We start from the raw sequence: 56,388 nt of genomic DNA, 5'->3' as shown, positions 1-56,388 counted from the left end.
ACATCGAGACGATCGGGCGGCTTCGCAACATCGTTCAGAGTCCTCAAATTCTACGAGGATCAAGAGGTGTGGAGATGGCTCTGGCACTCAGGATCATCGTTCGCCATCGAACCTCAATGATCGCACTGAGGCACCCATGAGCCATTTCTGAATGTAATCGAGCCGTGATTGCATTGCAACGTGTCTCGTGCTCATCCGGATCAGGGGTGGGACGAGGCTGAGGTGGAGGCCGGACGGGGGCGATACCAGATCACGTTTTGAGAGGTCCCTCCGATGGCGACGATGTCGGGAATCCCATCCTGATTGAGGTCTCCTCCTCGAAGATCCTGGGCGGCGATGGTGGAGTCGAGGATGGTTCGCTGCCACGTCTTGCCATCGAAGTGGTAGACCGAGACTCGATGATTCGTTCCGCGATGGCCGGCGAAAACCTCGTCGATCCCGTCTCCGTTGACATCAGCAAGCCAGAGTGCATGACCATCATCGAGGGAGTCGTCGAGGATGGTTCGAGGACCGATCTGGTCGGGCTGATGACCCACAGTGGTCAGCGCGGCGCGTGGGATGGTCGAAATGGCCACGTTCGATCCGTGCCAGGGCTCGATGGTGGCAAGCAAGGCGTGATCTGATCCGAAGTGTCCGAGATGAATCTCGCTGGCACCTCGGGCGGGGGGAGTCCCGGAGGCCCCTGGAGTCAGCCGAACACTGAGCCAGGTGTGAGGAGATTCGGGATCGACGACTTCGGCACGTCGGTGCAAGGAGACGCCAAGATTGCTGGCGGAGAGAATGGAATCGCGGTGATTTTCGGGAAGGCGGACGACGGCGATGGCGTGCATGACGGGAGCGAGGGCAACGGACTCGGGTTTGGGGCGATTGGCTCCGATGGTGAACGAGGGGAACACCATGAGCCGAGCCGAGTCTTCCTGAAAGGCGGGAGGAGTGGAATCGGGTCCGAAGATGGGAGCCACGATCAGGTCGAGGCGTCCGTCGCCACGAGTGTCGCCCCATCGGAGGCGGTGGATGCTGGGGACTTCGGCGATCGTCTGAAAGGACCACTTGTCATCGGGGGACGCGCCCGGCCGCGCGAGCCCGAGTTTGCCGCGAGTGGGTTCTCGCATGGCGAAGTCGTAGGCGATGGCAACCTCGGCACGACCGTCGCCATCGAGGTCGGTGGTCGCCGAGGAGATGATGCCAGGCGTCTGATCGGGACCGGTGATGATGCGTTTCTGCCATGATGGGTTTTCGTACCAGGCGCAGGTGCCGCCACCGAGGGCGATGATATCGGGCCGTGTGTCGCCGTTGACATCGGCGACCTCAACCTGATAGCCACCGGGGAACGTGTCGTCGATCACGATGCGTTTGAACGAGGGGAGGGGGGACGGGGGGGCGGCCTCGTCGTCGCCAGGGAACGGGTTCAAGAGCATCAGGGAAAGCATCGTGAAGGGACGCATTGTGGTTAGCCTTCCAGGTCGGAGGAGGGGGCGTCGAGGTCGGATGCCTTCAGGCCCCAGTGGTCGGGAACGCCGGCAGTGTCTTCGGGACGAACACGCAACTGGTTGACATCGAGTTCACCCTTGAGGTCGACCTCGACAAGCTTGAGGCGGTTTTCGAGCAGTTTGACCTGTTTCTCAAGAAGGTTCAGTCGTGTTTCGGCCTCGTCGGCACGTTTGGGTCGGGGGACCTCGGGGTAGTTGAGCTGGCGCTGAAGGGCGGAGAAGAGGTAGAGGGGATCTCGCCCGTGGTTGGCTCGGGCGATCTTGCCTTCTTTCTCCCCGAAAAGGATGGGAAATTTGGGAGTGAAGTTGGGGTCGCGCCGTCGCATTTGAGTGACGAGGAATTCTGATCGAGAGTAAATTAAGTCGGCAAAATCGACATCTCCCAACCGTGAATTTAACAGCAAAATGTAATCGCTCCAAGACTCGTCATAGAAGGGGTCGGCGGCCATGGCATCGAGGCCACCGGCGTAACCGAGGCGGTTGCGGCTGATCGCCTCGAACTGGTAGACGAACAGGCCGGCAGGGGTGGGTTCGGCGGCGCGGTAGTTGGCCTCGCGTTCAAGGACGAGGAGTGCTTGATCCATGGGAAATCGGTTGTACGAGTCTTCTTCTGCCTTGGTGATCACATAGGTTTGAAATGGAGCGAAGTAGTGGCCCAGTTGCTTCATGGCCGGACTCATGAGGCCACTGACCTTGACCTCAGAGTACATGAAGCCAACGGCCATGGGGAGCCGGGTGGTGGAGAGTAGCTCCTCACCGATTCGAGAGAGGACATCTTGAGAGGGGATACCGTCGAGCACCCGTTCTCGGAAGGCACGAAAGAAGTAGGCCTGCTCGATGTATTCCTCGCGGTCGAGCACGGGCATGGGAGAGCCTCGGGGAGGAATGAAGGAAGGGCTCCGGAACTCGCGTCCGGAGGGAAGGGTCAAAATGCTGTGTGATCAATGAGCGTTTTATCAGAAAGGTGTTGAATGTGGATCAACGCTTTCCGTTAGGGTTTCGGAAGGGGCTCATCGTTCTGGTGCAACGCGTCGAGCAGGGCAAGAAAATCAGGAACATTCGAACACGTGTGGTCAGGCGATTCGGCGACGAGACGCTCGGGGCGGAAGGCGGCCCAGGTGACGGCACAGGTGAGAGCCCCCGCGGCTCGGCCGGCGCGAACGTCGGCCGGGCTGTCGCCGACCATGAGAATCCGTCGGGGTTCGACCTGGAGCAGATGAGCGGCTCGATAGAGGCCGTCGGGGTCGGGTTTGGGGCGTTCGACATCGTCTCCGGAGATGAGGCAGTCGATCCGATCGACAAGCCCGAGCGTGGAAAGGGAGAATTGAGCGGCGCGGCGGCCCTTGCCGGTGAACACGCCAACTTTCCAGCCGAGGCTTCGAGCCCGATCGATGACGGCGGGGATCCCGTCAAAGAGTCGGACCATGCGTTCATGTTCCTGTTCATAATGGAAAAAGAAGCGGTCGAGGGCCTCGTCGAGCCGTTCCTCGGGGGCAAAGAGGCCCAGGCAGGCCCGTTCGGCGGGGCCGAAGCTGGCCTCAACCTCATCGTCGGTCGGGAGGGGATCGGTCCAGGGGGAGAGAGCGTGGCGGAAGGCGTCGAAGATCAACGGGAGCGTGTCGGCCATCGTGCCGTCGAAGTCGAGCAGCAGGGCGCGGGGCGACTCGGGGAAGGTCATGAGTGTGTCCGACAGAAGCACAGGATGACGGAGGTTCTCGGAAATCGTCATTGTATCGCATGGGCCGAGGCTTGCCGATGCCGGTGAACTCGCACGAGGGCGTCGAGTCCGATAGAGTCAAAGGGAGTCGAGGGTTCAGGGCCAACCGGGGCCCCAGGCTCGAATCAAGGCGGAACGGCTCGGGATGGCATCGGGGTTCGATGCCTCGTGGGGCCATCATTGAGGTGGGAGGAGGGGAGTCGTGAACGACGGTTGGATAGCAGATCGGATGACGAAGATTGAGGCATCGGGCATTCGAAAGGCCTTTGAAATGGCCAAACAGATGACCGATCCCATCAACCTTTCCATCGGTCTCCCGGACTTCGACGTACCGGATGTCATCAAGGACGCGGCCTGCGAGGCGATTCGAGCGGGACGCAACGCGTACACCGTGACCATGGGAGATCCCGGGTTGCGGGGGGAACTGCAACAGATTGTCCAGGATCAGTACGGCCACGCCGACCGTCAGGTCATGGTGACCTCAGGCACGGCGGGAGGGCTCTTGCTGGCGATCTGCTGCGCGGTGAATCCGGGAGACGAGGTGATCGTCTTTGACCCGTATTTCGTGATGTATCCGAACCTTGTTGCCCTGGCCGGTGGGACAACGGTCCTGGTTGACACGTATCCGAGCTTCGGAGTTCCGATCGATCGGGTCGAGGCGGCCATCACGGCGAAGACGAAGGCGATCATCGTCAATAGCCCGGGAAACCCAAGCGGAGTGGTCGTTCCGCCGGAGGAGCTGAAGGCCCTCGCCGAGCTATGTCGGGAGCGGGGGATCTTGCTGATCAGTGATGAAGTCTACAAGGCGTTTTGTTATGACGAGTCATTCCATTCGCCGGCGGAATGGAATGAGGATGTCCTGGTGGTCGACGGATTTAGTAAAACCTATGGGATGACCGGCTGGCGGCTCGGGTTCGCACACGGACCAGGACGCTTGATGCAGGAGATGGCCAAGCTTCAGCAATTCTCGTTCGTGTGTGCCCCGACCCCGTTGCAGCACGCGGTGGTGGGGGCATCGGCCCTGGACCTGACCGCACAGATCGACGCCTACCGGCGCAAGCGGGATCGTGTGGTTGAGGTGCTTTCCGGAAGGTACGAACTTGCTCGACCCACCGGGGCGTTCTATGCCTTTCCGAAGGTGCCCGAGGGTTGGCCGTCGGCGACATCGCTCGTCGAGGAGGCGATCCGGCGCAACCTGCTCATCATTCCGGGGAACGTGTTCAGCAAGGTCGATACGCATGTCCGCATCTCATATGCGGTTGATGACGCGGTACTGGAGCGAGGGCTTGAGGTGCTGCGATCGCTGGCCGAGGAACGACGGGAGACGACCGTCTGAGAGGTTCGTCTCCAACGGGCGGGGCACTCACTGATCGGAGAGGGGGGCGTCTGGTTCGTCCGGAGGATCCTGCTGGAGGCGCCGGAGCATCCGGCCGCGTTTGCGAGGCAGGCGAACGCGGCCGAACTCGGGCATGCGCGGTTCGAAAAGCGGCCACGTCAGGACGGTCAGGCAGGTGGACTCCTGAAAGATGGCCACGAGCATCCGGCCTCGGTGCAGGGCGAGGGCAGCAACCGCGCCGTTCTCAGGATTCCGGCCGAGCCGCCGGGTGCGGGCCAGGGCGGTTCGGAGTGCCCCCTCGGCCTCGGGTTCGGGAACGTGGAACCGCTCGATGAAGCGTTCGATTGCGTGGCGGGTCAGGCGAGCCTGGCTGTAGTCGCGCTGACCCTTTGGGGGAGGGGGAGGAGGAGCATCGCTCATGGCCTTGCCGTCTCCTCGGAGGGTGATCGAACGATCGGATTGGCTGCCAGTCGACCACCCGACCAGATCGGGTGGTCGTTCGGTCAGATCAGACCAGGAGACGTCGAGGTCAGTCCTGGACCTCTCCCGTGGCGGCCCACTCGACACCGCGTCGCATCCATTCCTGATAGTGCGGGTTTGAGATGGCGGTGGGATCGTGGCCGAGCACGTTGTTGTACACTCGGCCCTGGCCAAAGGTGTTGACCCAGATCACTGGCTCATCCTTGCCGGTTCCGCGCGGCAGGTCGGGGTCGGAATAGGCGGTGGCGAGGACGACGTTTCCGTCAACCATGAGAGAGTTTTGATACAGTTCGTCGATCGTATGATCGAACGATGCCGGGAGCCCTCGGGAGATCGGGTGGTCAACGTCCGTCTGCTTGACGGTGAACTCGTGCTTGGGGCCGTGGAATCCCTGGCTGCGCCAGCCACCGGCAATCATGCGCTCATATTCGGCCCAGTTTGGATCGGCGAAAGCGCTGGAGGCGAAGTGGTAGACGACCAGGCCGGTGCCACTCTTGACGGCGTTGAGCAGGGCCTCCTTGTTCTCGTCGGTCCACTCGGTTTCGGAGGTGGCGTTGTCGGTCTGACGATAATTGAGGAGCAAAACGTCATACTTGGAAAGGTTGTCTTCGGTCAGATCCTTGGCGGGCGTGGTGGTCACATCGACCTTGATCCGGCCACCTTCTTCGAGGAAGTCCTTGATAATGGGTGTGGTTTCCTGCCAGGCGTGGCCGCGATGGTCGCCCGTGATGATCAGGCACGAGATCGAATCGTCCTGAGCCAGGGCGGGTTTGGCCGCGGCAAGGGCGAACAGGCTGAAGCAGACGAGGGCGAAGCGTCGAGTCATTGGTGGTCAACTCCCAGTCTCGATCGATCGTTCGGGTCTTGAGAACTCGCCATCGGCCGACCCCCGGCCGAGGCCCCTTTGATTCCGAGTCGATCGTCGATCCCCAGCCTATCGCTTGATCGGCCGCGATGCGACGGGGAGGCGACGAGCTTCGAAGGGGAATCGAAGGTGACGTGAGGATGGAGGCGTCACCGAGGGTCGGGGCGGCGTTCGTAGAATCGGCTGAGGGACCAGAGCCGTCGGACCTGATGCGAGACGATCATCGCGGTCACCAGCAGCGACGCAACCACAATATTGAGAAAGACGTTGGGTTGAGGGCCGTTGAGGATGAGATGTTCGAACCAGATCAAGGCATAGCCGAGCGAGGCCAGTCCTGCCGTCAGCCAGACCAGCCAGTGGCGGGACCAGAGCCCCGAGGCGACGACCAGCATGGGATAGCCGATCACCAAGCCACTATCGGCGGCATCGAGCAGGCGGAGCGCGAGGGTCAGCGCGGTCACGTCGACGACGATCCAGGCGGGCCAGAGGCGTTCGGGACGCTCCGATCGACGGGCGACGGTTTGAATGAGGATGGCGGAGGCCATCCAGAGCAGTTCGAGGCTCGTGATCTGAAGGTGCAAGAGAGGCTTGCGTTCGGCCGGGGCATGGGCAAGGTAATTGGCCTGGGTGAGCAGCGTGATACTGCCGATCGCGACCAGGCGGAAGACCAGTTCCGGCTCACGACGAGCCCAGCGCCGGAGCCGGCCGAGCGGGCCGACCCGGCCGGCAGATATCGGTTCGCCTCGGAGGAAGTGTTCCAGGTCTTCGGCCACCGCCTTGGCCGAGGGATAGCGGCGCTCGGGGTCGATTTCCAGGCAGCGAAGGCAGATGGCTTCCAGAGCTCGGGGGACACCGGGATTGAGCCGACGGGGGGGATCAGGTTCTCGCTCGCTGATTTGAACGAGCGTTTCCATCGGAGAGTCGGCCCGGTGAGGAGGACGGCCGGTGAGCATGGCGTAGAGGATCGCTCCCAGACCATAGACATCGGTGCGAGCGTCGATCGGTCCGGCCTGGGCCTGTTCGGGGGCCATGTACTCCAGGGTGCCGACGATGGCTTCGGGACGGGTCAGACCCTCTTCCGATCCGGGACCAAGACACTTGACCAGCCCGAAATCGGTGATGTACGGCGTCCGCTGCTCGATCGGGGTGTCGGCATCGCCGTCAAGCAGGATGTTGCCGGGCTTCAGATCACGGTGGACGAACTCGAGTTGGTGGGCGTGGTGGACGGCTCGGGCGATTTGAAGGAGCAGATCCGCCACCACTCTGGGCTGCTCGCGCAAGAGCGGGATGACCCGGGAAAGATTCCCCCCTTCGATCAGCTCCATGCTGAAGTAGTGCTCGCCGTGCGAGCAGCCGACGTCGAAGATCCGGACAATGTTCGGGTGCCGCAAACCGGCCACCGCCTCGGCCTCGATCCGAAACCGTCGGGCCTCGTCGTCGGTCGCCAGCCGACCAACCCTCATGACCTTTAACGCAACCAGGCGGTTGAGACCCTTCTGCCGGGCCCGATAGATGACCCCCATCCCCCCCCGACCGAGTTCGTCGAGGAGTTCATATCCGGCGATCGACATGGGCTGGGTTACGCAAAAGGCCTCGGCGACGAGGGAGGCCTCGGCCGGGAACCGAGATCGGTAGTCTGCTTCGACCGGCTTCTCACCACGCTCGCGGCGCAGTTCCACCTCCAGGGCAATCAATTCTTGAAGCAATACGCGGCGCTCGTGGCCCTCGACTGCGGCCAGAAACGATTCCATCGAGGGGCGGCATCCGGATCGCCAGTCCGCCTCGAATCGCTCGCAGGCATCGTTGACGAACCGCGCGCGATCAATCGAGAGGGTCGGTTCCGGATGGAGCTGGGTTTCCGCGTTGCTCATCAGAATGTCCTATGGGATTCATGTGGCTTATTCGGCATTTCAAAGCAGCAGAACCTTCAACACAAAGTTCACTCAGGTTCAATTTCATCGTCGAGATCTGCCGAGCGGTGCGATTCCCAGATCTTGCGGATCAGGTCGAGCCGTCGGGCGACGGTGCGGCGGGCGCAGCCGAGACGATCGGCGATCTCGTCGTTGGTCAGACCTTCCAGACGCCAGACGGCGACGTGGCGGAGATCGTCGTCACCGAGTTGGTCGAGCAAGAGTTCATACGCCTCGGCGACCATGGCCGCGAACTCGGGAGATGGTTCAGAACCGGCGAGCTGGTCGAGCAACAGGCGGTCGTCGTCGGCCCCGGGGCTCTGAACGGTGTCGAGGCGCAGGTATTCGCCCCCGCGTTTCTGAGCCCGCCGGCGCTGGGCCTGCGCTCCGGCCTTGCGAGCGGTGATGACGACCAGGAGCCTCCAGAGGTCGTCTCGATCGCCGAGCAAAGGGAATCGGCCCCGGGCGGCTCCGGCGCAGAAACTGTCGAAGGCGCTCAGGGCGGCGTCTTCCTCGTCCTCGTCGGCTCCTCGGCGACGGCTGGAGGCAAGTTTCTGTCGGGCCAGGCGGACCAGCCGATCGAAGTAGCGTTCCCAGAGGGGCTGAGCGGCCTCGGGGTCGCCGGCCTTTAACTGGCCGATCCATTGGGAGACCGACCCGCGATCGTCGTCGCTGGGGGGGATGGACGTCATGAGCCTCGCCTCTGGGTCGATTCGATCGGCAAGCCTTTGAGAGCCGCGCTGCCGATCGGGTGTGATCCACGTATTCTCGTCCGATGACACGGACGGGTCCAGGGAGTTCTTGTCAGGATGACGAGGGGGGCTTGGGAGCAGGTCCTATGAACGCTTCGGGATGCGAGGAGGCCCAGAGGGACAGACGACGGGTCGCCCCGGTGCGGGGCAGGGCGTCGAGTTCGGCAGTCGAGAGCCAGGCAACGGCCGAAAGGCCAGGGCCGGGGGTCGGGGAGCCGTCGATCGGGGTTGCGGCAATCGCTGACAGGCTGACGCGATGCTTGGTCACGGCGTATCGGATGGTCTGCACGGGCGGGCCGAGTGCCAGGGACACGCCCGTCAGGGTGCGAACGCGGTGGTCGAGCGGATCGGTGAGCCCTTCGCCGGAGCCCCGGCCGGCGGGATCGACCCCGGATTGATGAACGGTCGGGAACTCCCAGAAGCCTTCCCAGAGGCTCCCCGCAGCACGCTGGACGACCAGGAACCGGCCCTGAGCGTCGATGGCCAGCACGCACGTTTCCGCCACCTCAAGCGGCGGCGTCGGCGTCGAGCGTTTCGGCAAGTCGTCCTGAAGCCCGTGACGGCGGGCGAGGCAGGCATCGGCGACCGGGCAGGCCAGGCATCGGGGGGATCGGGGGGTGCAGACGGTCGCGCCGAGGTCCATGATTGCCTGATTAAACCGGCCGGCGTCATCCGGGGGGACGAGCCGGGCGGCGGCCTGCCAGAGCCGGGTCTGGGAGGTTGGGGAGCGGAGGTCGTCGGCCCATCGGAGCCATCGGGCGAGGACGCGCTGGCTGTTCGCCTCCAGAATCGGCTCGGGCAGGTCGAAGGCGATCGAGGCAACGGCGCCGGCGATGTAGCGTCCGACGCCGGGAAGCCGCCGCAGTGCGTCGGGGTCGCCGGGGACCTGGCCATCATGTTGCTCGACGATCGCCCGAGCCGCCTGGTGAAGCAAGCGGGCCCTTCGGTAGTAGCCGAGCCCCTCCCAGGCCTTGAGTACGTCGGCCTCGTCGGCCGAGGCGAGGGCCTCGGGGGTCGGGAACCGGGTCAGGAACCGCTCGAAGAACGGGCCGGCGGCGGCGACGGTGGTCTGAACGAGCATGACCTCGGCGACGAGGACCTTGTAAGGGTCGCGGTCGCGTCTCCAGGGCAGGTCAGCGCGGCCTTCGCGGTCGTACCAGTCGAGCAGGGCCCGACGGACGGTCACAAGCCAGGAGGGATCGAGGTCGGGAGCCAGGTTCTCCGAACCGCTCGATTCCGGTTTGGAGCGTTGGTTTTGTTGTGATCGGCGCATCAAGACAAATCCCTGTTTTCGGAACTTCACGTCAAACGCTTCTCATCCGAGACCGAACGCCTGCGGCAGTGTTCAGGTCGGGCGGTAGTCCGGGGGAGTGTCAGGCGAGTGGAAGGGTGGGAAAAAACGGGTCCAGATGCGGATATGGCAAAATTCGACGATCAATCGGATTTTTCTGAAGACGGGGCGGTGTCTGTGTCGTAAATCTCAGGTACAGGACGTGATGAGTCATCGTGGAAAGAGCCAAAAAAAGACAAGATTTGGAAAATCGTCCAGAAACCGGCAATAAAAAGCAGCTAATCGGCAAACTTTTCCTTGACGGCCCAGATTCTGGGGTCATAGTTGAGGTGCAGGGAGGTGAGCGTTCGGGCGGGCGGCCGAAGCGGACTCGATGACGAGCGCACGAGTTGGCCGCTGTGTCCCGAGGGAGTTTGCCGAAGCTGGCAACAGATCTCACCGGAACATTCCACGATGGTATTCTCCATGACCGACTCGCTCTCCGGCAATGCGACTGCCGGCGAGGTGGGGCGCTTGTTTGGCCTCGATGTCGAGGCAAGACCTGATCACGCTCCCGTGACCGATTTCCGGCGGCTGGTCCGCTTGGTCCATGATAATGAGCGGCTCCTGGCGGAGCTGGAAACCGTTCGAACGAAGATCCGGCAGGCCTGGGTTTACTTGTCGGAACCAGGGAGCAATCCGGCCCTGGCGATGACACACCTGGAACGGCTTCGGATGAAGCGTTCGGCATTGCTGGCGCACCTCAGGTCCAACCGCATTGAAGCGCGGATTCTGATGGGCAAGGCACTGCCGAACGATGAATCCATTGAATTAAATTAATTGCAACATGTTTCTCGTCCTGAGACTTCAACTTGGCACATTCTACTGACGGAGAGACGCCGTGTACCAGGAGAAACCCCGCAAGCAACGCCCTCCGCTGACGGAAGATCAGCAGCGGCTGGCTGTGAAGTACTTGCCGATGGCCCGATCCTTGGCCCGACCGTTCAAGGATCAGTTCCCCGACATCTGGGAGGAGTTCGAGTCGGCGGCCTGCCTGGCCCTGGTCGAGGCGGCCCGAGCATTCGAACCGAGTCGAGCCGTGAAATTCTCGACCTTCGCCCGGCAACGGATCTCGGGAGGTCTGCGAGACGTGCGCCGCGAGCGCATTCTGCGAAGCCGGAACGAATGCCAGTTGGCCGACGGAGCCGAAAGCGGCTATTCGATGATCGCCGAGTTCCCCGGTCAAGGGGAGCCGATCGGCGCCGAGATGGAGGCTGTTGAGGCCGTCGAAACCTGGCTGAAGAAGCTCCCTCGCCAGCATGCCGAGACCTGCCGGATGATCTATCTGGAAGAGAAGACCCACGCCGAGGTGGCTGAACGGCTGGGGTTCTCTCCGTCTCGAATCACCTACATCCACCTTGAGGCGCTGGCGATTCTTGGTGGGACCTGGACGCCGGGCTCCCGCCCGCTTCCGCCCGCCCCCCGACGACGCGGACGACCCCGTCGGGCCATTGTTGCCTGAGGATCGAAGGTTCTTGTTTCCAGGCCGGTCGCAAGGCGCGACGGTTGGGATCGCTGTCTGAGCACGTTTTCGGTTTTTCAAAAACGCTTTCGAATAAACGTCGAACGTACCTGGATTTTCAGACCTGGTTTCGATCATCTTGGAAGACAAAGGACAAAACCATGTTGGTCTTGAAGCGCAAAGAGGGTCAGTGGGTCGAGATCATTCACCGCTCTGGAGACGTGATCCGGCTTCGTGTTTACGACATTCAGGCTGCCGCCGGGGTGCCCAGCCGTACCAATCTCGCCTTCGACGACGCCGCGAGGAACTTTGAAATCCGACGACCCGAGCGACGGATGCCCACGCCGAAACCGGAGGCGACCGAACACCCCGAGCCCGAGGTTGAACCCCCGCTGGTCCTTGTCGCGGAAGCCGCGGTTGCCATCGATCCCGAATTGGGATTGAGTCACGAAGGAGCCATGCAGGAGGTTACGATCGAAACCCACTGATCTCGGTTCAAGTCCTCTCGATCATTCCAACCCGTCTCTCAACCACAGACCCCCGCATCGACCCGGAACCGGGACGGTGCGGGGGTCGAGCGTTGGGTACGGGACCGAGAATCGCGGCAAAAGGAAGCCGGTTCGTCGCCGATCAGGCCGGTGGTGGGAACAGGGCGACATCGCGGAGCGGGAGGACCTGGGAGAAGTCGTCGCGCTCGACGGCGGCCACGAAGCGGCGGAGGACGAGTTCGAGATGCTCGGTCAGTTCGGAGTGACGCTCCGAGACGTCGTTTTGATCCCAGCGATCTTCGGGTTTGCGGTACAGCTCGACGGAACGAGGAGGGTCGTCGGGGTCGGCCTCGATGGGAAGAATGAGGTGCCAGTAGTGGGAGCGGAGGGCGAACTCCTCGACATCCATTCCCATGCAGGCGAAGTCTCGGAGCTTGGTGACCCGTCCCTGGATCAAGGCGAGCAGGTCGTGCCCGTGGATCGAGGGTTGCTCGGTGTCGAACGGGGAGGCATCGGCGTCGAGCGCCGAGAGGATCGTCGGGAGCAGGTCCACCGACTGGACGATCGCCTGGTGCCGCGATCCTCCACGATCGCCTCCCGGCAGGCGGATGATTAACGGCGTGTGGACGAGTTCCTCATAAAGCCAGGGACGGAAGCGGCGGACGAAGCCGTGTTCGCCGAGCGGTTCTCCCTGGTCAGACGTGAAGATGATGAGGGTGTCGTCGAGCCGGCCGAGGCGTTTCAGGTGGTCGAACAGGACGCCAAGCTGGCGATCGAGCGCGGTGACGGCCCCGGCGTAGGTCCGGCGGAGGCGGTAGAGTTCTTCCTCAGAGATCACCTCGCCGACGGGGCCGGGGGGCACGTCGATCAAGGTGGCGACCTCGTCAAGGAACAGGTCCTCGCCGTCGTCGTCCGCTTCGGGCTCGTCGTCGATCAGGTCCCCTTCGTCGCCGGCCTCGAAGTCGTCCGGCTCGACGGCGACGTAGCGGTCGCGGTCGGCGGGGGGAGGGTCCCACGGGCCGTGGGGGCTGAACAGATCGAGCCAGAGCAGGAAGGGAGACGTGGTGTCGGCCGAGCGGTCGAGCCAGTCGATCGCGGCCCGAACGGCGCGGCCGGAACCGGCGTTTTCCTCGGTATTGAGCTTCAAGGCGGTTCGGTTGCGGAGGTACTGCTCCCAGCGGAGGGTCCAGAGTTCCCGGTCGGGATCGTCGTCGGGAGGCAGGCGGAGGCCCGGCTCGTCGGCGATCGAGACGCCGGAGGCGCGGGGGTCGTCGGGCAGGATGTACGGGTCGTATCCTTCCCCTCGGATCCAGACGACCTCATCAAACCCTCGGCCGAAGCCGTGCCCGGCCTGGCGGAGCATGGGCACGTCGGAAATCAAGGCCGATCGAACGCCGCGATCATACAGCAGATCGGGCAGGATCGGTTCGTCGGCGCGGAGGGGAGTCCACCCCTGGTCGGGGTCGGGGAAGCCGTAGCGCCCGGTCCACCAGCTGCGACGGGTCGGCAGGGTGGTGAGGTTTTCGGGGTAGTGGTGATCGAAGACCACCCCCTCGCTCGCCAGGCGATCGAGGTTCGGCGTCTCGATCCAGGGGTTCCCGTACGGACCAAGGAACCCGAGGTGCAGACCATTGCAGGCGATGACGATGACGTTCATGCCGACGATTGTAGCGTCTTCCCCCGATCCGAGCGAAGAGGGCTCGGGCCGGTCGACCACGATCGTTGCCGAGGGACCACGATCCGGGACGATCGACCGCGAGGGGCTCCGGAAGACGATCGATCGCGGCCAGGATGGCTCGGCTCAGGCGTTTTCCTCGATCCGTTCGGTTGGAAGCTCCGAGAGATCGACCGGAGGCAGGAGGTCTCCTCGGGCGAGCGCGTCGATCACCGTTCGAGGGGCGTCGTTGACCCGGTCGCCGAGGGCCTGTTGGAGGTCGGCCGTCAGCGCGGTGATGGCCTCCTTGCGGGGCAAGTTCAGGTAGTCGGAAACCTGGATCGGCGGGCGGATCTCGATGTCGGCCCTCGATCCGAACTTCAGGAGGCGATCCGAATAGTTCAGGCGAATCGGCACGATCGTCAGGCGGTTGGCTCCCAGTTTCTCCTGCACCTGGAGCGAGATCCAGGCGGCCCCCGGCTTCAACGGGTGAACCTCGCCCGGAGGCAATCGGAAGATATTCCCCTCGGGAAAGATGACGAGCGACTGGCCCGATTCCAAAATCTCGCGGCAATGCTTCAGGGCCCCGGGGGTCGGGCGGTTGGTGTTGATCGGGAAGGCTCCCAGGCGACGGACGAACCAGCCTTGCAGGCCGTGGGCCACCTCGTTGTGGGAGGTCAGGAAGCGGAGCGATCGGAATTTCGGAGCCTTCCGAGCGGCTTCGTAGAGCATCAACGTGTCCGACCGCGTGCGGTGCGTCGGGGCGAGGATCAAAGGCCCTTTCGACGGCAGGCGGTCGGCGTGATGGACGCGCACCCGAAAATAAAGGCGCAAAAAAAGCCAGTGAATCGGCCAGAGCACCAGAAGCAACCAGGGCGCAACGTAAGATCGGGGCGCATCGACAGCGCTCATCGGCGGTCGGCTCCGTGGCCCTTTGATCGAATCCCCTCGAAGGGGCCCGAGGGCTCAAGAAGGGGGGAGAATGATCAATCTGTACCGGATACTTTACTCTGGGAATCGTCCGGCCGTCAGTGCCAATCGCTGCCTCGAGGGACTTGAGCCCGCACTCCACCGGCTTTCATGGTCGTTGGGAATTGCCTCGGGGCCGAGGGGATTGGCCGTGCCAGGGGCTTGGCAATTCTGTCGATCGCCCGGATCGTGCCGTCGTCGGGCTCGCAGGCTGTCGCCAGGAGATTCCAAGCCGATCGAGGATGACCGTCGGCCTCGCTTGCTTCACCCCCGACCATGCTCTAGAATGGCTGAGTGATTCAACGGCGGAAGCCGTGTCGGGATTGCCTGCCAGGCGCGGCGTCGAGCGGACACCTACTGACGGAGCGACCACCGCACCCGTGTTGAAAGACGGTGGCACATCGTTCGACCGGACATCACCCGAATTCGGATCGGAACTCCGACTGGCATTCGTCGGCTCGAGGTTCCGAGCGTGCTCTGCCCGCCGGAAGCATCGGCGGACTGGTCGCGTGTTCGTACCCTCTTTCCCTGACGCGATGCGACGAAAGGATCATGTATGCCCACGGGTAAGGACAGCAGCGGCGGCTCGGGGGGCAACGGCGGCGGGCGTCGCGGCGGCGGAACCGGGGGAGGCCCCACCGGACCAGGCGGCGGCAGCAACGGCGGCACCAACCGGCGCAATGCCTACTGCTCGTTCTGCCGAAAGAGCTACCGAGACGTCGGCCCGCTCGTCGAAGGCCCCGGAGATGTCTACATCTGCGGCGAATGCATCGAGCTTTGCCAGTCAATCCTCGACCAGGAACGCAAACGGCGAGGGGTGCCCAAGGCCCTCTTTACCGACATCCCGGCCCCCCGGGAAATCAAGGAACAGCTCGACCAGTACGTCATCGGTCAGGACCGCGCGAAGAAGGTCCTCTCCGTGGCTGTGCACAACCATTACAAGCGGCTTGTGCTGGGCGAGGAAGGGGGGAGCGAGGTTGAGCTCGACAAGTCGAACATCCTCCTGATCGGCCCGACCGGCTGCGGCAAGACCCTGCTCGCCCGGACCCTGGCCCGCATCCTCAACGTGCCGTTCGCCATCGGCGACGCCACCACGTTGACCGAGGCCGGCTACGTCGGCGAGGACGTCGAGAACATCCTCTTGAAGCTCCTGCACGCGGCCGACTTCGACCTCGAAGCCGCGCAGCGAGGCATCATCTACATCGACGAGATCGACAAGATCGGCAAGACCTCGCACAACGTCTCGATCACCCGAGACGTCTCCGGCGAAGGGGTGCAGCAGGCCCTCTTGAAGATGCTCGAAGGGACAATCGCCAACGTCCCACCCCAGGGGGGCCGCAAGCACCCCGAGCAGCAGTACATCCAGATGGACACGTCGAACATCCTGTTCATCTGCGGCGGGACGTTCGTCGGCCTCGATAACCTGATCGCCCGCCGCGTCGGCCGCAAGACGATCGGCTTCGGCGGCCAGACCAAGAGCGAGCACGACAACGAAATCGGCTCGTTGCTCGACAAGGTCACGAGCGACGACATCCTCGAATTCGGCATGATTCCCGAGTTCGTCGGCCGATTGCCGGTCATCTGCCCCTTGCAGCCGCTCGATGTCAGCGCCCTGGTTCAGATTCTGACCGAGCCCCGCAACGCCCTGGTCAAGCAGTACCAGAAGCTCTTTGAGATGGAAGGGGCCGAGGTCGAGTTTACCGAGCTTGCCCTGGCCGAAATCGCCAAGCGGGCCAAGGAGAAGGACACCGGAGCCCGAGGCCTCCGGTCGATCGTCGAGGAAATCATGCTCGACATCATGTTCGACCTGCCCGACATCGAGGAAAAATCTCGATACGTGGTCACTCCCGAGGTCGTTCGCAAGGAACACAGCCTGTTCGATCGATCGGCCCCCTTGAGTTCAGCCAAGGCGTCGAAGTCGGACTCCTCGACCGACTCGGAAAGCGAGGACGACGCCGCCGAGCGGAAGAAGGAAAGCGCCTGAGCGATCGGACAGAATCGAAGTCCACAGGGGACGCGAATCGGCTGGTCCGATTCGCGTCCCCTTTTTTTTCCTTGGTTCTTGCGATGGCGATGACGTCGTTCGGCCGAGTGTTGCCGATCAGCGCCGACCGGGGGGCAGGCTGTCGCGTTCGATCTCCTTCTCGACGTGGGCGAGGTCCTCGTCCTTGCCGGCGATGAGGATGGTGTCGGAGTCCTTCAAGGGGGCGTCGGGATCGGGAATCGGGATCATCTCGTCGCGCAGCATGTCGTGCACGGCGATGACCGAGAGGCGGTACTTGCGGGGCAATTCCAGTTGCCGCAACGACCGGCCGATCCAGCTCGTGGGAACGGCCAGCTCCTGGATGCTCAGGGTGGTTCCCATCCGAATGTAGTTGAGAATTCCCCGGCTGGCGATCCGGGTCGCCAGACGAAGAGCGCTCTCGCGCTCGGGGAAGATCGACTCGGTCACGCCGATCTTGTCCATGACCCTCGCGTGGTTGAGTGAGATCACCTTGACGAAGATGTCCTCGACCTTCAAGTCCTTCATGGCCATCGTGGCGAGGATGCTGGCCGTGATGTCGTCTCCGGTGGAGACGACACCGACATCGGCCTTCTCGGTCCCGAGACGCTTGAGAGTCTCGATCTGGCGGCCGTCTCCCACGGCGGCCGTGTTCACGTAGGGGGCAATCCGGTCGACGGCGTCCTCGTCGGTATCGACGGCGACGACCTCGTGCCCTTGCTCGTGCAGCTTGGCGGCGATCGTGTGACCGAAATTCCCCAGGCCGACGACGACGAAACGCTTCTTCTCCATCGGAGGCAAGCTCTCTCTTGGGTGGGTCGGATCGAGGCGTCAGCCGATGACGACATCTTCCTGAGCGTATCGGAAATTACCGGGCGATCGATAGGCCGCGACGGTCAGGGCCGAGGCCACAGTGGGCAGGCCGACGCGACCGAGGAACATCAAGACCACCATCGTCAGCCTGCCGAAGCCGCTCAGATCGCTCGTCAGGTTTCGGCTCAGGCCGACGGTGTCAAACGCACTGACGCATTCGAACATGGCGTCGAGGAACCGATCCGGTGGGCTCCCTTCGCTGATGACGATCAGGAGGATGGAGCCGGTCACGAGGGCGAAGCCCAGCACAATCAGACCCACGGCGCGCTGAATGGTTTCTTCCGGCACGGTGCGATTGAGGAATCCGGTCACCCGTTGCCCTCGGATGCGAGACCAGGCCAGCAACCCCGGCAGGGCAACGGTCGTGACCTTCAAGCCGCCGGCCGTCGAGCCGGGAGCCCCGCCGATGAACATCAAGAGGATCGTCAGGAAGCTGGCGCCGGTCGTCATCTCGGCGTAATCGACATTATTGAATCCGGCGGTCCTTGGCGTCACGCTCATGAACAGCGCGTTGATGGGCCGGGCCCAGCCGGGAATGGCGTCGAGCGTGTTGTCCCATTCCAGCACCGCGAAGCCGATCCACCCACCAACCAGGAGCAAGCCGGTCATCATCAGGACGATCTTCGAGTGCAACGACACGCGGAATCCGCGACGCGCTCGCCTGGCCCTGACGTTCATCCACAGTTCTTCGAGCGTCAAGAAGCCGAGCCCGCCGACGACGATCAGGATCATCAACAGGCTGAGCGTGATCGGCCAGGTCTGGAAGCTCATCACCGAATCACTGAAGGTCGAGAACCCGGCATTGCAAAAGGCGCTGATCGAGTGAAAGACCGCGTGCCCGACCCCGGCGAATAGCCCGAACTGAGGGACCCAGACCAGGGCCATCACGACCGCTCCAATGGCCTCGAAGGTCAAGGTAAAGAGGATGACGTGTCGGGTCAGTCCCCGGTAATCGACCGTCGGAACCACCTCGCGGGAGCCGGCGGTGATCGCCTCCTGACGGAGCGACGGACGCCCCCCGAGCGAGGCGATCAGGACCGTGGTGAAGGTGATCATTCCCAGGCCGCCGAACTGAATCAACAGCAAGATCCAGAGCTTCCCCCAGATCGAGAAATACGTCGCCGTGTCCACGACAATCAGGCCGGTCACGCAGACCGCGCTGGTGGCCGTGAACAGCGAATCAATCCAACCCAGCCCCGGATTGCCGTCGGCATAGAAGAACGGAAGCACTCGCAGGCCGAGGGTTCCGATGCCGATGAGGGTCAGGAAGCTGATGATGAAGAGCCACTCGGGGGTGATCTGCTCCCAGACGTTCCAGACCGAAACGCGCCGGGTTCGAGCGGCGGCGTCCAGCTCCCACTTGTAGATGCGACGACGGCGGGCCGGACTCACGGGCGGCAATCCTCCGGCCATTTGCCGGATTGTGGAACGGAGGGTGAGCGGAGAGAGAGCCCCGGCGCGATCAACAGAAACGCCGAGGGGAGAACGCAGGCTTGCGAAGCCTCCGCCTGGAGGAGCGGTTCCCGATCCCCTAAAGGAGGACTACCAGGGGGTGGAAGCCGCAACACGATCACGGGCTCAGGCGAGTCGCGCGGCCACCTCGGCGGCGACGGCGGCGGTGAAGCTTTGGGTCGATTCCTTCCCCCCGAGGTCGCCGGTACGGACCCCCCGGCGGAGTAGGTCGAGCGTGCCGTCCTTGACGGCCTTGCCGACCCGAATCTCACCCAGTTGATACAGCAAAAGCGAGAAGGCAAGGAAAATCGCCGTCGGGTTGGCCAACCCCTTGCCGGCGATGTCGGGCGCTGTGCCGTGCGCCGCGTCGAACAGGGCAACCCGGACCACGGCCGAGGCGTCGAACGCCAGGTTGGCGCTGGCACCGATGCCGAGCGATCCGGCCAGGCCGCAGGCCATGTCCGAGAGAAAATCGCCGTACTCGTTCAGGACGAGAATCACCTGAAACGGCTCGGGCTTCATGATGAGCTTCGCCAGGAGGGCGTCGAACAGCTCGGAGTGGTGGGGAACCTCGGGATACTCGGCAGCCACCGATTCGGCCACGGCCTGAAAGAGGCCGTCGGTGGCCTTCTGGATCGTGTATTTCGAGGCGCTCGTGACGCTCTTGCCGGTCTTTCGGGCGAGGTTGAAGGCATATCGGGCGGCTTCGAGGACCGGCTGGCGTTCAACGATCCGGAGGCTGACGGCGCCGCTATTGCCGATCATCCGGCCGGGGTCGTCGTAGGTCCCTCCGGTGGCGATCCGGATGATATCGACGTCCAGTTCTCGACGAAAGTTGCTGGGGACGCCGGGCAGCGTGTAGACCGGTCGGTGGATGACCGAAAGATTGAGCCGACGCCGAAGGATCTGATTCGGGCTTTCCTCGGCGGTGATCGTCGGGTGCTTCAGGGCGACGCGGTTCGACTCGATCGAGGCGATAGCCTCGTCGTAGATCGCCCCTTTGCGGGCCCTTCGGTTTTCCAGCGACAGGTCGACCGGCTCGAAGTGAAGGTCGATCGGAAGCGCCTCGGCCAGGGTATGGACGGCCTCCGATAGTTCGGGTCCGATTCCGTCTCCCAGCAACTCGGTGACCGTGTACGCCGCTCGCATCGCTCGACGAATCCCCATCCGGCCCGAGTCTTGCGGCAGGGCGTACGCCCCCCGACCGCGACACTGCGGACGCGATTGATCCGAGGATTGTAGAGGAGCGCACAGGGGGCGTCAAACAGTTCGCCCGGACCGGGGGGCGACCTTCGAATCGGGTGACCGATCGCGGCCGGGAATCGGTGCCGGAGGCGCCGACTGAAACGGTCACGACGGGTTGGATGCCCTCGCCTGCAATTCCGGCGACTTGGCATGTGCCGGAGCGTGGGGGTATAATCGAGGGTCATCTCGCGTCGATGGGCGAATTCGGCAATGCCGGGGCTGCTTTCGGCCCGGCCGTCGGCGGCGAGTCTCCCCTTCAGATCAGTCCTCGAACATCGGTCGCCCATCGACCCACACGGAGAGGTCCGATGTCCACCGCCGGGAAAGTCCTGTCGGTTCTGGTTGCCCTGATGATGCTCGTCTCGATCTACTTACTGTCGATGGTTTCCCAGCTCAACCGGAACTGGGGCCGCGGCATCGAGACGGTTTCGGCTCAGATTGAAGAGACCGAGCAGCAGGTGCGCCAGGCCAATGCCGACGCCTACGCGATTCAGAAACAGGTCGTCTCCGAACGACAGATCACCGACTCCCAGCTCCGCTCCCTCAAGCTTCGTGTCGAGGATCTGGAGAACCGGGTCAGCCTTCTCAAGGAAGATCAGGTTCGCCTCCAGCTTCGGCTCGACGACGAGGAAACCCTGCTCGCCCGGACGAACGAAACGATCGCCGGCCGAGAGCAGGAGCAAGCGGAGTTGCAGGCTCGTGTGGATGAGCTGAACACGCTTCGCGATCGCCTTGCCTCAGAGAACGCGGATCGCATGGGGCAGCTCTCAACCCTTCGAGAACGCCTCACGACACTCCTGGCCGAGAATCAGGAGCTGCTCCAGCAAGTTGCCAGTCGGAGCACCGAATCCGAGGCGACCGAGACCACCGAGTAACGTCAACGTCTTCTCCCGATGGGATTTGGATCCGACATTCTGAACGACCTCGAACCTGTCCTGAGGCCCAACGCTTCGCCTGCCGGACCCTTCTCGCTGGACCGGTGGGCGCGGTGCCTGTTCCTCAAGACAGGTTCGTCGGTTTGCCAACCCTGCCGCATTCCCCGAGATGGACCCTGATTGATGGACGAGGAGGGACCTCGCCCAGCATCGGCCGAGAACGCTTCGAACGATCCCGTTTCGGGTGCAACGACCCTGGTTTCGTCGATCGGTGCCGATTCGAAGGCGTCGGGATGGGTTGGATTGATCGCCAATGCCAATTCCGGGGTCGGTGCGGGGCGTGATCGCGTGGCTCGCCTGGTCCAGGCCCTGAAGCGCAAGGGGCTGGAGGCTCGCGTGGCCTGGTCGCCGGCCGATCGACGGCTCATGGTCGAGCAGGCCGAGCAATCCCCCTCGTGCCGGTGTCTGGTGGCCGTGGGTGGTGACGGCACCGTCTCGGCGTTGATTAACGAAAAGCCACGAGTGCCGATCTGTGTCTTGCCCGCCGGGACCGAGAATCTCTTTGCCCGGCACTTCGGCCTCTCTCGACACCCCGAGGAGGCCGCCGAGACGATCGCTCTCGGGCGAGTGATCACCCTCGATCTCGGAGAGGCCGACGGTCAACGCTTCGCCTTGATGGCCGGCATCGGCTTCGATGCCGAGGTTGTGACCCGGCACCATCTGGCCCGGATCGGCCATTCTCAGCGGGTCCGCCCAACCAGTCGGGTGGCCTACGTCGAGCCGGTCCTCCGCGCGAGTTTCGAATACGAATTCCCGACCCTGACAGTTCGGGTCGAGGACCCCGAGCCTCCCGAGGTCTTCTCCGGGTCGATTGCCTTCGTCTTCAACCTGCCCAGCTATGCCCTCGGCCTGCCGATCGCTCCAACGGCCCGAGAGGATGACGGCCTGCTCGATCTGGTCGTCTTCCGAGACCCCGGCCCGCTGGCGGCCTTGCATTATCTCTGGCTCATTTTCCGAGGCTTGCACCTGGATCGCCCGGGCGTCTGGCACCGTCGGGTCCGTCGCGTTTCGGTTTCCTCCGACGTGGCGGTGCCGGTTCAGCTCGACGGCGACCCCAGCGGGAAGATTCATCCCAGAACCCCGACCCCCTGGGCCGCTCGGGTGCTGCCCCGCGCTGTCTCGCTCCTGGTGCCCGAACGCTATTCCAGTACCAGTGCGAGGCTCATCTCCTGAGGGCGTTCGAGGTCGCTCCTTGCGGCATCGGTGGCGGGGGCACCAGGGGAATGGGCGGAGGAGGCCGGAAGGCTCGGAACAGGCCCCGGAGCCCTCGATGCTGCGGAATGGGCGGCTGCCGGATCGTTACGGCAGGGCCGGCCTCATCAAGCGCGAACGCCGCAGTTGAACGAGGGGCCGGCGTCCAGGGCTCCTCCACGTCCGAGGATCGTTCGGGGAGAATGACGGGGGCGTTCGAAAACCCGAGGATCGTGTCCGAGATGACCGGCGGTTCGGGGGCCTGATCCCCCTGTTCGATCGTCGAGGGGCCACCCGTGCCTGCAACGGGCTTCGCTCCGGAATCGGTGGCAGGCTGCTCCGATCTCCAGGGCTCGTGGCTGCGATAGCGTTCGAGCAGCGGGCCAGGGTTGAAGGTGTCGGGCAGTTCCTCCATCGGCCGGGCGATTAGAGGCTCGGCCGTGGTGTCTCGCTCAAACATCGGCGAGACGGGAACCGACTCCGGGATCAGAGGCGAGAGGATCGTCGGGTCGAAGTCCGGCGGCGGCCCCGGAATGGGAGGAGGCACCACCGGCTCCTCGATGACGGGCGTTCCCGTCCGGATGGTTTGCGAGTCGAAGGGGGCAAAGTGGCTTTCCGAGGCGTCCGAGGTCCTCGGTTCCGGAGCAGGGAGGGTAATCACGGCGGGTGCTGCCGATTCGTTCGGAAACTCGATCATCAGGCGGATCGGGGCCGACGACGATCCCCCATCGAGGACGGTCACGACCGCCGCCGACGGGGCCGGTTCCTGAGCCTTCGGCGCGGGGGGAGGGTTTTCGATCGCAGGGGAACCACCGGGATGAACCCCCGACGATGAGGGAGGAGCCTGGCCGGGAAAGGAACCGCCCAGCAGCAGCACCCAGCCTCCCACGACCACGAGCGTCGGCAGAACGAGCGGATGATGAAGGAGCGGAATCGCCCCGGATCGGGTTTGGGAATCACTCATCGCTCGTCCTTGGGCATCGAGGGGCCGTCTGTGGTCGGACTCGTCGTTCCCTCCATCGGGAGGATCGGAATCAACGATCGCAAGGATGAAATGCTTTGCGGTAATTGGCGCGATGGTACGGGCTTGGGGGTCGCGTGCCGAATTGCTTCTTCGACCCCGGTCCCCTGCGGTCAGGCCGCCCCTTGCTTGGCCGCGGTGGCACAGGTGGGAAGGATGAGGGTGAAGGTCGATCCTTTGCCGGGACGGCTCTCGGCCCGAAGCCGACCCTGATGAGCCTCGACGATCTCCCGGCAGACAGGCAATCCGAGGCCCGTTCCGCCAAGTCCCGAGGCGTCGGGCCCGGTCTTGGTTGTGAAGAAGGGTTCGAAGATGCGCCGAAGGTCGCCGGGGGCGATTCCGGTGCCGGTGTCGGCGACCGAAAGCTCGGCGCGGCGGCCGCTCGTGTCCGTGCCGACCCGGATACTCAGGGTACCCCCGTCGGGCATCGCCTGGCGGGCGTTGATGACCAGATTGAGCAAGACTTGCTGAATCTGGGCCGGATTGGTCCGGGAGTGGGGTCGGCCGTCGGCGTGATAGTCGAGGGCGATCCGATGCTTCTGCAGATCCTTGGTCACCAGAAGCAGAACCTCATCGGTCAGGCGGACCAGGTCGGTGATGCTCTTGCGGTCGGCCCGAGGACGGGCCAGGCCCAGGATCCCGCCGGCAATGGCGGTTGCCCGGTTGGCCCCTTCCAGGATCTTCTGGAAGGCGCGGTCGCGGTACTCCGGGTCCTTGCTCCGCTGGCCGAGCTTGGCGTAATTCAGGACCGGCATCAGGGCGTTGTTCAACTCGTGGCAAACGCTCCCGGCCAGCACTCCCAGCGCGCTGACGCGCTGCAACTCAACCACCTGTCGGCGGAGGGCCTCGACTTCCTCCCGCAGCGCAGCCGGATCGTTCGACGGCCCGGAAGACCGGTTCGATGGCGATGGCGACGGCATGGCGCGTTCCCCCTCAGCTGGCCGACGAGCCCCCTCGACACTGCATGTACCTGGGGTTCTATCGGCACCGGATGGGGCGATTGTTCAGCCGGGACGGATTGCCCGGACCAATCGGCCGTCGATCGTGCTCTCCTTCATCATGCCCGAATTGACCGGAAGGGACCGCCTCGTGAGCCGATCGCCGCCGGTCGATTCGGGTCGGGAACCGTTGATCAGGGGGTTTCGGCCTCGGCCTCGCCGGCGGCAGGCTCCTCGGTGGGAGACGCTGGTTCCGCTTCGCCTGCTACCTCCGCTTCATTCGCCTCATCCGCCTCGACGGCGGTTGGATCGAACGGAGGGGGAGGGGGGCCGAACGGATCTTCAAAGACCAGGGCGTTGGCCCGCAGCAGGTTGCCGACCGACTGGGGAGTGGTATTGCTCCGGGAGTAGGCGAAGACGGCCCGATTGTCCTCTCCCTTGGCCTCGTAGAGCATGCCGAGGTTCGCATCGGCGCCGAGGCGAAGCAGGGTGGCCGGGCGTCCCCGAACGGCTCGGACTCCGGTGGGAGGGAGCTTCAAGGCCTGTTCGAACAGGTTAATCGCCTGCTCCGGCATCGAGTCGTCGAGCTGAGCGAGGCCGAGGAAATAGGTTGAGAACAGGTCGATCGACTCCTGGATCTCCTGGCGAAGCTCGGCGGGAATCTGCGAGGCCTCGGCCATGGCGCCCACCCGGCGGAACCGTGCTCGGGTGAAATCCTGCTTCGCATCGGCCAGGTCGCCGCGAAGCTGTCGGAGTCGGGCTCCCAGCAATGGGAAATCCGGGCTGAAGTAGAAGTTGACGAACTGGATCGCCCGAACGTACGCCGGGTCGTTGAACAGGGCGTACTCGACGTTCAACGGCAGATCCCACAGCTCGACCGTGTCGAGCCGATCGCCGAGGGCCGAGGTCCAGGCGTCTCGCTGCTCGACCGGGTCTCGGTAAAGGACCATCCGGTTCGCTCCGGCCAGGTCGTTCTGCAAGAGCCGCATCCTGGGGGCGAAGTAGCCCCGGCTGGAGTCGAGGTAAACCCGGACCGTGTCCAGGTTGGCCGCCTCGGTGGCGTAAGGAATCGCAGGGGAGGGCAGGTCGAGCCGATCCAGCACGATCGGCTCGGTCGCGGCCTGTTCCAGCGTGGCGATTCCCTGGCCGTCGGGGCCGGGAATGGCCAGGCCGATCCGGGTGTCGAACAGGTACGGGGTGCCGTCGATCAACGCGGCGCAGGTCCAGTAGTACGGTTCCTCGGCATCGGCGACCGGATAACCGAGCATCGCCACGTCGACCCCGATCTGTCGGCAAAGGGCCATGAACGTCCACGAGCGATCGGCCCACAGGTCGCCCGGAATCTCCGAGCCGAAGCCGCGGATGATCACGTCGTAAGGCCGAGCGGGCACCGGGTTGATTCCCTGGGCCACCAGCGCCTCAGGCATCGGGCCTTCGGGGGGCACAAGCTGGACGTTGTACATTGTCCAGTCGAAGATCCGTTGGACCCGGTCGAGCATCGAGCCGGGCCCGGCGACCCGAGCCGCGATGTTGTGGTAGAGCAGGCAGTCTTCAATATGCCTCGCATCCTTCTGCTCGAAGGCTCGGGTTCCGAAATCGCTGGTCTGGAAGGGTGAGTCGGCCAGTTGCTCTTCAAGGTACGCTCGGGCGGTGTCTGAGAGTTGGAAGTCGCTGTCAGGGTTGGACTTGAAGTAATTGTTCAGGTTCTCGGTGGCGATCTTGATGTTCTGGCCACCGGGCGTCAGTGCGGCACGTTCGAGCAAGGTCACGACGTTGCGGAGCAGGGCCTCGCGCATCTCGGGATCCATGCCGACCCCTCGAAAGGCGTTGATCCCCTGGCCCGCCTGACCATCGGAGCGATCCGCTCGGCCAGGATCGCGCGTGGCTCCGGTGATCGGGCGAGGGGGGGCCTCGTTGCCCCCACAGCCAAAGGTCATTGCGCCGAGGATCAGGGCCAGCCCGATCGGGAGGAATTGCCAGCGGGATGATCGCCTTCGCACGGGGGTCGCTCTCCGGGTGCGTCGTCGCGTGGTGCGGACTTGGATGGAGGGAACATTCGGTTCGACGGGGCACGAATCACCGATGCTCACGCATCTCGGATCCGCAAAAGACCCCTCCATTGTGACCGATTTCGGGCCGCTCGGCGAGTTATGCCTGGATGAAGGCGGTGAACTCGCCCTGCTGATGATTTCAGCTACGCGGTTCGAGGCTCGAAGGTTCGAAGCCTGTCCAGGCTTTGAGTCATTCCTCGATGGCGGCTCGAATGCGAAGACAGATGCGGATCAACGGCTCCAAATCGTCGAGCCGAAGCGCGTTCGGCCCATCGGAAAGCGCCTCCTCGGGCTTCGGGTGCACCTCAAGAAACAGGGCGTCGCATCCGGTGGCGACTGCGGCTTTGGCCAGGTAAGGAACCATCTCCCGCTCTCCGCTCGTGACCCCCTGGCCGGCGCTTGGCAACTGGACCGAGTGGGTCGCGTCGAAGACCACCGGGGCGCCGGTCTTCTGCATGATCGGGATGGCCCGGAAGTCGTTGACCAGCCGTCCGTAACCGAAGGTCGTTCCCCGCTCGGTCAGCAGGACCCCGGAGGCCCCGGCCGCCTGAAGTTTGGCGACGACGTGTTCCATGTCCCAGGGGGCCATGAACTGCCCCTTCTTGACGTTGACCGCCCGCTTCGTCTCAGCGCAGGCAATGAGCAGGTCGGTTTGCCGGGCAAGAAAGGCCGGAATCTGGAGCAGGTCGACGACCGAGGCGACCGGCTCGGCCTGGATCGACTCGTGAACGTCGGTCGTGACCGGCAATCCGGTCGCGCGTTTGATCCGCTCGAAGGTCCGCAAGCCTTCGTCGATGCCTGGCCCTCGGAAGCTCCCCTTCGACGTGCGGTTGGCCTTGTCGAACGAGGCCTTGAAGACGACCGGAATGCCCAGGTCGTCGCGGAGTTTCGCCAGTCGCTCGGCGATCCGATCGGTCAGGTCGCCCGGCTCGATCACGCAAGGCCCGGCGATCAGGGCCAGGGGCTGCCCCCGGCCGATCCGGCTGGGGCCGATAGACACGGGATTCTCAGGAGGGCTCACGGGGCGAGTCCTTTCTCGATCGAGCGATCGGACGCGGCCTTTGGGGGGGCTTCGGTTTCCGAGGATCTTACCAGCCTGGCCGGAACCGGCCAGCCCGGTTCGCCTTCCGTCCCGAGCCGAGCGATCGTGAGGACGCAACGCCCCCTGGTTCCGGCTGGCCGATCGGTGTAGCTTACGGCAAGGACCACCGGAGCCGGGACGAGTGCCCGCGCCGGTCGTGTCGATTGCCTTGGCTTGATCCCGCCTCCCTGGAAGGACAACCCCCCGATGCGCCTGCTGACCGTCGCCACGGATCGTGGCCCGAGGGCGTGCGCCGAGTTTGACGGCCGCTTCGTCGATCTCAACGCCGCCGATCCCACCCTGCCAGACTCCGTCCGAGCCCTCCTCGCCCTCGGTTCCGAAGGGCTTGCCCGAGCCCGCCAGGCCGCCTCGACCGGCTCGGTGGCCTTCGCCTCCGGCGCGGCCACCTTGCTGGCCCCGGTCCCCGACCCGCAGAAGATCATCTGCCTGGGGCTCAACTACCGCGACCACGCCATCGAGACCGGCGCGAAGATTCCCGAGGAGCCGATCCTTTTCAGCAAGTATCCGTCATCGCTCATCGGGCACGAGGCCCCGATCCAGTTGCCGAAGGTGAGCCACGAGGTCGATTACGAGGCCGAGCTGGTCATCGTCATCGGCCAGCCGGGGCGCGACATTCCCGCCGATCGCGCGATGGATCACGTTGCCGGCTACGCCGTCGGCCACGACGTTTCGGCCCGAGACTGGCAGCTTCGTAAGCCCGGCGGCCAGTGGATGTCGGGCAAGACGTTCGACACCTTCGCCCCCGTCGGCCCGTATCTCGTCACCGCCGACGAGGTTCCCGACCCCCACGCCCTGGGCATCCGCCTTCGGCTCAATGGCCGCCTGATGCAGGATTCGAGCACCTCGCAACTCATCTTCCGGGTGCCCGAGACGATCGCCTACCTCTCGCAGATCATGACCCTCGAACCCGGCGACCTGATCTTCACCGGCACCCCTCCCGGCGTCGGCATGGCCCGCAAGCCCCCCGTCTGGCTCAAGCCCGGCGACGTGGTCGAGGTCGAGATCGACGGCCTCGGCACCCTCCGCAACCCGGTCGAAGCGCGCCCTTGACGGACGACTCACGCCCGGAAGGCCCTCGCCGATTCCTCGGCCCACGAGCGGTCTTCCGGGTGGAAGGGCAAATCGAGAGGCGCCTGGTAATCAATCGACCGGGCATATCGGCCGCGATCGAAGGCGATCGTGTAGACCTCCGCCAGGTCGATCGAGAGGTCCGGGTCGGGGGCCTTCAGGGGAATGAGGATCTTCGGCAGCCGATGGCGGACCGTCCAGGAGTAGACCTGGCAATCGGGCCGTTGCTCCCATCGGGCGATGATGGCGAAGAAATCACCGGGAGGGAGCGGCCGCTCCATCGGCAAGCGACGGCCGCCGACCAGCAAATCCAGCTCAACCAGGTGGACCTGCTGCCAGAGAATCGCGTTGCGTCGCGAAAGGTAATCCCGGTATCCGGGCTCGATCTTGTTCGCTGGTGAAAGCAGTTCCAACACCGTGATCAGCTTCCGATCGGGCCGGTGAACGATCTTCAGGAAGACCTCGCGATCCTCGTCGTAGATCGTCGTCGGGATCGTCTCCGGTTCCAAAATCGCCGCGCCGCCGCTCGTCGAGGGGCCTGGCTTCGGCGCGTGGACAATGGCCACGTCGGGACGGATGAGGGCGTTCTCCTGCGCTTCGAGATCGACGAGTCGGACATGCTCCCCGACCCGGACCTCGTAGTCATCGGGCAAGCAATCACCAATGGCCTCTCGCCAGTAATTGAGGAATGTCAGATGGAAGTCGGGCCAGTAGTGCTCTGCTTCCACATACGGATCGACGCCGGGAAACGGGCCGGGCATCGAGGAAGCCTCCGTCGAGGAAACCGTGATCGGGGGAACGCCCTCTGTTGGTGTATCATACCGATGCTAATGGTCCTGGTCGCGGGAGCGTGGGATCGGCCGAGTCGGTCGATCCCGCCCGCGGATTGCTCGGAAGCGATGGATGGACCCGTTCCAAGAGTCTGGAGCCCTGGAGCCATGATCGGATTGCTTCGCCTCGCTGCCGTGCTTCTGGTGATTCCGGCCGTTGACGACGCCGCCAAGCCGTCCGACGACCTGGCCCGCCATCAAGGGACCTGGGCCGTTGAGCGATCGATTCGAGACGGCAAGGACGGGCCGACCGAGGTCATGAAGGAGATCGTCCGGGTGGTCGACGGGAACCGGATCGTCTGGAAGCGCGCAGGCAAGTCATTCGCTGCGACGACGTTCGAACTGGACCCGGCCGCCGACCCGAAGACCATCGACCTGATTCCCGAAGGTGGTCGGAACCGGGGGGATCGGGTGCTTGGGATCTACCGCTTTGACGACGATCGGCTGGTCCTCTGCACGGCCGATCCCGGCAAGCCCCGGCCGTTGAGCTTCGCCGCGGAACCAGGCGACGGCCAGACCTTGATGACCTTTCGGCGGAAGGTCCTGGACGCGGACACTCCCGAGGCAACGTCCCGTCCTCGGGAGTGATCGGTCGAAGGTGTTCCAGGGGCGGGGACTTGCTCCGAGGGGGATCGGGGGGGACAATGGTCAACGTCGGGTCAACGCTCGGAACCCTCACACCCCCGTGTTCGGCCCGGCGCGACCGATCCCGCCTGGTGCCCGACCCGCTCGGGACGAGGCCCATCCCCCCATTGACCACCCGAACGCCCGATCCGTTCCGTTCCGCTCCTCGATGCGGAGCTGAGCCGGGCCGCAGGAGTGCGCCGCGCAATGACGACCCCGATCGACCCCTCGGAACGGCTCGATGTGCCGTTCGCGGCCCCGTTCGTGCATCGCCTGCGAATGACCCGAGACGTCCTCGGCGCCGAGTCCGAGGTCCTCGCCGACCTGCTGGAGCCTTCCGGAGATCGGCTCGCCCGCGTCCAGTTCTGGGTCGATGGCCCGGTCGCAGAAGCTCGCCCGAATTTGCTCGATGCCCTCAACGCCTTTGCCGATCGTTTCGCTGATCGGCTCCAGGTCGTCGGCGATCCGATCGTCGTCACCGGTGGCGAGGCGATTAAGAACGACATTCAGGGCCTTGAGCAGATGCTCCGCGCCTTCAACGAGGCCGATCTCGACCGCCGGAGCTACGTCGTCGTCATCGGCGGCGGCGCAGTGCTCGACGCCGTCGGCTTTGCCGCCGCGATCGCCCACCGAGGGATCCGGCTCGTTCGGTTGCCGACCACCACGCTCGCCCAGGCTGATTCCGGCGTCGGGGTCAAGAATGCCGTCAATCTGTTTGGCAAGAAGAACTGGCTCGGCGCCTTTGCCGTCCCCTGGGCCGTGGTCAACGACGAGGCTCTGCTCGAATCCCTGCCCGATCGCGATTACGTCTCCGGCTTCTCCGAGGCCGTGAAAGTCTCCTTGCTCAAGGACGCTGACGCCTTCGACCGCCTCTGCCGAGACGCCACCCTCATCCGTCGCCGAGACCCGAACGCTTCCCGATCCGCCATTCGAGACTCGGTTCGAATGCACCTGAACCACATCACCCGAGGGGGCGATCCCTTCGAAGGGCTCGAAGCCCGGCCGCTCGACTTTGGCCACTGGTCGGCCCACAAGCTCGAACCGCTCAGCGGCTTTTCCCTCCGCCACGGCGAGGCGGTCGGCATTGGCGTGGCGATCGACACGGTCTACTCGTCGATCGCGCTGGGCCTCGATCCGCTCGTGGCCGATCGCGTCCTCCGCTGCCTGGCCGACCTGGGCCTGCCGCTCGATGACCCTGCCCTCGATGAGACGGACCACCTGTTCCTTGGCCTCGAAGAATTCCGCCAGCACCTCGGCGGCCGGCTCACCCTGACGATGATCCCCGCCGTTGGCCAGCCGATTGACGTGCACGAGGTCGATGCCGACGCCATGCGCTCCGCCATCGCTCAGGTCCGTGATCGCGCCCGAGGCCTCGGCACCCCCCGCGTCAATCGCACCGGGGCCCCGGTCCATCCCGGCGGTTGTGCGGGACAGGGCAAGGGATCGCGGCGCGAGGCCGATCGGCGGGACGCCTTGCTCTGGTCGGGACGTTGAAGTTGAAGCGGCCTCGTGGTTTCGGCTACGATCGTCTCCTTCCTTCCCCACGATCCCACCGAGCCCGACGGCCCGATTCGCCATGCCCCGACGCCGATCTCCCGTCGACACGACGGGAACGTTCTTCCTGCTCGATCAATTGCAAGCCCCCTTGAACTGGACCGTGTTCTTCGGCAACGAAGGCCCGGTCGAGGTGGAGGTTGGGCCGGGCAAGGGGGTCTATCTGGCCTTTGCCGGCGCGGAGCAGCCGGGGACGAACTTCGTCGGGGTCGAACTGGCGAAGAAGTACGCCGCCCTGGCCGCCCAGCGCGTGGTGAAAGCGGGCCTGACGAATGTCCGGGTCGTGGCGGGCGATGCGCAGAAGTTCCTGGATGAGTTCGTCCCTGATCGGTCGATCGAGGTCTTGCACGTCTACTTTCCCGATCCCTGGTGGAAGAAACGGCACCGCAAGCGCCGGGTGGTCAACGAGCGATTCGTCGATCGGGCGTCGAAGGTGGTGAAGGTGGGCGGAGAGCTTCGCCTGATGACCGACGTGGAGGAGTATTTCCGCGAGAGCGTGGCGTTGATCACCGCGCACCCGGGGTTCTCGCCGATCGACGAGTCTCGGGTCGAGGCCGGCGACGCCTGGCAGATTCAAACGAACTTCGCCAACAAGTTCCGGGTCGAGGGCCGACCCTTCTTCGGCGAACGCTATCGGGTGCTTGCGACCGCCGAGGCTTGATCTGGTCGGGAACGGCCCGGTCGGGTAGGCTCCCGATCGATGGGTGGCAGTTGGTGGATCGACGATCCGGCATGGAGGCCGAAGCGATGAAGATTCAGCACCCTTTGCTGTTCTCGACCGTCGGAACGGTCGGTGCGTGGGGCATTCGTCGGCTCGTCGGGTCAAACCATTTCCACTTCCGCTACGACGACCCGAACGTCAACCCCGAGGTCGCTCGAAGGCTGGGCCACCGCTACATTTACGCTTTCTTCCATGAGGTGATGCTCTTTCCGGCCTACTTCTGGGCCTGGCCGGAGATGCAAATCCTCATCAGCGACCACCGAGACGGCGAGTACATCACCCGGGTCGTCCGAAATCTCGGCTTCGGTGTCGTCCGGGGCTCGACGACCCGGGGAGGCGCCCGGGCCTTGAAGGAGATGATCGCTCGAATCGACCGCGGCCACCTCTGCGTGACTCCCGACGGTCCCCGAGGCCCCCGGCGGCACGTCCATCAAGGGTTGATCTATCTGTCCGCCAAGACCGGCTGGCCGATCGTCGGCGCGGGCATGGCCTTCCATCGCCCCTGGCGGGCCAACAGTTGGGACCGTTTCGCCGTCCCTCGGCCCTTCCGGGCGGCCTGCTGTGTCGCTCCGGCTCCCGTGACGGTTCCGAGCGACATCGACCGTGAGGGGATCGAACACTACCGCCTTGAGGTCGAGGCCCGCATGAATCGCGCGACCGACGAGGCCGAGGCCTGGGTCGAACACCTCTGAGCCTGCGTTGGTGCGTCCGTCACTCCGAGACGCTCGGAGGAAAGCACGATCGGATCGGGCATCGGAAGCCGGGCAGGACGGTGCCGCCGTCCAGCTCGTCTCCGTCGTTCAGGACTCGGATCGACGCGGCCCCGTCGTACACGTAGACCTGCCGAAGCTTCGGCAGCACAAGCCAGACGAGGGCCGATCCGGCCTTGAGAAAGTCGTGGACCCGATCGAGCACATCCTCGAACGGGTCGGACGGGCTGACGACCTCGACGGCGAGGTCGGGAACGACCTCCCAGCCGTTCTCCCGAGGAATCGATCGGTCGAGCGGCCAACGGTCGGACGAGACGAACGCGACATCGGGCCGACGACGGAGCAGGGGGGCTCGTCGCAGCGTAAAGAGCATTTCCGAGACCACAGTACCGTTCGCCTGCTCATCGACGAACGTGGCAAGGCGGTAGCTGATGCGGCTGACGACCCAGACGGATTCCGTCCCCATCGGCGGTTGCTCCACCAGTTGATCGTCGATGACCTCGAAGAATCCGTCGGGATCACCTGATCGGAGCTCGGCGTCGGTCGATGCGGACATTGCCATCAGTCAGCCTCCCGGAATCCTGGCCGGCATGGGTCGTCCTGGCCGGAGCGCTTCAGTTTATCAGGGCAATGCAGCGTCGGTCACCAGACGTTCATCGGCCCGCCTCACGAATGGCCGAATCGCGCGTTGACTCCGAGCGGTGCGGGTCGCACAATGGAGGGGCCGGCGAGGTCTCGCTCGCTCGTTTCCTCTCATGTGAACAGTTGATAAATCGGTTGGCTTCCGTTCCCCCCGCTCTGGTGTCGGTCGTCGCACCGGACGAGGCCATCCGAAGGAGCGACCCCACGTCGCGCCGGAGCTTTGGCGAGCCCATGCAACCCTTCTCTCACTTATCGACCGAAAGTTCTCGCTGGAAGCCCGTTTACGAGGACCTGCTCCGCATCGTCCTTTCCAGCGGGGCCCACGGCCAGATCGTCGACGTCCGCGATGCGCTGCGGGGGGTGGTCAAGGCCGACCGTCCCCTGGTCATGATGTGCCCTCACCCCGACGATGGGGCCATTACCGCCGCCTGCATGCTCCACGAATTCGCCGTGGAACGCGGCTTGCCGGTGATCGAGGTCCTCGTCTTCGCCGGAGAGCGGAATGTCGACGCCCCCTGGTTGAACAACCAGAAGAAAGTCACTGTCCGCGAGAAAGAATTCCGCCTCGAATGCGACGTCCTCGGCGCCGAGCCGGTCTGCTGGGACCTCGACGCCTACCGAAGCCCCGGCTATCGCCCCACCGCCGCCGATCTCGACAAGATCGTCGGCTGGTTCGATCAGCGCAAGCCCGGCGCCCTGATTATCCCCCCGGCGACCGACGCCCACATGGCCCACCGGATGACCCGATGCTTCGCCGCCATTGGCCTGATCGGCGCCGGCCTGAGCGACACGATGGTCATGAGCGGTTGGACCCCCTGGGGCCCCTTGCCCCAGCCGAACGCCTTCTTCACCTACGACGAGCAGGCCGAACGCACCAAGGAATGGGCGATCAACTGCCACGCTTCGCAGGTCAAGCTGACCGATTACACCGAATTCTGTAACCATCTCGGCCGGGCCTATGCCGCCCTGACCCGTGAATGGTCCGAGGGGCACAGCCTCTCTGGCGGCCGACCCTCCCGGTCCGACGTCAACGCTGTCGGCGTCGAGCTGTTCCGCATCGAACGCTTCGATCCCACCCGCGCCGACCTGCTCGCCAGCGACCCGATCCAGATCGCCCTGGGCATTCTCGGCGGCCACCTCGACCCGTCCACGCTGCAGGATCTCGTTCCTGCGACGGCCTGAGGGTGCGACCTTTTGCCCACAAGCCTCCCCCGTTCGAACCGAACCGTTTGCTTGCCTCAAACCGTCCGTTGACCCTTTGGAAGTGGAAAAGGTCCACAATGCCCGCCCCGTCCCCCACTCGATCGCTCGACCTCGACGGAACCTCTGTCCTGATCTTCGACGACTCGGCCGCCGCCTGCCTGGCTGCGGCCGATCAGATCGCCGAGTTGGTTCGATCAACCGTCGCTCAGCGAGGCAAGGCCGTGCTCGGCCTGGCGACCGGGGGAACCCCTGTGCCGGTCTACAAGGGTTTGGTCGAGGAGCATCGAGCCGGTCGCCTCTCCTTCGGCGAGGTCTCGACCTTCAACCTCGACGAATACTACCCCATGTCGCCGCTCGACCCGCAGAGCTACCGGACTTACATGCACCGGCACCTCTTTTCCCAGGTCGATCTGGCGCCGAACCGCGCTCATGTGCCCGACGGCACCGTGCCCGAGTCGGCCCTTGAAGCCTATGGCGCCTCGTACGATCGCTGGATCGAGGCCGAAGGGGGGCTCGACCTGCAACTGCTCGGCCTCGGTCGCAACGGCCACATCGGCTTCAACGAGCCGGCCGACCTCGACACCGAAACGGCTCTGAAGCTCCCCACTCGCCCCGTCTCGCTCCACCCGACGACCGTTGCCGACGCCGCCGGCGACTTCGGCGGCGAAGCGCTCGTCCCTCGCCGCGCCCTGACGATGGGAACCGCCTCGATCCTCTCCGCCCGCCGCATCCTCGTCCTTGCCTTCGGCGCCAAGAAGGCCGAGGCCGTCGCCCAGTCCCTCACCGGACCGATGACCGCGCAGGTGCCCGGCTCCCTTCTCCGATCCGCCGGCGATCGCGTCACCTGGGTGCTCGATCCCGAGGCTGCCTCGCAGCTTCCCGGTGTGGGTGGATAAGCTCCTCGGGCCATCCCAAGCAGCCCGAGGAGGGATCGATCGTGGGTTGCCGAAGCCTCCTGCCACGATTTAGCCGTCCTTCGCCCGCTTGAGACGTCACGGGCGTTGCGGTGGTGTCGGCGAAGTGCCCGTGGCGTCCCCGTCGGGGCGGATCGGGAGGTAGCCCTGGAAGTCGATCGAGTCGGGGGCGGGCTTCCGGTACGTGATCGGCTTGGGGTCGAGCCACTCGACCACCGGGTCCTTGATCGAGTAGGCGAAGAAGTGGTTCCCCCTCGGGTTGTAATGCCCGATGAAGTACTGCTTCATGTAATCGCCGTAGTCCATCCCCGAGCGGCGAAAGTCCTGGAGATGGACCTCGTTCATGTCGAAGAAGGTGAATCCCTCGGCCTTCAACATATCGACGATCTCCTGATCGTACCGATCCTCGCCGCGCCTCAACTGGTCCAACGTCTGGTACGGATCGAAGAGGACGACCATGAGCTTTTTCCCATGTTCCTCGGCAAATGCTCGGGCTTTCTCCAAAACGAGCTTCGTGGCCTGGAAGGCGTATCGATCCAGGAGCGCGCCGGCCTGTGCTCGAAGGTTCTCCTGATCGTTCCAGTCCATCGGGTAATCCAGGATAGCGGCCAGGCGATCGGTCCTGTCTCGGTCCAGGTCCCGGATGAATCCCAGCTTGAATGCGAAGAGTTGCAGGGCGAGGTCATCCTTCAGGTGCTCGACCATCCACTCCGGGTCGCACATGCGGTAGAGCGACTCGGGGGTCGACAGGAAATTCTCCCGCTCGACGAGTTCCCCCGAGTCGAGATCCATCTCCAGGTTGGGCCAGAAGTTATTGTGGAACATTCGCCCGCCCTTGTGGTCCCACCTCGGGTAGATGATGGCGTGCCGGCAGCGGAGCAGGCTGCGGATGTGGTCGTCACCCCAGATGTAGAAGATCAGGTGATCGGCGCCGTGGTCGGTCCCCTCCTCGCGGACCATCCTTCGGTATGCCTGGTAGGCCCCGTAGCCCCCCATGCCGAAGTTGCGGATGGGCTCGCCGAGGTGAGCGGCCAGGTACTCCTGCCAGGTCTCGCCGTCGCTGACCTGATGGCACTGGGTGAAGCTGTCGCCATAGGTGTTGATCCGGCAGGGCCGATCGAGGTACATGAAGGCTGTGCGGGCGCCGTCGAGTCGAGCGGTTGAGAGGGTCGCACTGCCGTCGATGCCGTCGGTCGGCAAGTAGTTGCCCAGCCTGTAGCCGAGTTCCGGGTCAAACTGGGCCCAGCTGGGGCCGTTCAGGAACTGGTCGATCACGTCTCTCGAGACAGCGCTGGCCCGAAGATATTCGATGAAGGTCGGCGTCTCCGGTGGTTCCCACCCGGCGAGGGCAGTGGCGGGGATCAGGCACATTCCCAGCAAGACAGCCCTGGTCAGATGACTCATCATTCCCGTCACTCCCCTGTGATCGACGCTGTTCACCCCAACGAGCGGAGCGCCCCACAATCGGGCCGCCCATTCCATCCGAATTCCTCCCGACATGCTAAGGGAGGACCAGACCAGTGGCCAGGCTTCGGCTCGTGAAGGGCAATGCGCTCGAATCGGAAAGGGAGGGGAAGGGGAGCCGCACTCGGCGGTTGCTCACACCATCTCGTTCCAGAGGTCGCCTGTCTTCAGGCGTTTCGAAGACACGTTGAAGCGGAAGGCCGCCCAGACCAGGATACCCGTCGCCAGTCCGACCCCGAAGGTGACCACAGGCGAGTGGACCATCACGACATAGGACACCGGCGGGAACAGCAACAACCATCCGAGCAATGGAGACACCAGGCCCACCGCGGCCCAGACCAGCAGCCGTTGCGGTCCGAGCAGGGCGGCAAGGGTTGTCCAGAGCAAGACGGACGCTCCCATCACGATCACGGTCATCACCCCAAAGGTGAGTCGCGCCTCGTACACCTCAGACACGGGGCCGCCCGAGAGCAAGGTCCAGCCGAGCACTCCCATGATCGCGGCGATCGCGATGATGGACCCAAACTCATTCAGACACCGAACCATCGCACACCTCCTCGGGTGAAACGTGGATTCGTTGCAAAAAAAAGGCCACGCAACTGCGTGGCCAGATCAAAATCAACTCAAACTTGCAAAGCACCCCCACGGGGATTCGAACCCCGGTCCCATGGCTGAGAACCATGTATCCTAGGCCTCTAGACGATGGGGGCAACAAAATTGTGGTGTCTCACGCGAGGAATCATCACGATTGCATCCGCGATCGACTCCAGAATTTTAACCGGTGCGTTCAACCTCGGCAAGTCGCTCGCCCTGAAAATTCGACAGGGAAACCCTGGCTCCAGGTTTCGGGACCTCGTCGATCCGCAGGTGGCTCGATAGAATGAGTCACTGGTGTCACCGTAATCGGACCCAATGCCTTGCCGCAGCGAAGGTCCGCAGATCACGATGCGAAGCGGATCGGACCAGAGCCCGCCATGCCTGAGCTGTTCCTCAACGGCAGGAATCTCTACCACGACGATCAAGGCCCGCGCGACGGCCTGCCCCTGGTCTTCCTGCCGGGCCTGGGAGGCGATCATCGCGCCTTCGCCGTGGCCATCCGCCACTTTGCGAAGCGATTCCGGGTCCTCGGCCTCGATCACCGCGACGCCGGCCGCAGCGATCGCGACCCCAACGGGTACACCATCGCCGATCTGGCCGACGACACCGCCGCGGTCCTCGCCTCCCTTGGCCTGGGGCCGGCCATCATCGTCGGGCAGTCGATGGGAGGGCTGATTGCCCAGGAACTGGCCCTGCGCCATCCCGACCGCGTTCGAGCCCTCGTCCTCGCCTCGTCCCACGCCGGAACCGATACCTGGCGTCGCGCCTTGCTCCAGTCCTGGATCGACCTGCGACGCAAGTGCGAGCCGGCCGAGTTCACCCGACTGGTCATGCCCTGGCTCGTCGGTCCTGCCTTCCTCGAACACCCGGCCCAGGTCGATGGCCTCATCCGGTTCGCCGAGCGAAATGAGTTCCCCCAGGATGCCGAAGCCTACGCCCGACAGGCCCAGGCCGCGCTGGAGCACGAAGCCCGCGACCGCCTCGGCCAGATCCAGGTGCCAACGCTCGCCATCGTCGGGAATCGCGACCTGGTCAACCCTCCCGAGAAGTCGGCCGAGCTGGCGCAATTGATTCCCGGCGCTCGGCTCGTCGAACTGCCCGAGGTCGGCCACCTCCCGCACATCGAAGCCGGATTGACCTTCCGGAAGACCGTCGAAGCGTTTGTCGAATCCCTCTGAAACGCCGATCGTTCGCGTTGGTCCGATCGTCCGGGATTCGCCCGATCCCTGGCCGAAAGCTCATCATCGGGTTCTTGTTGAGATGAAATCACACTCACTCAAAGCCCTGAAGCAGCAAGCTCGACGCGGTCGGACGGCCCGATCGTCGATCGGCCTGGTCGTGCGGGCCGCACTGGGTGATGACGTCTTACGCATGCTTTCCCATGAGCCGGGAGCCCGCCAGTTCCTCCCCGAGGACATCCACCAGATGCGGACCTCGGTTCGCCGCCTCCGCTCCGACCTTCGCTTCTTCAAGCCCATGATGGACGATCCGGCCCTCCGGCCCCTCCGAGACGAGCTGCGATGGCTTGCCGGTGTCCTGGGTGATGTCCGCGATCTCGACGTGCTCGAAGATCGCCTGCGGAACGCCGTCGTGGCGCTTGACTGCGTCGGGCCGAGTGATCCCATCTTCGAGGAAATCGACCGGCGGCGGCAACGACACCGATCAACCCTCAAGGCCGCCTTCGATGGCGACCGATACGCGGCACTCCGCGCCGCCATCATCGCCGAGGCCAGAACCCCGACCCTCGCCGACGGCCACGATCGGCCCGCCGGGGCGGTCCTGGCCGATCGCCTGGGCCGCGACTGGCGGCGGTTTCTCGACGCCCTCGACGCCTCCCCGCCCGACGCTCCCATCGATGCTCTTCACGCGTTTCGCAAGCGGGCCAAGCGCACCCGGTACGCCGCCGAGTCGGTGGCCGACTGGCTGGGCCGACCGGCCGGAAACGGCGCGAAGCGCATCGGCCGGCGGGCGAAGCAGGTGCAGGAGATTCTCGGCACCTCGCAAGATTCCCACGTCGCCATCGCCTTCATCCGAGACGTGATGCAAGGGCTGCCTCCCGACGGCACGGGGCCCGCCGCCGCTCGTCTGCTCGATCGCCAGGCCAGCGATGCGGAGGAGGCCCTGGTTCGGTACCGATCGCTTCGAGAACAGATGCTCCATGAATCATGATCCGCGTCCGGACGATTCCGCCCGTGTTCGCGCAGGGCTGTTCCGCGGGGCGCTCGCCGTGGCGACCCTGACCATGCTCACCCTCTCGTGGCCGCTCTGGATCGGCACCGGGGGCCTGGTGCCTCGCGTGCCGTTTCTTCCAGGATTGCCGGAACCTCCCTGGCTTCGGCTCGTGCTGTTCGGAGGGCTCGTCGCCTCGATCGTCGGCGGGATGGTCCGCAGGCAAGTCTTCCTCCTCGGATTGCTCCCCCTGGCTTACCTGATCGCCGGAGACCAGCACCGCTTTCAACCGTGGGTGTATCAGTATGCCCTCATGGCCTTGGCGCTGGGGGCCTTGCCCTCGGCTCGGGCGCTTGGGCTTTGCCGGGCGTTGTTGATCGCCTTGTATGTTCACTCGGGCCTGTCAAAGTTGGATACGACCTTCCCCGGAGAGGTCGGGGCCGCCTTCCTGATCCAGCTCACTGCTCCGCTTGGAACCGACGTGATGAGCTGGCCCGCTCCCGTGCGGACGGGGGCCGCACTGCTGATGCCTCTGGCCGAGCTGCTCGTCGGCCTTGGCCTGGCGTTCCGATCGACCCGACCGTACGCAATGGCGGGCGCCGTCCTCATGCACGCGACCCTGATCACGCTGCTCGGTCCCTGGGGCCTGGATCACAGCACGATCGTTGTCGTCTGGAACAGTGCCTTGATTGTCGAAGGATTGATCCTGTTCGCCCGAACCGGGGCGGGGCGTTCGGTCGCCCCGATGGAGCCGATGCCGCGCGCCGGTGGGGCGGTCGTCGCGGTCTTCGCCCTGGCCATTGCCTTGCCCCTACTGGAACGCTGGGGAGGTTGGGATTCCTGGCCATCCTTCGCCTTGTACGCCAGTCATGCCGAGCGAGTCTACGTGTATCTTCATGAAGACGATCTGGCGCAATACCCCGACGAGATCCGCCGCCATCTCCGCCAGCCTCGCCTCGGCGATCCGTGGCATCGGCTCGACCTGACCTCCTGGAGCCGGGCCGAGCGGGGGACGCCGCCGTATCCTCAGGCTCGGGCGGCGGTCGGCGTGGCCGAGGCTCTGGCCGATCGGGTGGGGCCGGATCATCCGATCCGGGTCGTCGTCTGGGGACGAGCTTCGCGGTTCTCGGGGCATCGCGTTCGTCGCGAGGCAATCGGCCCCGAGGCGATCCGACACCTGGCCGATGACTTTGCCCTGAATGCCCATCCGGCCGGCCTCGGTGGGGTCGGAGCCCGGCATAATCCCGAAGAAAAATGAGCCACGGATGAAACACGGATGAAACACGGATGGAAGGAACTGGGAAAGTCGAACGCAGAGAGCCGCGCCAACCATCAGAGGTTGTGGCAACGCAGAGCGAAGCGATCGAAGACCATTCCTTGATTCTGATCCGTGTTTCATCCGTGTTTCATCCGTGGCTCATTCATCCCTCTTCTCGGTTCTCAATGTCCATGCGAGCTCCCCTCAGGCACGCGACTTGCCCGGTGGGTTCTGGCCGGAACTGTTGTGTCTGAAGTGATCGAGCCAGGATCGAGCCGATTCCGTCTTCCGACAGATTCGACGCCAAGTTAGGGTGTCGGCAGGGCGATGCCTCGATCCCGCGATTGCGATGGAGTTGCCGGCCGATCGTACGAGGCGCGATGGTTTCGGATGGCCTGCTCACGACCCTTGACCGGGAGCGATCTGGAGATGGACTTGCAACGCGCCAGTGGCATCTTGCTGCATTTGACCTCGCTTCCCGGCCGGTTTGGGATCGGCGACCTCGGCCGGGGCTCAGACTGGTTTCTCGACGTCATGGCCGACACCGGCCAGCGCTGGTGGCAGATGCTCCCGGTGGGGCCGATCGGCGCCGGGAACTCTCCCTATGCCTCGCCGTCCTCCTTCGCCGGGAATCCGCTGCTGATCGCGCCGGAGCCGCTGGTGGAGCAGGGGCTCCTCAACGGTTCCGAGCTGGACGACCTGCCCGATTTCCCCGTGGATCGGGTCGATTTCGCCGCGGTGGCCGAGTTCAAGAATCGTCTGCACCGCCTGGCCTTCTCCCGCTTCCAGCCCGACGACGGGTTCCTCGCCTTTCGCCGTCGAGCGGCCGACTGGCTGGAAGACTACTGCCGCTACAACGCCCTGAAGCAGCACTTCGGCAACCGCCCCTGGAACGAATGGGACCGTGACCTGGCCGATCGCGTTCCCGAGGCCCTGCAACGCATCGACCTGGAACTGGCCGACGAGATCGCCTTCGGCCGCTTCGAGCAATATCTCTTCGACCAGCAATGGCGCGACTTCCGCGCCCGGTGCCGCGATCGAGGGATTGGACTGATCGGCGACCTGCCCATCTTCGTCGCCTTCGACGGGGCCGACGTCTGGACCCACCGCGACCTGTTCCGCCTTGATGCGAACAACCGCCCGACCCACACCGCCGGCGTCCCTCCGGATTACTTCAACGAGCTGGGCCAGGATTGGGGCAACCCGCTCTATCGCTGGGGAGCGCACCTGAAAGACGACTTCGCCTGGTGGTCTCGGCGAATCGCCGCCGCGCTCGGTCGGTTCGACCTCCTCCGGTTCGACCACTTCCGCGGCCTGGAAGCCTGCTACGCTATTCCCGCGAAGGCCGAGAACGCCGCCGACGATCGCTGCGAGTGGGAACCCGCTCCGGGAGACGAACTGCTCGATGCCGTTCGCAAGGCGCTCGGCGGTCGGCTCCCGCTCATTGCCGAGGACCTGGGGGTGATCACCCCCGAGGTCGAAGCCCTCCGCGACCGCTTCGGCTTGCCGGGGATGCGGGTCCTTCAGTTCGCCTTCGGCAACGATCCGCTCGCCGATGTGTATCTGCCCCACTGTTACATTCCGCACTGCGTTGCCTACACCGGCACGCACGACAACGACACGACGCTCGGCTGGTTCGAAACCGAACCGGGCAAGACCACCCAGCCTCCCGAGGAGATGGAGGCCGAGCGCCGCTTCGTCCGCCGCTACCTCGGACCCGGGCAGGCCGATGACATCCCGCTCGGCCTGATTCGCCTGGCCTGGGCCTCGGTTGCGAACACGGCGATCGCCCCGCTCCAGGACATCCTCGGCCTGGGGACCGAGGCCCGCATGAACGTGCCCGGCGTGGGAGAGGGGAACTGGGCCTGGCGGTTCCGGACCGAACAGTTAACACCCGATCGCCGATCGTGGCTCGCCGAACAGACCGCCCTGTTCGGGCGCTGGAATGGCCAGGTCCCCGGGCCGTACCGGACACGCCTCGGCATCGAGCCGGCGCCCGCCCCGACGCCTCCTGAGCCCTTGGAATCGTGACAACACCGCGTCAGGTTCCCCGAGCATTTTCCCAGCCAGGGGGCACGCTCGGGAACCTTTGGCGTGAGGAATGGAACGGGCCGATCACTCCTGCTCAACCATCAGGCCGAACGGGATCGTCCGGAAGATCTCGGCAATCGGCAACACCGGCCGACCGTCCCCGTTCTGAAGTTCGACCACCTCGTCGGTCAGGAGGTTCCGCCAGCGCCGGGGCAGTCCCGAGTCGGGGAGCCCGAGGACCGTGTCTCCCCAGACTTCCGGCCCGACCGGCATCTGCTGACTCTCCTCCCCCATCAGTCCGGCCACAAGCCGAGGGACGACCACCGCGGCGTACCGACCATCTCGGTAGCGGCCGAACGACAGGACGTTCCCCTTGCGTTCCCCTTCGGCCTCCAGGGGGCGGTAGACCCCGTGCGAGTAGACCTCCGGGTGCTCCTTTCGATGACTCAGGGCCGTCCAGAGCAGATAGAGCTTGATCAGGCCGTCCTCCGGAGCGCTGAGCAAACGTGCGGCCAGTTGATCACGCGGCGTTCCCGAGGCGATTTCCTGGCGAAGCGCGGCGAGTGCCTGGCGGCGGTGGTCGTAATCAACCGGTCTTCGGTTGTCGGGATCGACAAGCGCCAGGTCCCACAGGTCGCACCCCTGGTACACATCCGGGACCCCCGGAGACGCGATCTTGAGCAACACTTGCCCGAGCGACCCGATCACCCCGATTCGGGCCACCTGTCGCTGAAACGGCAGGAAATCCTTGAGGAAGATCTCGGCCCCTTCCCCCGAGAGCACGTCGGCCACGAACTTCGAGACGGCATCGCCGTACGACGGATCGGGGTCGGTCCAGGTGGTGTTGAGCTTCGCCTCGCGCAGCGCCTTGAGCAGGTACTGCTGCACGCGCTCGACCAGGCCCTCCGGAACCTCGTCCGACGAGCCGAAGGGCCAGGCCCCAATCAGGGTTTGATAGAACAGGTACTCTTCCCGTGCATCCGGAGCCGGGGCACCGTGGACCTCGGTCTTCTTCGTCTTGTTCCAGTAGCCCCAGCGGGTCAGGTGGGTCTGCCAGTCGCCGCTGAGTTCCGAGAGCACGTTGATCCGCATTCTCGTGTCTTCGCCGCGCTTGTTGTCGTGCGTGGCGGTGGTCGAGAAGCCGCCGGGCCAGAGGTTCAGGCGGTGGGCGTTGATCGCGTGGAACGACGACGGCGAGTGCCCGAACCGGGCCGGCTCGCCGCCCACCTCGTTGAGCGAGGCAAGCTTGATTTGCCGGTAAAAGGCCGTGTCCTCGACCCCCTTGGCCGTCACCGGTCCGGTCGTCTGCTGGAACCGGATGACGAACGCCTCGCGCTGCTCGATGTCGTCGGCCGAGATCCCCGCCGGATGTTCCAGCAAGAGGGCCGCCCGAATGAACTCGAAGACCGACGGGTCGATCGTCGGGTTCCGTCGTCGGGCCCGATAAACGGCCTGGTCGATGTACGCCCGGTCGCGTTCGGTCATCGGCTCGCCCGGCTTCAAATAGGTTCGGTAGACCGGGAAGCAGGCGATGACCTCGCGCAAGGCCCGACGCAGATCGTTCAGCGTGAAGTCTCTGCTGCGGCGATCGTGTTCGCTCACCCGGTTGAGCTGCCGCGCGAGCATGTTCAACTCACTCGCAAGTGAGGCCCGACAGATCAACTGCTTCGCGTCGTACACAACCTCGTGCCACGGCTCGGTGTCTCCCGTGAATTCGGCGTACGACGTTTCGATGGTCGGCTGGCCTTCAGGATCGACGAACAGACCGTTCAGTGCGTTCAGATATTCGTATCCGACCGTTCCGTCGATCGTCCAGCGCTCGGGAAGGTCTTCCCCCCGGCTGAGAATCTTCTCGACGACAATCGGGTATCGCCTCGCCAGCGGGCCGTTCGGCTCGGCCTCGAGGGCCGATCGGAAGCGATCGCGCAACCGTTGCTCGATCTCCGATCGCTCCGCGTCGTCCACGCCGTTGTCCAGCCGTTGGAGACATGCTCGGACGAACAAGGTTTCCTGAAGCCTTGCGAAGTACCCCGCCGGATCGGCCAGGCCGTCCGGGTGGTCGATCCGAAGCGCCGACACTCCTCCGCGATCTACCCAGTCGAAAATCAGGCGGTGGGTCGTTTCCAGAACCTCCGGGTCCTCGATCCGCACCCCGGCCAGGTCGTTGATGTCGAAGAATCTCCGGTAGTTGATTTCTTCCACGGCCACCCGCCAGTAGGCCAGGCGGTAGACCTGATGTTCGAGCAGTTCGTGCAACAGGTCGAAGCTGCGCGGATCGCCGGGTTCTCCCCGGAACAGGGCGACATTCTCATCGACAAAGGCGGCCAGCTTTGGCGATTCCTCGCAAAGCCGGGCGATTCGGTGCTTGATCACCTCTTTCTCGGCGCGGTATCGAGCGATTGATTCCTCGTCGTCGGCATCTCGGGGAGGCAGATTCTCGATCGCGGCGATGACGCTCCGGAACTCCAGCAAGTGGACGTCGTCCGGGTTGAGCACCGTGTCCAGCACCTCGGGCCGCTGACCGAGGATCAGGCCGTACGACCTCGGCGAGAGGGGAAACCGATGGTCGAAATAGTCGAGATAAAACGATCCCTCCTTGCGACCGACGACGAGCTGGCCGTCTTCGAGGACCTTGCCGTACTGGTCTCCCAGGACCGGCAGCAAGACCCGGCCTTCCAGCTCCTCCTTGACCGGATACCAGTCGACGTCGAAGTATCGGGCCGATGCCGCCTGCTTGCCGTTTTCGAGCAGATCGGCCCAGAACGGGTTGCCGCCGGTGATTCCCATGTGGTTCGGCACCACGTCGATCACCCGGCCCATCCCCCGATCGAGCATTTTCCGGACGAGCCGCTCGTGCGTCTCCTCGTCGCCGATCTCGGGGTTGATCTGCCCGTGGTCGAACACGTCGTAGCCGTGCGTGCTGCCGGGTCGCGCGGCAAGGTAGGGAGAAAAATAGGCATCCGAAATGCCCAGATCGTCCAGATAGTCAAGAATCGCCTCGACCTTCGTCAACGGAAAGTCGCGGTGAAGCTGCAGCCGATACGTGGCCCGGGGCCTCCGCAACGGAGCCTCGGCCACGGCCTGCGCTTCGGCCTGAAAGAGGGCCTCGGCACGGGTTTCGGCGGGGCGAGGGGTTCGGGGCTCCTCCGGTGATGCCAGTGGCTCGGTGTCGTCGGGTCGTGGTGGCATGATCGGTTGCTTTCACCTGAAGAAGGGGCCGAGAGCCGGACGGGTCGAGGCGGCAGCCCTGCACAAAGGGACCGAAACTTGCTAGATTGGGCCACCGGACGCCCCACGTCGCGGTTCCCGTCTGGGAAGCCGGCGTGGGGATTTGCTTCGCGTTCAGTCACGTCCGGACAACGATCTTACCTTGGGGCGGGCGCTTCGTCGCCCGGTCGCCGCCGATGCCGACGATCAAGGACATTCACCCGGGAGACCCGGAACCGCTGGGGCCGACCGTCCGATCCGACGGGATCAACTTCGCGGTCCATTCCCAGGGTGCGACCCGGATGGAGCTGCTCCTGTTCGACAATATCGCCGATGACACGCCGGCGATCGTCATTCCCTTCTCCCGAACCGCCAACAAAACCGGAGACATCTGGCACCTGTTCGTCGAAGGGTTGCCCAACGGCACCCTGTACAACTATCGTGCCGATGGCCCCTATCGACCCGACAAGGACGGCTCCCGCTTCAACCCCCACAAGGTCCTGCTCGATCCTTACGCTCCGGCCATCTCCGGAGACTTCGACTGGAACGACGGCGACCCCCTCGGCTACGACAACTCCCTCCCCGACGACCCCGACCGCCACCTCCGGCCCAGCAAGGTCTCGAACCTCGGCGGCGCCCCGCGCTGCGTCGCCTACCGATCCGACTTCGACTGGCAAGGGGACAAGCACCCCGACATCCCCATCGAAGAATCGATCATCTACGAGGTTAACGTCCGCGGCTTCACCCGCCACCACTCCTCCGAAACCGACTTCGAAGGCACGTACCGCGGCTTCATGGAAAAGATCCCCTACCTCAAGGATCTGGGGATCACCGCCGTCGAACTTCTCCCCGTCTTCGAGTTCGACCGCTTCGACGGCCCTTTCCGCGACCCCGTCACCGGTGAACGCCTGGCCAACGCCTGGGGATACAACACCGTCGCCTTCTTCGCCCCCGAGAGCCACTACAGCTACTACGGCAAGCTCGGCGCCCAGGTCGACGAGTTCAAGATGCTCGTCCGAGAGCTGCACAAGGCCAACATCGAGGTCATCCTCGACGTCGTCTTCAACCACTCCCGGGAAGGCAACCACTACGGCCCGACCGTCAGCTTCAAGGGCCTCGATAACCAGATCTACTACATGCTGATGCCCGGCCAGCCGCAGTTCTATAACGACTTCACCGGCTGCGGCAACACCATGAACTGCAACCACCCGGTGGTGCGCAAGTTCATTCTCGATTGCCTGCGCTACTGGGTCGAGGAAATGCACGTCGATGGCTTCCGCTTCGACCTCGCCGCCGTCTTCGCCATCGACGTCGACGGACAGGAGAAGGGGAAAACCCCGATCATCGAGGAGATCGAGACCGATCCCGTCCTCTCCCGAATCAAGCTCATCGCCGAGCCCTGGTCGATCCGCCAGTACCGCCTCGGCTCCTTCTCCGACCGCCGCTGGGCCGAGTGGAACGGCAAGTTCCGCGACGCCGTCCGCAAGTTCCTCAAAGGGGACCTGGGGATCGCCGGTGAACTCGCCACCCGCGTCGCCGGCTCGTACGACCTGTTCGCCCCGACCGACGACAGCGAGCGATCCCCCTACCACTCCATCAACTTCGTCACCTGTCACGACGGCTTCACCCTCAACGACCTCGTCTCCTACAACGAAAAGCACAACATTCGCAACGGCGAAGAGAATCGCGACGGCCACAACGAAAACGAGTCGTGGAACTGCGGCGTCGAGGGGCCGGTTGAGGATGCCGAGGACCTCGACGACGAGCAAAAGGAAACGATCGAACGCCTCCGCGTCACCCAGATCAAGAACTTCCTCACCTTGCTCTTCCTTTCACAGGGCACCCCTATGCTCCTCTACGGCGACGAGATGCGCCGCTCGGCCCTGGGGAACAACAACACCGTCTACCAGGACAACTCCCTCAACTGGCTCAACTGGGAGCTGCTCAAGCAGCACCGCGAAATCTACCGCTTCACGAAACACATCATCGAATTCCGCAAAAAACACTCGATCATCCGCCGCTGGCGCTACATGACCTCCGAGGAGGACGAGACCCCGATCCTCCGCAACATCACCTGGCACGGCGTCGAGCCCGAGAAGCCGGATTTCTCCGGCACCTCCCGCTTCCTCGCCTGGACCCTCGAAGCCTTCGAGACCGAGGAGCGCTGGGACGTTCCCATCTACGTCGCCAGCAATGCCTTCTGGGAACCCATCGAGGTCGAGCTCCCCGAGCAGGACGACCGCCGCTGGTACCGCGTCGTCGACACCTCCCTCCCCGAAGGCGAGGACATCGTCCCCCAGGAAGCCGCCGCCTTCCTCCCCGACGACACCTACGAGGTCCAGCCCCGTAGCACCATCATCCTCATTGCCCGCTGAGTCGGGGCTCCGCCCGATTCTCGCATCGATCGATTCCCGCTCCCCGCTCGCACGAAGCCTTTTGGGTTGAGGGCTCCCGGCGCTTTGGAATGAATCTGTCTCCCTCTCCCCACCCTCGGGGAGAGGGCCGGGGTGAGGGGTCTTCGCATTCAGAGCCGAGCCCGCCACCTCGTCCCTGCCCGCACACCCTGCCTCCCGACCCCTTCTCCCGAACTCAGCGGAGCAAGGGAAAAACCGTTCCGTTCAAGTGCCCGGGCATGTTCCCGATGCACCACGAAGGATTGCCGATCTCACCCTGCGGAGATCGTCGATTCCCCGGAACATCGCCGGTACAGGAGTTGCCCCTCACAAAGGCGTTGCCTCCTCGATGTTCAAGGAGGCACCACGCAACCCTCATCAAGGAGCACATCCATGAATTGGGACCAGATCGAAGGGAACTGGAAGCAGTTCAAAGGGAAGGTCAAGGAGAAGTGGGGCGACCTGACCGACGACGAACTCGACCAGATCGCCGGCAAGCGCGACCAGCTCATCGGCAAGCTCCAGGCCCGCTACGGCTACGCCCGCGACCAGGCCGAGAAGGAGATCGACGAGGTCACCCGCTCCTGGTGACGATACGTCCATTTTCCTGCCCCCCAGACGGGATCCGGAGGGGCAGGGGATCATCCATCACTCTGCTGGATCGGATGGCCTTGAGGATCCGGTGGAGTGCCTGGGGCCATCCTGGCCTCAAGTGCCCCGAACCCGGATGAGGTCAACCGTTCCTCCCGCTGCTGATTCTGAAGAAAATTGACGCACCCCGCCCCCCTTCGCGGCACTATGGACAGGAACCGTGATTCGGGGGCCTGTGTTCATGAATGACCGATCTGCCGCCGCGACTCCGCTGCGCATCCTGTTCACGATTGGCGCGGCGGGCTCGATGAGCGATGGCGACCTGCTCCGCCGTTATCTCGACGGCAGGGCCGACGAGGCCGAATGCGCCTTTGCCGTGCTGGTCGATCGGCACGGAGCGATGGTCCGGCACGTCTGCCTCAGCATCCTCGGCGACCCGGACGACGCCGCCGATGCCTACCAGGCGACCTTCCTCATCCTCGCCCGCCGGGCCGGTGCGATCCAGAAGGCCAGCTCGGTCGGCCCCTGGCTCTTCGGCGTGGCCCGCCGGGTGGCACTGCGAGCCAGGACCCGTGCCTCCCGCCGCCGACAGGCCGAGCGCTCCCTGGCCGAGCACTCGTCGACGCAAATCACCCCGACCGCTCCCGACCCCTCCCACCCTGACGACTGGGCCGTCCTCTACGACGAACTCGACCGCCTTCCGTCTCGCTACCGCGACCCGCTCGTCCTCTGCTACCTCCAGGGGATGACCCACGACCAGGCGTCCGCCCGGCTCGGCATCCCGACGCCCACCCTCCGCACCCGCCTCTCCCGCGCCCGAGACCGCCTCCGTCCCCGCCTCCTCCGCCGCGGCCTGACCCCCTCGTCCGCCTCCTCCCTGCTGCTCGCCCCCGTCCCGCTCACCTCGACGGCCTCCTCCCTCGCCTCGATCGGCTGGGCCTCCGCCGCCTCCCGCCTCGCCGTCGCCTCCCGAGGCGTCTCGATCGCCTCGCTCTCGGTCCCCCTGGCCTCCTCAACCCTTCGGAGTATGCTCATGATTTCCGCGTTACGGACGCTCGCCCTCGGCGGCATTGCACTTCTCGGCATTGGCGCCGGGGCCGCTGGATTGGCATCCTGGGGCGGCTCAGGCAATGCCGATCCGATGCCTGACCCTCCCCCCGGCGGTGCGGTCCTCGTCGAACAGGACCCAGTGGCTCCGGGGCCGGATCAGGCCGACCCCGGCACGGATGAGACCGCCCCTTCTTTGTTGAACACCCCCTGGGAGATTGCCCCCGCGCGGGTCCATGCCGAGATCAGAATGCCCCTGGAGATCCGCTCGATCCTCCCCCAGGGCACGGTCGTCTCCCGGGATCAGGTCATCTGCGAACTCGACACCACGAGTCTCCGGGACCAGCTCGCCTCCCAGCAGATCGCCACCGAACGGTCCGAGGCCGACTACCAGAACGCCATCAAGGATCGCGAGATCGCAGAAGTGACGGTGAGGCGCTACCTCCAGGGCGTCTTCCCCCTTGAGGAGTTCGAGGCGATGGCGGAGGTCAAGCTCGCGCATTCGGAGCTGGACGTGGCGAACGCCCGCCTCGCTCGCGTGGCGCGGAACGCCCCGGAGGATGAGCGGGCGATGCGCATCCTGAAGGCGAAGGTCAGGGTTCAGCGCGCCGAATTGGCTCTGGGGAGGGCCGAGAAGGCACTTGAGGTTCTCAAACAATACACCTACGAGCTCCGGATCAAGTCGCTCGAAGGCGACGTCGAGAAGGCCAAGGCCGAAGAGTGGGCCAGGAAATCGAGCTTCGAACTGGAGAAAGAGCGCGAGGAACTTCTCCGGCGTACGATCGAGAAAGCACAGATCAAGGCCCCCGCCGATGGCATCCTCTCCCTTGCCGTCGGGATCCGAGAGGGGGTCACGATTCGGGAAGGTCAGCTCCTCTTCGAGATCCTCGCACCCCCTGATGACGAGAACGCTCCGACAGAACCCGAGCGTCGGCCCTTCGAACTCGATCTTCCCGATTCCGACAAGGCCGAGCCGCCGGGTGCCCAGGGTTCTGAGCCGCGGGCCACGGGCGAGGCGGGGTGAGTTCCCATGGGGTGTGTCGAGTCCTCGAAGACACACCGATCTGCGAACGGCGCCGGATGGCGTGTCTTCGAGGACTCGACACACCCGACGACTCGATCGGGGACGATCACGGCGGCCCGATGGGGCGGGGCATCCCCCTCTTCGGGATTCCGAAGGGCCCCGGCCAGGCGATCCATCAGTCGAAATCGAACAGCTCGCCCAGGAACGACTTCTTCCGGCGCCGCTTCGCGTAATCGTCGTCGCGGTCATATTCTTTCGGCCGATCGGAGGGGTACGAAGGCGGCCGTCGGCGGTCGTCGTCATCGCGGTCAATTGGCTTGGCTCCACCGCCGATCGCGGCAACGGAGCGGTCGATGAGCTTGTCCAACTCGCCGCGGTCGAGTCAGACGCCCCGGCAGCGCGGGCAGTCGTCGATCTCGATCCCCTGGCGATCGGCAATCGCCAGGTCGATGTGGCAGTGGGGGCATTGCATCGGTGGTGCCTCGTCAACACAAAGGGATGGAGTCGATCCGGGCCGCGACCGCCCGGTCGCACGTCGCTCGACGGGCACGCGGGGCCATCCCTCCTGGACTCGGTCGGCTCGCCTTGGGAGCGTCCCGCCTCGACTCCTGAGCGTTCTTGGCATTTTCTGTGACTGCCGACCCGCAATTCCACGATCATTTCAAAGGGACGGAAGGGTTGAATCTCGTGAGCGGCCCCCAAGTCCCGCTCCCCCTCCTCGACGTTCGGCGGTGAACACGAGCACCGTCGGGTGGACCTTCGCGCGTCGAGCCTCTTTGGCAACTCGAACTGCTTGGCACTCCTGGCTCGCCCGACGATTGCCTCGCCCCTACGGAACTGAAGGCGGCCGACGCCGTTATCCGCCGATTCGTGTCAACACGTCCCCTTCGATCGATTCTGTTTCGAGGAACCCCTCACCCTCCCGTTCCCATTGCCAGACGAACCCGTTTCAGCCTCGCCTCGTTTCCCGAAACGAACCGAGGTCGATCGACGGAACTCTTGACTCGGAAACGAGAAAACGCTCCCGCGTTCTCCCTGCCGAGGCGCACCGGAAGCGCACTGAATGGCGCCCCCGAGGCGCACACGACGGCGCCCTGGGGCTTCGATCGGTCCTGATCGGCAGCGATCACCCCGGAGAGACCGGCGCGAATCGAACCCAATCCGGGCTGCTCCGTTTGACGGAACGAACCCATTTAAATCGGCGCAAATCGTTATGGAATCACAGAAATCGCCTGAAGACGCACCCGGTTTCGGAGCGTACCGAACCCGCTCGCCACGACGTCGAAAGCTGATCCTGAACCTTACGGAGGGCCGGCGAACTCCCAGACTGCTTCAGACGCACCCGGATTCAAAAAGGAGGGCGCAGCCAATCAAACCCCCGATCGCCCTCGTGAGAAGGGAAGGCGATCGGGCCATCCGGCCGACGGAGGGCAATCTCATCGCGAGGGGTCAGGCCCCGGTGCGGACGGCGACGTTGCCGTGAGCCTTGGTGAACAGGTGGTCGTAGAGCTTGGCGTCTTCGGCCAGGCTCGGCTCGGACGTGAGGGCGTCGTAGGTCTTCTGGAAGGCTTCGCGGTCGGCCTGGCCTTTCAGGTCGCGGAGGTTGCCGGGGCCGGGAGGGGTGGCGACGCGCTCGGCCCGCAAGGCGGCTCGGGTCTCGTCGTAGTGCCGCTTGGTCCGGGGGGACATGCGGAACAGCTTGCGGAGGACTTTCGGGTCAAACGTCTCCATCGTCGGCAACTCCTTCAGGAATCCGGCTCGGCTTCGGGATGGTTCTTCAAACAGCGATCAACCCCACGCAACGATCGGCCCGGCACGACGGCGGGGCCGCTTCGGGCGAGGGGATCGCCATTCTGGCAAAGGGGTTACTGTACCATGAGCGTTCCGCCAGCGACAGATCGATTGTTCCGTTCCGCTCACCAATCAGGCAAGACGACCGTGTCGATCAGAGGCCCCCTTGAATCAGTGGCTCATCGGTTCCTTCTCCCCGAGGCCCCGGGGCTTGCGTACACTGGGAATGCTCAGAAACCCGGTTGCATCTCCCGACGGGTTTGCGCGGCATCCACCTCACCTTCTTTCGTGGTCCGATCCGTCCCGAACTCACCATGACGTACACTTTCGAGATCGATCCCGCCCAGGTGCTCGGCGTCCGGAACGACGCGTCGCTGGAGCAGATCCGAGACGCCTACCGGGCCCGGAGCAAGAAGTACCACCCCGATCTTGGGGGAGACGAGTGGGCCTTTCGCCTGGTCGCCCGGTCGTACGAGGTCCTCAGCCGAGCCCGGGTCTCGGGACGACTGGCCGCCGAGGCCGCCGCGCCCCCCCCTCGATCGGCCCCGACCGTCGATCCGGTCACGACGCGATCGACCGATTCCGAAGGCGCCTCGGTCCGCAAGGGGGTCCGCGACCAGGTCGAGCATCCCGCCTTGCTGGTCGATGTGGAACTCCTGCTGCTCCGAATGGAACTGGAAAACCCGTACGACGTCATCGCCGTACCCGCCTCCGAACGCAACCTCAGTTGCAGCCTGAACGTCAGTTGGCCGATCACGATTCCCGACGACGCCGGCCCCGGACCCGATCGCACCACCCTTGGCTCGAAGGTCGCCGCGGCCTTCAACGACGTCCTCGTCCGCTCTCAGCCGACCAGTAGCTGGCAGGATCAAGGGCCGACCAGCTTCAAGGGGTGGCTCAGTTATGCGACCGCCCAGCGCTGCTACGGCGGATTCAACCTGCTTCGAACCGCCCTGAAAGCCAGGGGGCTCGGCGTGAATCAGCGGATTCGAGAAATCATCATCCCTCGTGACACCGCCTGAGAGGCACCCCCGCCGATGCGATTCGACCCCACCGAGCTCGCCTTTGATACCAATTCCCTCGACGCCGGCCGCCCGTTCGACGCGGCGATCGTGGGGGCGGGGCCGTCGGGATCGGCCATGGCGATCCTGCTGGCAAGGGCGGGGGCTCGGGTCGCCTTGATCGACGCCGGTCGATTCCCGAGAGACAAGCTCTGTGGCGAGTACCTCAGCCCCGAGGGGGTCGAGGCGGTCGAGCGGCTCGTCCCGGGGGATCGCCTGGCTCGATCCGGCGGCCGACCGATCCGATCCGTCCGCCTGACCACCCCTCGCGGTCGCACCCTCGAAGCCGAGGTCGCCGGTCCCGATGGCCGCGTCGGGCTCGGCCTCAGTCGGTCGGCCCTCGACGCCCTCTTGCTCGACGAGGCGAGGTCGCTCGGAGTTTCGGTCTTCGAAGGGACCCGCATCTCGGGGCCGATCCTGCAGGACGGTCGGGTCGTCGGCGTCTCGGGACGCGGTGAGTCGGGCAGGCCCGTGGCCGCTCGGGCCTCGGTCGTCGTGGCTGCCGACGGCCGCCACTCGGCCCAGATCCGCCGATCGGGCACCACCCGCGCTCGGAGCCTGCCCGGTCTTCGGCCCCGATTGTTCGGACTGAAGCGGCACCTAACCGTCTCCGACCCTGCGAGTGACGAACCGTCCGGGACGGTCGGACTGCACCTCTTGCCCGGTGGCTACGTGGGAGCCTGCCGGGTCGAAGGCGGGCGAACGAACCTCTGCGGCCTGCTTCCCGAACGGCTTTCCCGGCAGTATCGCGGCGATCTCGACGCCCTCGCCGATGCCACCTTTTCCGGCAATCGCACCCTCTCGGCCCTCTGGCAGGCTGCCGAGCCGACCGGCCCCTGGAAGACCGTCGCCGGGGTCCGGGTCGAAACCTCATCACCCCGATTGCCCGGCATCTTCTCCAGCGGTGATGCCCGAGGCACGGTCGATCCGCTCGGCGGTCAGGGGCTGACGATGGCGATGCTCGGGGCCGAGGTCATCGCCCCCTTCGTCCTCCGGGCACTTGCCCGGAACGACGAGGGGCCCGCCGCCCTCCGAGCCGCGCAACGAGCCTGGCATGCCCGGTTCGATCGCCGCGTGACCCTCTGCCGAGCGTTTCATCATGCCCTGGTCCAGCCGTCGCTGATCGACGTTGCCTCGCTGCTCGGGCGATGGGGGAACACCTTGCTGTCCCTCGGGTTTGCCGCAACGCGTGATCCGGTTCGAATCTCATGTTGACCTGTTATTTGTGCTCGTCTTTGACAATTGTTTGCGTTTTCCAATCAAAGAGATCTGAAATCCAAGATCCCGTTGAACCGTCCATCGAAATTCGTGAATGGGGGAGGCCAGTTCGATCAGTTCCTCATCGGTGAATCCCCGGAGGACCGACAGAGGGCCGTCGAAGCGAACGAGGCGGTTGCGGGTGAAGACACGGCTCCAGGCGACGAATCCCCAGTAGGCCAGCCAGTGCCGCCGGATGTCGAGGACGATCACCCGGCATCGGGCGACCCGAGCCATCTCCGAGAGGAGCCTTGCGAGCGTTTCTCCTTCGAAGTGGTGGGCGAACTTGACCGCGGTGACGAGGTCCACCGACCGATCGGCGAAGGGGAGCCTCAGGGCGTCTCCGCGAACCACCTGGACGGGCGAACCTTCGAACGACGAGGCGCCGGCGATTGCGGTTGCGACCGGGTCGCGGTCGAGGGCGATGGGAACGACGCGGTCAACTTCCGGACGATGAAGCAGGCGGCGGCCAATTCGCCTCGGGATGTCGCCCGAACCGGAGCCGACGTCAAGCATCGAGACGACCGGACCGATCGGGTCTTCGACCACGAACCGGCCGACCTGGTGGTCGATGACCCGGTTGTTCCCGAGGTGGCGGTTGACCCGGCGGAGGACGGCGTAGGCGTCGGCCACCTCCTCGGCAGGAAGGCCGGGGGCGTCCATTAGCTCCGGGTCGGAGCGGCGGTCGGGAACGAGCCAGGGACGCGATCGGGGCATTATCCCTCCCGGGGATCAGGAGCCGCTGTCGCCGAAGGCTCGGAGGCTCGATCATCGGCCGAGAGCGGGGGAGGGGGATCGGATCGGATCGCGAGCAGGGCGAGCCCCGCCACCCAGGCCACGAACACGACCAGGGCCGCCGCGAATCGAAGTCGCTGGCCACGGGTGACGGTTGGTTCGGGGGCCTCGGGGGAATGCGAGGTCGGGCCTTGATCTTGAGTGGTGGTCATGAGGCGTCCTCCGGCTCCTCGA

Annotated in this window: 50 protein-coding genes, 1 tRNA gene and 1 pseudogene (2 of these 52 running past the window's edge); 23 read left to right on the top strand and 29 right to left on the bottom strand. The window is 64.7% G+C overall.

Going from position 1 to position 56,388, the window contains the following annotated elements; all coding sequences use genetic code 11:
- From GA615_RS23070 to GA615_RS23055, 4 genes are all read right to left on the bottom strand, one after another.
- On the bottom strand, positions 1-31 hold the beginning of the coding sequence (locus GA615_RS23070) for a hypothetical protein (protein WP_152053689.1). 395 nt of this gene lie to the left of the window's left edge; the window shows 31 of its 426 coding nt (coding positions 1-31); it begins with the start codon at positions 29-31; its stop codon lies off the left edge, out of view.
- Between the two features lie 169 nt (positions 32-200).
- On the bottom strand, positions 201-1,445 hold the full coding sequence (locus tag GA615_RS23065; RefSeq protein WP_152053688.1) for an FG-GAP repeat domain-containing protein: 1,245 nt from the start codon (positions 1,443-1,445) through the stop codon (positions 201-203).
- Between the two features lie 5 nt (positions 1,446-1,450).
- On the bottom strand, positions 1,451-2,356 hold the full coding sequence (locus GA615_RS23060) for a hypothetical protein (protein WP_152053687.1): 906 nt from the start codon (positions 2,354-2,356) through the stop codon (positions 1,451-1,453).
- A 125-nt stretch (positions 2,357-2,481) separates the two neighbouring features.
- Positions 2,482-3,168: an HAD family hydrolase gene (locus GA615_RS23055; RefSeq protein ID WP_152053686.1), complete on the bottom strand. Its 687-nt coding sequence runs from the start codon at positions 3,166-3,168 to the stop codon at positions 2,482-2,484.
- A 268-nt stretch (positions 3,169-3,436) separates the two neighbouring features.
- Between GA615_RS23055 and GA615_RS23050 the strand changes: the two genes are divergently transcribed.
- Positions 3,437-4,543 carry a pyridoxal phosphate-dependent aminotransferase gene (locus GA615_RS23050; protein ID WP_235905632.1) on the top strand — a complete coding sequence of 369 codons (1,107 nt, stop codon included), beginning with the start codon at positions 3,437-3,439 and terminating at the stop codon, positions 4,541-4,543.
- Between the two features lie 27 nt (positions 4,544-4,570).
- Here the strand turns inward: GA615_RS23050 and GA615_RS23045 are convergent, their stop codons facing one another.
- The 5 genes from GA615_RS23045 to mutY all read right to left on the bottom strand — a co-directional run bounded on the left by GA615_RS23045 (position 4,571) and on the right by mutY (position 9,823).
- Positions 4,571-4,963 carry a hypothetical protein gene (locus tag GA615_RS23045; RefSeq protein WP_152053684.1) on the bottom strand — a complete coding sequence of 131 codons (393 nt, stop codon included), beginning with the start codon at positions 4,961-4,963 and terminating at the stop codon, positions 4,571-4,573.
- Between the two features lie 109 nt (positions 4,964-5,072).
- Positions 5,073-5,849, bottom strand: coding sequence for a ThuA domain-containing protein (locus GA615_RS23040; protein WP_152053683.1), 777 nt, complete (start codon positions 5,847-5,849; stop codon positions 5,073-5,075).
- Between the two features lie 188 nt (positions 5,850-6,037).
- Complete coding sequence (locus tag GA615_RS23035) at positions 6,038-7,759, bottom strand: serine/threonine-protein kinase (RefSeq protein ID WP_152053682.1); 1,722 nt, start codon at positions 7,757-7,759, stop codon at positions 6,038-6,040.
- Between the two features lie 68 nt (positions 7,760-7,827).
- Positions 7,828-8,490: an ECF-type sigma factor gene (locus GA615_RS23030; RefSeq protein ID WP_152053681.1), complete on the bottom strand. Its 663-nt coding sequence runs from the start codon at positions 8,488-8,490 to the stop codon at positions 7,828-7,830.
- 112 nt (positions 8,491-8,602) lie between these two features.
- Positions 8,603-9,823 (bottom strand): A/G-specific adenine glycosylase, encoded by a 1,221-nt coding sequence (gene mutY, locus GA615_RS23025; RefSeq protein WP_152053680.1) that lies wholly within the window; start codon positions 9,821-9,823, stop codon positions 8,603-8,605.
- 471 nt (positions 9,824-10,294) lie between these two features.
- Here mutY and GA615_RS23020 point away from each other — a divergent pair, with 471 nt between their 5' ends.
- The 3 genes from GA615_RS23020 to GA615_RS23010 all read left to right on the top strand — a co-directional run bounded on the left by GA615_RS23020 (position 10,295) and on the right by GA615_RS23010 (position 11,830).
- Positions 10,295-10,660, top strand: a complete 366-nt coding sequence (locus tag GA615_RS23020) for a hypothetical protein (RefSeq protein ID WP_152053679.1) — start codon at positions 10,295-10,297, stop codon at positions 10,658-10,660.
- Positions 10,661-10,721: 61 nt separating this feature from the next.
- Positions 10,722-11,342 carry a sigma-70 family RNA polymerase sigma factor gene (locus GA615_RS23015; protein WP_152053678.1) on the top strand — a complete coding sequence of 207 codons (621 nt, stop codon included), beginning with the start codon at positions 10,722-10,724 and terminating at the stop codon, positions 11,340-11,342.
- A 161-nt stretch (positions 11,343-11,503) separates the two neighbouring features.
- Entirely contained in the window at positions 11,504-11,830 is a 327-nt protein-coding gene (locus GA615_RS23010; protein ID WP_152053677.1) for a hypothetical protein, read from the top strand.
- Between the two features lie 142 nt (positions 11,831-11,972).
- Here GA615_RS23010 and GA615_RS23005 read toward each other — a convergent pair whose 3' ends face one another.
- Positions 11,973-13,487 carry a sulfatase family protein gene (locus GA615_RS23005; protein ID WP_152053676.1) on the bottom strand — a complete coding sequence of 505 codons (1,515 nt, stop codon included), beginning with the start codon at positions 13,485-13,487 and terminating at the stop codon, positions 11,973-11,975.
- Between the two features lie 144 nt (positions 13,488-13,631).
- Complete coding sequence (locus tag GA615_RS23000) at positions 13,632-14,396, bottom strand: lysophospholipid acyltransferase family protein (RefSeq protein WP_152053675.1); 765 nt, start codon at positions 14,394-14,396, stop codon at positions 13,632-13,634.
- 613 nt (positions 14,397-15,009) lie between these two features.
- On the opposite strand from GA615_RS23000, the gene clpX reads away from it, so the two are divergent.
- On the top strand, positions 15,010-16,437 hold the full coding sequence (gene clpX, locus GA615_RS22995; protein WP_152053674.1) for an ATP-dependent Clp protease ATP-binding subunit ClpX: 1,428 nt from the start codon (positions 15,010-15,012) through the stop codon (positions 16,435-16,437).
- A gap of 117 nt (positions 16,438-16,554) precedes the next feature.
- On the opposite strand, the gene GA615_RS22990 is transcribed toward clpX, so the two are convergent.
- The 3 genes from GA615_RS22990 to GA615_RS22980 form a co-directional block, all read right to left on the bottom strand.
- Positions 16,555-17,247: a potassium channel family protein gene (locus GA615_RS22990; protein WP_152053673.1), complete on the bottom strand. Its 693-nt coding sequence runs from the start codon at positions 17,245-17,247 to the stop codon at positions 16,555-16,557.
- 39 nt (positions 17,248-17,286) lie between these two features.
- Positions 17,287-18,720: a TrkH family potassium uptake protein gene (locus GA615_RS22985; RefSeq protein ID WP_201750289.1), complete on the bottom strand. Its 1,434-nt coding sequence runs from the start codon at positions 18,718-18,720 to the stop codon at positions 17,287-17,289.
- Between the two features lie 186 nt (positions 18,721-18,906).
- Positions 18,907-19,929: an isocitrate/isopropylmalate family dehydrogenase gene (locus GA615_RS22980; protein ID WP_152053671.1), complete on the bottom strand. Its 1,023-nt coding sequence runs from the start codon at positions 19,927-19,929 to the stop codon at positions 18,907-18,909.
- Between the two features lie 404 nt (positions 19,930-20,333).
- Between GA615_RS22980 and GA615_RS22975 the strand changes: the two genes are divergently transcribed.
- On the top strand, positions 20,334-20,900 hold the full coding sequence (locus tag GA615_RS22975; protein WP_152053670.1) for a hypothetical protein: 567 nt from the start codon (positions 20,334-20,336) through the stop codon (positions 20,898-20,900).
- Positions 20,901-21,083: 183 nt separating this feature from the next.
- Positions 21,084-22,133, top strand: coding sequence for a diacylglycerol/lipid kinase family protein (locus GA615_RS22970; RefSeq protein WP_152053669.1), 1,050 nt, complete (start codon positions 21,084-21,086; stop codon positions 22,131-22,133).
- On the opposite strand, the gene GA615_RS22965 is transcribed toward GA615_RS22970, so the two are convergent.
- The 4 genes from GA615_RS22965 to kdsA form a co-directional block, all read right to left on the bottom strand.
- Entirely contained in the window at positions 22,123-23,115 is a 993-nt protein-coding gene (locus GA615_RS22965; RefSeq protein WP_152053668.1) for a hypothetical protein, read from the bottom strand. The genes GA615_RS22970 and GA615_RS22965 overlap by 11 nt on opposite strands.
- Before the next feature lie 170 nt (positions 23,116-23,285).
- Positions 23,286-24,092: a sensor histidine kinase gene (locus tag GA615_RS22960; RefSeq protein ID WP_152053667.1), complete on the bottom strand. Its 807-nt coding sequence runs from the start codon at positions 24,090-24,092 to the stop codon at positions 23,286-23,288.
- 212 nt (positions 24,093-24,304) lie between these two features.
- Entirely contained in the window at positions 24,305-26,110 is a 1,806-nt protein-coding gene (locus GA615_RS22955) for a hypothetical protein (protein ID WP_152053666.1), read from the bottom strand.
- 241 nt (positions 26,111-26,351) lie between these two features.
- Positions 26,352-27,161 (bottom strand): 3-deoxy-8-phosphooctulonate synthase, encoded by an 810-nt coding sequence (gene kdsA, locus GA615_RS22950; RefSeq protein ID WP_235905631.1) that lies wholly within the window; start codon positions 27,159-27,161, stop codon positions 26,352-26,354.
- Positions 27,162-27,449: 288 nt separating this feature from the next.
- Here kdsA and GA615_RS22945 point away from each other — a divergent pair, with 288 nt between their 5' ends.
- Positions 27,450-28,313, top strand: a complete 864-nt coding sequence (locus tag GA615_RS22945) for a fumarylacetoacetate hydrolase family protein (protein ID WP_152053664.1) — start codon at positions 27,450-27,452, stop codon at positions 28,311-28,313.
- Between the two features lie 8 nt (positions 28,314-28,321).
- Here the strand turns inward: GA615_RS22945 and GA615_RS22940 are convergent, their stop codons facing one another.
- A complete protein-coding gene (locus GA615_RS22940; protein WP_152053663.1) occupies positions 28,322-29,092 on the bottom strand; it encodes a DUF4058 family protein in 771 nt (256 codons plus the stop codon).
- Between the two features lie 177 nt (positions 29,093-29,269).
- Here GA615_RS22940 and GA615_RS22935 point away from each other — a divergent pair, with 177 nt between their 5' ends.
- From GA615_RS22935 to GA615_RS22920, 4 genes are all read left to right on the top strand, one after another.
- Entirely contained in the window at positions 29,270-29,749 is a 480-nt protein-coding gene (locus GA615_RS22935; protein ID WP_161602495.1) for a TIGR03067 domain-containing protein, read from the top strand.
- 243 nt (positions 29,750-29,992) lie between these two features.
- Positions 29,993-31,279, top strand: coding sequence for a 3-dehydroquinate synthase (locus GA615_RS22930; protein WP_152053661.1), 1,287 nt, complete (start codon positions 29,993-29,995; stop codon positions 31,277-31,279).
- A gap of 82 nt (positions 31,280-31,361) precedes the next feature.
- The gene (gene trmB / locus GA615_RS22925) at positions 31,362-32,000 is read left to right on the top strand and encodes a tRNA (guanosine(46)-N7)-methyltransferase TrmB (protein ID WP_152053660.1); all 639 of its coding nucleotides are present in this window, start codon (positions 31,362-31,364) and stop codon (positions 31,998-32,000) included.
- A gap of 86 nt (positions 32,001-32,086) precedes the next feature.
- Positions 32,087-32,752 (top strand): lysophospholipid acyltransferase family protein, encoded by a 666-nt coding sequence (locus GA615_RS22920; protein ID WP_152053659.1) that lies wholly within the window; start codon positions 32,087-32,089, stop codon positions 32,750-32,752.
- A gap of 19 nt (positions 32,753-32,771) precedes the next feature.
- On the opposite strand, the gene GA615_RS22915 is transcribed toward GA615_RS22920, so the two are convergent.
- The gene (locus GA615_RS22915; RefSeq protein WP_152053658.1) at positions 32,772-33,332 is read right to left on the bottom strand and encodes a Uma2 family endonuclease; all 561 of its coding nucleotides are present in this window, start codon (positions 33,330-33,332) and stop codon (positions 32,772-32,774) included.
- Between the two features lie 311 nt (positions 33,333-33,643).
- Here GA615_RS22915 and GA615_RS22910 point away from each other — a divergent pair, with 311 nt between their 5' ends.
- Together GA615_RS22910 and GA615_RS22905 are read left to right on the top strand one after the other, a co-directional pair.
- Positions 33,644-34,594 carry a PIG-L deacetylase family protein gene (locus tag GA615_RS22910; protein ID WP_152053657.1) on the top strand — a complete coding sequence of 317 codons (951 nt, stop codon included), beginning with the start codon at positions 33,644-33,646 and terminating at the stop codon, positions 34,592-34,594.
- Positions 34,595-34,692: 98 nt separating this feature from the next.
- Positions 34,693-35,511 (top strand): glucosamine-6-phosphate deaminase, encoded by an 819-nt coding sequence (locus GA615_RS22905; RefSeq protein ID WP_152053656.1) that lies wholly within the window; start codon positions 34,693-34,695, stop codon positions 35,509-35,511.
- A gap of 96 nt (positions 35,512-35,607) precedes the next feature.
- Here the strand turns inward: GA615_RS22905 and GA615_RS22900 are convergent, their stop codons facing one another.
- The 3 genes from GA615_RS22900 to GA615_RS22890 all read right to left on the bottom strand — a co-directional run bounded on the left by GA615_RS22900 (position 35,608) and on the right by GA615_RS22890 (position 37,703).
- On the bottom strand, positions 35,608-36,936 hold the full coding sequence (locus tag GA615_RS22900; protein ID WP_152053655.1) for a hypothetical protein: 1,329 nt from the start codon (positions 36,934-36,936) through the stop codon (positions 35,608-35,610).
- A gap of 192 nt (positions 36,937-37,128) precedes the next feature.
- The gene (locus tag GA615_RS22895; RefSeq protein ID WP_152053654.1) at positions 37,129-37,539 is read right to left on the bottom strand and encodes a hypothetical protein; all 411 of its coding nucleotides are present in this window, start codon (positions 37,537-37,539) and stop codon (positions 37,129-37,131) included.
- 91 nt (positions 37,540-37,630) lie between these two features.
- Positions 37,631-37,703, bottom strand: a tRNA-Glu gene (locus GA615_RS22890).
- Between the two features lie 264 nt (positions 37,704-37,967).
- Between GA615_RS22890 and GA615_RS22885 the strand changes: the two genes are divergently transcribed.
- From GA615_RS22885 to malQ, 4 genes are all read left to right on the top strand, one after another.
- Positions 37,968-38,768: an alpha/beta fold hydrolase gene (locus GA615_RS22885; protein ID WP_152053653.1), complete on the top strand. Its 801-nt coding sequence runs from the start codon at positions 37,968-37,970 to the stop codon at positions 38,766-38,768.
- A gap of 82 nt (positions 38,769-38,850) precedes the next feature.
- Positions 38,851-39,759: a CHAD domain-containing protein gene (locus GA615_RS22880; protein WP_152053652.1), complete on the top strand. Its 909-nt coding sequence runs from the start codon at positions 38,851-38,853 to the stop codon at positions 39,757-39,759.
- Positions 39,749-41,017: a DoxX family protein gene (locus GA615_RS22875; protein ID WP_152053651.1), complete on the top strand. Its 1,269-nt coding sequence runs from the start codon at positions 39,749-39,751 to the stop codon at positions 41,015-41,017. Before GA615_RS22880 ends, GA615_RS22875 begins: the two co-directional genes overlap by 11 nt.
- 429 nt (positions 41,018-41,446) lie before the next feature.
- The gene (gene malQ, locus GA615_RS22870) at positions 41,447-43,048 is read left to right on the top strand and encodes a 4-alpha-glucanotransferase (RefSeq protein ID WP_152053650.1); all 1,602 of its coding nucleotides are present in this window, start codon (positions 41,447-41,449) and stop codon (positions 43,046-43,048) included.
- A gap of 84 nt (positions 43,049-43,132) precedes the next feature.
- On the opposite strand, the gene treY is transcribed toward malQ, so the two are convergent.
- Positions 43,133-46,237, bottom strand: a complete 3,105-nt coding sequence (treY, locus tag GA615_RS22865; protein WP_152053649.1) for a malto-oligosyltrehalose synthase — start codon at positions 46,235-46,237, stop codon at positions 43,133-43,135.
- A gap of 215 nt (positions 46,238-46,452) precedes the next feature.
- On the opposite strand from treY, the gene glgX reads away from it, so the two are divergent.
- The 3 genes from glgX (at position 46,453) to GA615_RS22850 (ending at position 51,310) form a co-directional block, all read left to right on the top strand.
- Positions 46,453-48,630 (top strand): glycogen debranching protein GlgX, encoded by a 2,178-nt coding sequence (gene glgX, locus GA615_RS22860; RefSeq protein WP_152053648.1) that lies wholly within the window; start codon positions 46,453-46,455, stop codon positions 48,628-48,630.
- A 411-nt stretch (positions 48,631-49,041) separates the two neighbouring features.
- Positions 49,042-49,239, top strand: a complete 198-nt coding sequence (locus GA615_RS22855) for a CsbD family protein (protein ID WP_152053647.1) — start codon at positions 49,042-49,044, stop codon at positions 49,237-49,239.
- Between the two features lie 241 nt (positions 49,240-49,480).
- On the top strand, positions 49,481-51,310 hold the full coding sequence (locus tag GA615_RS22850; protein WP_152053646.1) for a sigma-70 family RNA polymerase sigma factor: 1,830 nt from the start codon (positions 49,481-49,483) through the stop codon (positions 51,308-51,310).
- Positions 51,311-51,485: 175 nt separating this feature from the next.
- Here the strand turns inward: GA615_RS22850 and GA615_RS28785 are convergent.
- Positions 51,486-51,782: pseudogene (locus tag GA615_RS28785) on the bottom strand (TFIIB-type zinc ribbon-containing protein).
- Between the two features lie 977 nt (positions 51,783-52,759).
- On the bottom strand, positions 52,760-53,041 hold the full coding sequence (locus tag GA615_RS22835; RefSeq protein ID WP_152053643.1) for a hypothetical protein: 282 nt from the start codon (positions 53,039-53,041) through the stop codon (positions 52,760-52,762).
- 374 nt (positions 53,042-53,415) lie between these two features.
- On the opposite strand from GA615_RS22835, the gene GA615_RS22830 reads away from it, so the two are divergent.
- On the top strand, positions 53,416-54,123 hold the full coding sequence (locus GA615_RS22830; RefSeq protein WP_152053642.1) for a J domain-containing protein: 708 nt from the start codon (positions 53,416-53,418) through the stop codon (positions 54,121-54,123).
- Between the two features lie 15 nt (positions 54,124-54,138).
- On the top strand, positions 54,139-55,377 hold the full coding sequence (locus tag GA615_RS22825; protein ID WP_152053641.1) for an NAD(P)/FAD-dependent oxidoreductase: 1,239 nt from the start codon (positions 54,139-54,141) through the stop codon (positions 55,375-55,377).
- On the opposite strand, the gene GA615_RS22820 is transcribed toward GA615_RS22825, so the two are convergent.
- The 3 genes in view from GA615_RS22820 to GA615_RS22810 are tightly spaced (each overlapping or abutting the next) and all read right to left on the bottom strand, a layout consistent with a single transcriptional unit that may run on beyond the window.
- Positions 55,369-56,136: a methyltransferase domain-containing protein gene (locus GA615_RS22820; protein WP_152053640.1), complete on the bottom strand. Its 768-nt coding sequence runs from the start codon at positions 56,134-56,136 to the stop codon at positions 55,369-55,371. The two genes, GA615_RS22825 and GA615_RS22820, sit on opposite strands and share 9 nt — an antisense overlap.
- Positions 56,136-56,366 (bottom strand): hypothetical protein, encoded by a 231-nt coding sequence (locus GA615_RS22815; protein ID WP_152053639.1) that lies wholly within the window; start codon positions 56,364-56,366, stop codon positions 56,136-56,138. Before GA615_RS22815 ends, GA615_RS22820 begins: the two co-directional genes overlap by 1 nt.
- A protein-coding gene (locus GA615_RS22810) for a Minf_1886 family protein (RefSeq protein ID WP_235905629.1) crosses the window boundary here: on the bottom strand, positions 56,363-56,388 show its 3' portion. 565 nt of this gene lie beyond the right edge of the window; only the last 26 of its 591 coding nucleotides appear in the window; its start codon lies beyond the right edge, outside the window; the stop codon is at positions 56,363-56,365. Before GA615_RS22810 ends, GA615_RS22815 begins: the two co-directional genes overlap by 4 nt.

This window comes from Tautonia marina (assembly GCF_009177065.1).
In the GTDB taxonomy this organism is placed as follows: domain Bacteria; phylum Planctomycetota; class Planctomycetia; order Isosphaerales; family Isosphaeraceae; genus Tautonia; species Tautonia marina.
Note: the sequence above shows the minus strand (reverse complement) of the source record. Positions and strands in the feature narration are given on the sequence as shown.

What these genes read in the sequence shown, in the direction of transcription:
- GA615_RS23035 (WP_152053682.1), bottom strand. Translation starts at nt 7,759, where the DNA reads ATGAGCAACGCGGAAACCCAGCTCCATCCGGAACCGACCCTCTCGATT.
- GA615_RS22990 (WP_152053673.1), bottom strand. Translation starts at nt 17,247, where the DNA reads ATGGAGAAGAAGCGTTTCGTCGTCGTCGGCCTGGGGAATTTCGGTCAC.
- GA615_RS23005 (WP_152053676.1), bottom strand. Translation starts at nt 13,487, where the DNA reads ATGAACGTCATCGTCATCGCCTGCAATGGTCTGCACCTCGGGTTCCTT.
- treY (WP_152053649.1), bottom strand. Translation starts at nt 46,237, where the DNA reads ATGCCACCACGACCCGACGACACCGAGCCACTGGCATCACCGGAGGAG.
- GA615_RS22910 (WP_152053657.1), top strand. Translation starts at nt 33,644, where the DNA reads ATGCAACCCTTCTCTCACTTATCGACCGAAAGTTCTCGCTGGAAGCCC.
- trmB (WP_152053660.1), top strand. Translation starts at nt 31,362, where the DNA reads ATGCCCCGACGCCGATCTCCCGTCGACACGACGGGAACGTTCTTCCTG.
- GA615_RS22850 (WP_152053646.1), top strand. Translation starts at nt 49,481, where the DNA reads ATGAATGACCGATCTGCCGCCGCGACTCCGCTGCGCATCCTGTTCACG.
- GA615_RS22855 (WP_152053647.1), top strand. Translation starts at nt 49,042, where the DNA reads ATGAATTGGGACCAGATCGAAGGGAACTGGAAGCAGTTCAAAGGGAAG.
- GA615_RS22815 (WP_152053639.1), bottom strand. Translation starts at nt 56,366, where the DNA reads ATGACCACCACTCAAGATCAAGGCCCGACCTCGCATTCCCCCGAGGCC.
- GA615_RS22940 (WP_152053663.1), bottom strand. Translation starts at nt 29,092, where the DNA reads ATGCCCGGCCCGTTTCCCGGCGTCGATCCGTATGTGGAAGCAGAGCAC.
- GA615_RS22905 (WP_152053656.1), top strand. Translation starts at nt 34,693, where the DNA reads ATGCCCGCCCCGTCCCCCACTCGATCGCTCGACCTCGACGGAACCTCT.
- GA615_RS22930 (WP_152053661.1), top strand. Translation starts at nt 29,993, where the DNA reads ATGACGACCCCGATCGACCCCTCGGAACGGCTCGATGTGCCGTTCGCG.
- GA615_RS23055 (WP_152053686.1), bottom strand. Translation starts at nt 3,168, where the DNA reads ATGACCTTCCCCGAGTCGCCCCGCGCCCTGCTGCTCGACTTCGACGGC.
- GA615_RS22975 (WP_152053670.1), top strand. Translation starts at nt 20,334, where the DNA reads ATGTCCACCGCCGGGAAAGTCCTGTCGGTTCTGGTTGCCCTGATGATG.
- GA615_RS22970 (WP_152053669.1), top strand. Translation starts at nt 21,084, where the DNA reads ATGGACGAGGAGGGACCTCGCCCAGCATCGGCCGAGAACGCTTCGAAC.
- GA615_RS22920 (WP_152053659.1), top strand. Translation starts at nt 32,087, where the DNA reads ATGAAGATTCAGCACCCTTTGCTGTTCTCGACCGTCGGAACGGTCGGT.
- GA615_RS23045 (WP_152053684.1), bottom strand. Translation starts at nt 4,963, where the DNA reads ATGAGCGATGCTCCTCCTCCCCCTCCCCCAAAGGGTCAGCGCGACTAC.
- GA615_RS22935 (WP_161602495.1), top strand. Translation starts at nt 29,270, where the DNA reads ATGATCGGATTGCTTCGCCTCGCTGCCGTGCTTCTGGTGATTCCGGCC.
- glgX (WP_152053648.1), top strand. Translation starts at nt 46,453, where the DNA reads ATGCCGACGATCAAGGACATTCACCCGGGAGACCCGGAACCGCTGGGG.
- GA615_RS23065 (WP_152053688.1), bottom strand. Translation starts at nt 1,445, where the DNA reads ATGCGTCCCTTCACGATGCTTTCCCTGATGCTCTTGAACCCGTTCCCT.
- mutY (WP_152053680.1), bottom strand. Translation starts at nt 9,823, where the DNA reads ATGCGCCGATCACAACAAAACCAACGCTCCAAACCGGAATCGAGCGGT.
- GA615_RS22875 (WP_152053651.1), top strand. Translation starts at nt 39,749, where the DNA reads ATGAATCATGATCCGCGTCCGGACGATTCCGCCCGTGTTCGCGCAGGG.
- GA615_RS23030 (WP_152053681.1), bottom strand. Translation starts at nt 8,490, where the DNA reads ATGACGTCCATCCCCCCCAGCGACGACGATCGCGGGTCGGTCTCCCAA.
- GA615_RS23050 (WP_235905632.1), top strand. Translation starts at nt 3,437, where the DNA reads ATGACGAAGATTGAGGCATCGGGCATTCGAAAGGCCTTTGAAATGGCC.
- GA615_RS22945 (WP_152053664.1), top strand. Translation starts at nt 27,450, where the DNA reads ATGCGCCTGCTGACCGTCGCCACGGATCGTGGCCCGAGGGCGTGCGCC.
- GA615_RS23020 (WP_152053679.1), top strand. Translation starts at nt 10,295, where the DNA reads ATGGTATTCTCCATGACCGACTCGCTCTCCGGCAATGCGACTGCCGGC.
- GA615_RS22960 (WP_152053667.1), bottom strand. Translation starts at nt 24,092, where the DNA reads ATGCCGTCGCCATCGCCATCGAACCGGTCTTCCGGGCCGTCGAACGAT.
- GA615_RS22900 (WP_152053655.1), bottom strand. Translation starts at nt 36,936, where the DNA reads ATGATGAGTCATCTGACCAGGGCTGTCTTGCTGGGAATGTGCCTGATC.
- GA615_RS22830 (WP_152053642.1), top strand. Translation starts at nt 53,416, where the DNA reads ATGACGTACACTTTCGAGATCGATCCCGCCCAGGTGCTCGGCGTCCGG.
- GA615_RS22895 (WP_152053654.1), bottom strand. Translation starts at nt 37,539, where the DNA reads ATGGTTCGGTGTCTGAATGAGTTTGGGTCCATCATCGCGATCGCCGCG.
- GA615_RS23060 (WP_152053687.1), bottom strand. Translation starts at nt 2,356, where the DNA reads ATGCCCGTGCTCGACCGCGAGGAATACATCGAGCAGGCCTACTTCTTT.
- malQ (WP_152053650.1), top strand. Translation starts at nt 41,447, where the DNA reads ATGGACTTGCAACGCGCCAGTGGCATCTTGCTGCATTTGACCTCGCTT.
- GA615_RS22980 (WP_152053671.1), bottom strand. Translation starts at nt 19,929, where the DNA reads ATGCGAGCGGCGTACACGGTCACCGAGTTGCTGGGAGACGGAATCGGA.
- GA615_RS22880 (WP_152053652.1), top strand. Translation starts at nt 38,851, where the DNA reads ATGAAATCACACTCACTCAAAGCCCTGAAGCAGCAAGCTCGACGCGGT.
- GA615_RS22820 (WP_152053640.1), bottom strand. Translation starts at nt 56,136, where the DNA reads ATGCCCCGATCGCGTCCCTGGCTCGTTCCCGACCGCCGCTCCGACCCG.
- GA615_RS22965 (WP_152053668.1), bottom strand. Translation starts at nt 23,115, where the DNA reads ATGAGTGATTCCCAAACCCGATCCGGGGCGATTCCGCTCCTTCATCAT.
- GA615_RS23040 (WP_152053683.1), bottom strand. Translation starts at nt 5,849, where the DNA reads ATGACTCGACGCTTCGCCCTCGTCTGCTTCAGCCTGTTCGCCCTTGCC.
- GA615_RS23010 (WP_152053677.1), top strand. Translation starts at nt 11,504, where the DNA reads ATGTTGGTCTTGAAGCGCAAAGAGGGTCAGTGGGTCGAGATCATTCAC.
- GA615_RS22885 (WP_152053653.1), top strand. Translation starts at nt 37,968, where the DNA reads ATGCCTGAGCTGTTCCTCAACGGCAGGAATCTCTACCACGACGATCAA.
- clpX (WP_152053674.1), top strand. Translation starts at nt 15,010, where the DNA reads ATGCCCACGGGTAAGGACAGCAGCGGCGGCTCGGGGGGCAACGGCGGC.
- GA615_RS22915 (WP_152053658.1), bottom strand. Translation starts at nt 33,332, where the DNA reads ATGGCAATGTCCGCATCGACCGACGCCGAGCTCCGATCAGGTGATCCC.
- GA615_RS22825 (WP_152053641.1), top strand. Translation starts at nt 54,139, where the DNA reads ATGCGATTCGACCCCACCGAGCTCGCCTTTGATACCAATTCCCTCGAC.
- GA615_RS23000 (WP_152053675.1), bottom strand. Translation starts at nt 14,396, where the DNA reads ATGAGCGCTGTCGATGCGCCCCGATCTTACGTTGCGCCCTGGTTGCTT.
- GA615_RS22835 (WP_152053643.1), bottom strand. Translation starts at nt 53,041, where the DNA reads ATGGAGACGTTTGACCCGAAAGTCCTCCGCAAGCTGTTCCGCATGTCC.